The sequence below is a fragment of the Thermomonas aquatica genome (assembly GCF_006337105.1).
Taxonomy (GTDB): Bacteria; Pseudomonadota; Gammaproteobacteria; order Xanthomonadales; family Xanthomonadaceae; genus Thermomonas; species Thermomonas aquatica.
Genome location: NZ_CP040871.1, coordinates 731,695 through 787,647, shown reverse-complemented (window position 1 = coordinate 787,647; position 55,953 = coordinate 731,695). Strand labels below are relative to the sequence as shown.

At 62.5% G+C, this 55,953-nt stretch carries 54 protein-coding genes (1 of these 54 only partly in view); 15 read left to right on the top strand and 39 right to left on the bottom strand.

The features are described 5' to 3' along the window. Positions 1-453 precede the first annotated feature (453 nt). The 19 genes from FHQ07_RS03660 to FHQ07_RS03565 all read right to left on the bottom strand — a co-directional run bounded on the left by FHQ07_RS03660 (position 454) and on the right by FHQ07_RS03565 (position 19,191). Positions 454-750 (bottom strand): hypothetical protein, encoded by a 297-nt coding sequence (locus FHQ07_RS03660; protein ID WP_139715398.1) that lies wholly within the window; start codon positions 748-750, stop codon positions 454-456. Positions 751-2,227: 1,477 nt separating this feature from the next. Then, positions 2,228-2,620, bottom strand: coding sequence for a hypothetical protein (locus FHQ07_RS03655; protein WP_139715397.1), 393 nt, complete (start codon positions 2,618-2,620; stop codon positions 2,228-2,230). Between the two features lie 113 nt (positions 2,621-2,733). Beyond that, positions 2,734-3,156: a hypothetical protein gene (locus FHQ07_RS03650; protein ID WP_139715396.1), complete on the bottom strand. Its 423-nt coding sequence runs from the start codon at positions 3,154-3,156 to the stop codon at positions 2,734-2,736. An 86-nt stretch (positions 3,157-3,242) separates the two neighbouring features. Next, entirely contained in the window at positions 3,243-3,539 is a 297-nt protein-coding gene (locus tag FHQ07_RS03645) for a hypothetical protein (RefSeq protein WP_139715395.1), read from the bottom strand. A 512-nt stretch (positions 3,540-4,051) separates the two neighbouring features. Next, a complete protein-coding gene (locus tag FHQ07_RS03640) occupies positions 4,052-4,405 on the bottom strand; it encodes a hypothetical protein (protein WP_139715394.1) in 354 nt (117 codons plus the stop codon). A 142-nt stretch (positions 4,406-4,547) separates the two neighbouring features. Further along, on the bottom strand, positions 4,548-5,156 hold the full coding sequence (locus tag FHQ07_RS03635; RefSeq protein WP_139715393.1) for a hypothetical protein: 609 nt from the start codon (positions 5,154-5,156) through the stop codon (positions 4,548-4,550). 789 nt (positions 5,157-5,945) lie between these two features. Further along, positions 5,946-6,422, bottom strand: coding sequence for a hypothetical protein (locus FHQ07_RS03630; RefSeq protein WP_139715392.1), 477 nt, complete (start codon positions 6,420-6,422; stop codon positions 5,946-5,948). A gap of 97 nt (positions 6,423-6,519) precedes the next feature. Beyond that, complete coding sequence (locus FHQ07_RS03625) at positions 6,520-6,873, bottom strand: 2'-5' RNA ligase family protein (RefSeq protein WP_139715391.1); 354 nt, start codon at positions 6,871-6,873, stop codon at positions 6,520-6,522. 238 nt (positions 6,874-7,111) lie between these two features. Further along, the gene (locus FHQ07_RS03620) at positions 7,112-7,519 is read right to left on the bottom strand and encodes a hypothetical protein (protein ID WP_139715390.1); all 408 of its coding nucleotides are present in this window, start codon (positions 7,517-7,519) and stop codon (positions 7,112-7,114) included. A gap of 86 nt (positions 7,520-7,605) precedes the next feature. After that, positions 7,606-8,220 carry a hypothetical protein gene (locus FHQ07_RS03615; protein WP_139715389.1) on the bottom strand — a complete coding sequence of 205 codons (615 nt, stop codon included), beginning with the start codon at positions 8,218-8,220 and terminating at the stop codon, positions 7,606-7,608. Positions 8,221-8,612: 392 nt separating this feature from the next. After that, on the bottom strand, positions 8,613-8,981 hold the full coding sequence (locus tag FHQ07_RS03610; protein ID WP_139715388.1) for a hypothetical protein: 369 nt from the start codon (positions 8,979-8,981) through the stop codon (positions 8,613-8,615). 1,040 nt (positions 8,982-10,021) lie between these two features. After that, on the bottom strand, positions 10,022-10,390 hold the full coding sequence (locus FHQ07_RS03605) for a YfeK family protein (protein ID WP_139715387.1): 369 nt from the start codon (positions 10,388-10,390) through the stop codon (positions 10,022-10,024). Between the two features lie 3,417 nt (positions 10,391-13,807). Beyond that, positions 13,808-14,149 carry a type II toxin-antitoxin system PemK/MazF family toxin gene (locus FHQ07_RS03600; RefSeq protein ID WP_139715386.1) on the bottom strand — a complete coding sequence of 114 codons (342 nt, stop codon included), beginning with the start codon at positions 14,147-14,149 and terminating at the stop codon, positions 13,808-13,810. Beyond that, the gene (locus FHQ07_RS03595; RefSeq protein WP_139715385.1) at positions 14,136-14,372 is read right to left on the bottom strand and encodes a ribbon-helix-helix domain-containing protein; all 237 of its coding nucleotides are present in this window, start codon (positions 14,370-14,372) and stop codon (positions 14,136-14,138) included. The genes FHQ07_RS03600 and FHQ07_RS03595 overlap by 14 nt, the downstream gene beginning before the upstream one ends. A 153-nt stretch (positions 14,373-14,525) precedes the next feature. Next, the gene (locus tag FHQ07_RS03590; RefSeq protein ID WP_139715384.1) at positions 14,526-14,924 is read right to left on the bottom strand and encodes a hypothetical protein; all 399 of its coding nucleotides are present in this window, start codon (positions 14,922-14,924) and stop codon (positions 14,526-14,528) included. A gap of 28 nt (positions 14,925-14,952) precedes the next feature. Next, positions 14,953-15,810 (bottom strand): hypothetical protein, encoded by an 858-nt coding sequence (locus FHQ07_RS03585; RefSeq protein WP_139715383.1) that lies wholly within the window; start codon positions 15,808-15,810, stop codon positions 14,953-14,955. 123 nt (positions 15,811-15,933) lie between these two features. Next, on the bottom strand, positions 15,934-16,137 hold the full coding sequence (locus FHQ07_RS14450) for an excalibur calcium-binding domain-containing protein (RefSeq protein WP_338419640.1): 204 nt from the start codon (positions 16,135-16,137) through the stop codon (positions 15,934-15,936). Positions 16,138-17,947: 1,810 nt separating this feature from the next. After that, complete coding sequence (locus tag FHQ07_RS03570; RefSeq protein WP_139715382.1) at positions 17,948-18,256, bottom strand: hypothetical protein; 309 nt, start codon at positions 18,254-18,256, stop codon at positions 17,948-17,950. 554 nt (positions 18,257-18,810) lie between these two features. Continuing rightward, on the bottom strand, positions 18,811-19,191 hold the full coding sequence (locus FHQ07_RS03565) for an MAPEG family protein (RefSeq protein WP_139715381.1): 381 nt from the start codon (positions 19,189-19,191) through the stop codon (positions 18,811-18,813). A gap of 207 nt (positions 19,192-19,398) precedes the next feature. Here FHQ07_RS03565 and FHQ07_RS03560 point away from each other — a divergent pair, with 207 nt between their 5' ends. Then, a complete protein-coding gene (locus FHQ07_RS03560) occupies positions 19,399-19,650 on the top strand; it encodes a type II toxin-antitoxin system Phd/YefM family antitoxin (protein ID WP_139715380.1) in 252 nt (83 codons plus the stop codon). Next, positions 19,647-19,901: a Txe/YoeB family addiction module toxin gene (locus FHQ07_RS03555; protein ID WP_139715379.1), complete on the top strand. Its 255-nt coding sequence runs from the start codon at positions 19,647-19,649 to the stop codon at positions 19,899-19,901. The genes FHQ07_RS03560 and FHQ07_RS03555 overlap by 4 nt, the downstream gene beginning before the upstream one ends. A 103-nt stretch (positions 19,902-20,004) precedes the next feature. Here the strand turns inward: FHQ07_RS03555 and FHQ07_RS03550 are convergent, their stop codons facing one another. The 7 genes from FHQ07_RS03550 to FHQ07_RS03520 all read right to left on the bottom strand — a co-directional run bounded on the left by FHQ07_RS03550 (position 20,005) and on the right by FHQ07_RS03520 (position 26,384). Then, positions 20,005-20,274: a hypothetical protein gene (locus tag FHQ07_RS03550; protein WP_139715378.1), complete on the bottom strand. Its 270-nt coding sequence runs from the start codon at positions 20,272-20,274 to the stop codon at positions 20,005-20,007. A gap of 532 nt (positions 20,275-20,806) precedes the next feature. Then, entirely contained in the window at positions 20,807-21,700 is an 894-nt protein-coding gene (locus FHQ07_RS03545) for a hypothetical protein (protein ID WP_206202346.1), read from the bottom strand. A 927-nt stretch (positions 21,701-22,627) separates the two neighbouring features. Continuing rightward, entirely contained in the window at positions 22,628-22,975 is a 348-nt protein-coding gene (locus FHQ07_RS03540; RefSeq protein ID WP_139715376.1) for a hypothetical protein, read from the bottom strand. An 89-nt stretch (positions 22,976-23,064) separates the two neighbouring features. After that, complete coding sequence (locus FHQ07_RS03535; protein ID WP_206202345.1) at positions 23,065-23,427, bottom strand: hypothetical protein; 363 nt, start codon at positions 23,425-23,427, stop codon at positions 23,065-23,067. A 580-nt stretch (positions 23,428-24,007) separates the two neighbouring features. Beyond that, positions 24,008-24,430, bottom strand: a complete 423-nt coding sequence (locus FHQ07_RS03530) for a hypothetical protein (protein ID WP_139715374.1) — start codon at positions 24,428-24,430, stop codon at positions 24,008-24,010. Positions 24,431-24,889: 459 nt separating this feature from the next. Then, positions 24,890-25,246: a hypothetical protein gene (locus FHQ07_RS03525; protein ID WP_139715373.1), complete on the bottom strand. Its 357-nt coding sequence runs from the start codon at positions 25,244-25,246 to the stop codon at positions 24,890-24,892. 799 nt (positions 25,247-26,045) lie between these two features. Next, the gene (locus FHQ07_RS03520; protein WP_139715372.1) at positions 26,046-26,384 is read right to left on the bottom strand and encodes a hypothetical protein; all 339 of its coding nucleotides are present in this window, start codon (positions 26,382-26,384) and stop codon (positions 26,046-26,048) included. Positions 26,385-26,627: 243 nt separating this feature from the next. On the opposite strand from FHQ07_RS03520, the gene FHQ07_RS03515 reads away from it, so the two are divergent. Then, positions 26,628-27,590 carry an integron integrase gene (locus FHQ07_RS03515; RefSeq protein ID WP_240703582.1) on the top strand — a complete coding sequence of 321 codons (963 nt, stop codon included), beginning with the start codon at positions 26,628-26,630 and terminating at the stop codon, positions 27,588-27,590. Positions 27,591-27,702: 112 nt separating this feature from the next. Further along, the gene (locus tag FHQ07_RS03510; RefSeq protein ID WP_206202344.1) at positions 27,703-28,638 is read left to right on the top strand and encodes an integron integrase; all 936 of its coding nucleotides are present in this window, start codon (positions 27,703-27,705) and stop codon (positions 28,636-28,638) included. 9 nt (positions 28,639-28,647) lie between these two features. Here the strand turns inward: FHQ07_RS03510 and FHQ07_RS03505 are convergent, their stop codons facing one another. The 6 genes from FHQ07_RS03505 to FHQ07_RS03480 form a co-directional block, all read right to left on the bottom strand. Then, on the bottom strand, positions 28,648-29,034 hold the full coding sequence (locus FHQ07_RS03505) for a hypothetical protein (RefSeq protein ID WP_139715370.1): 387 nt from the start codon (positions 29,032-29,034) through the stop codon (positions 28,648-28,650). A 63-nt stretch (positions 29,035-29,097) separates the two neighbouring features. Beyond that, the gene (gene nfi, locus FHQ07_RS03500) at positions 29,098-29,799 is read right to left on the bottom strand and encodes a deoxyribonuclease V (RefSeq protein WP_139715369.1); all 702 of its coding nucleotides are present in this window, start codon (positions 29,797-29,799) and stop codon (positions 29,098-29,100) included. Beyond that, positions 29,796-30,317, bottom strand: coding sequence for a phosphoglycerate mutase family protein (locus tag FHQ07_RS03495; protein WP_139715368.1), 522 nt, complete (start codon positions 30,315-30,317; stop codon positions 29,796-29,798). The genes nfi and FHQ07_RS03495 overlap by 4 nt, the downstream gene beginning before the upstream one ends. A gap of 101 nt (positions 30,318-30,418) precedes the next feature. Then, entirely contained in the window at positions 30,419-33,880 is a 3,462-nt protein-coding gene (gene mfd / locus FHQ07_RS03490) for a transcription-repair coupling factor (protein WP_240703581.1), read from the bottom strand. Between the two features lie 118 nt (positions 33,881-33,998). Continuing rightward, positions 33,999-34,583 carry a GNAT family N-acetyltransferase gene (locus tag FHQ07_RS03485; RefSeq protein WP_139715366.1) on the bottom strand — a complete coding sequence of 195 codons (585 nt, stop codon included), beginning with the start codon at positions 34,581-34,583 and terminating at the stop codon, positions 33,999-34,001. A gap of 95 nt (positions 34,584-34,678) precedes the next feature. After that, positions 34,679-35,617: a DUF808 domain-containing protein gene (locus tag FHQ07_RS03480; protein ID WP_139715365.1), complete on the bottom strand. Its 939-nt coding sequence runs from the start codon at positions 35,615-35,617 to the stop codon at positions 34,679-34,681. An 82-nt stretch (positions 35,618-35,699) separates the two neighbouring features. Between FHQ07_RS03480 and FHQ07_RS03475 the strand changes: the two genes are divergently transcribed. Further along, positions 35,700-36,611, top strand: coding sequence for a cation diffusion facilitator family transporter (locus tag FHQ07_RS03475; protein ID WP_139715364.1), 912 nt, complete (start codon positions 35,700-35,702; stop codon positions 36,609-36,611). Between the two features lie 3 nt (positions 36,612-36,614). Here the strand turns inward: FHQ07_RS03475 and FHQ07_RS03470 are convergent, their stop codons facing one another. Further along, positions 36,615-37,472, bottom strand: coding sequence for a 23S rRNA (adenine(2030)-N(6))-methyltransferase RlmJ (locus tag FHQ07_RS03470; RefSeq protein WP_139715363.1), 858 nt, complete (start codon positions 37,470-37,472; stop codon positions 36,615-36,617). 76 nt (positions 37,473-37,548) lie between these two features. On the opposite strand from FHQ07_RS03470, the gene creB reads away from it, so the two are divergent. The 6 genes from creB (at position 37,549) to FHQ07_RS03440 (ending at position 44,287) form a co-directional block, all read left to right on the top strand. Then, on the top strand, positions 37,549-38,238 hold the full coding sequence (gene creB / locus FHQ07_RS03465; protein ID WP_139715362.1) for a two-component system response regulator CreB: 690 nt from the start codon (positions 37,549-37,551) through the stop codon (positions 38,236-38,238). 3 nt (positions 38,239-38,241) lie between these two features. Beyond that, positions 38,242-39,666 (top strand): two-component system sensor histidine kinase CreC, encoded by a 1,425-nt coding sequence (creC, locus tag FHQ07_RS03460; RefSeq protein WP_139715361.1) that lies wholly within the window; start codon positions 38,242-38,244, stop codon positions 39,664-39,666. Between the two features lie 103 nt (positions 39,667-39,769). Then, complete coding sequence (gene creD / locus FHQ07_RS03455; protein ID WP_168191455.1) at positions 39,770-41,101, top strand: cell envelope integrity protein CreD; 1,332 nt, start codon at positions 39,770-39,772, stop codon at positions 41,099-41,101. A gap of 9 nt (positions 41,102-41,110) precedes the next feature. After that, positions 41,111-41,716, top strand: coding sequence for a GNAT family N-acetyltransferase (locus FHQ07_RS03450; protein ID WP_139715359.1), 606 nt, complete (start codon positions 41,111-41,113; stop codon positions 41,714-41,716). Then, the gene (locus FHQ07_RS03445; protein ID WP_139715358.1) at positions 41,713-42,630 is read left to right on the top strand and encodes a carbon-nitrogen hydrolase family protein; all 918 of its coding nucleotides are present in this window, start codon (positions 41,713-41,715) and stop codon (positions 42,628-42,630) included. The genes FHQ07_RS03450 and FHQ07_RS03445 overlap by 4 nt, the downstream gene beginning before the upstream one ends. A 70-nt stretch (positions 42,631-42,700) precedes the next feature. Further along, positions 42,701-44,287: a M20/M25/M40 family metallo-hydrolase gene (locus FHQ07_RS03440; RefSeq protein ID WP_139715357.1), complete on the top strand. Its 1,587-nt coding sequence runs from the start codon at positions 42,701-42,703 to the stop codon at positions 44,285-44,287. 61 nt (positions 44,288-44,348) lie between these two features. On the opposite strand, the gene FHQ07_RS03435 is transcribed toward FHQ07_RS03440, so the two are convergent. Both FHQ07_RS03435 and FHQ07_RS03430 read right to left on the bottom strand, forming a co-directional pair. Then, the gene (locus tag FHQ07_RS03435; RefSeq protein ID WP_139715356.1) at positions 44,349-44,900 is read right to left on the bottom strand and encodes a phosphatase PAP2 family protein; all 552 of its coding nucleotides are present in this window, start codon (positions 44,898-44,900) and stop codon (positions 44,349-44,351) included. Further along, the gene (locus tag FHQ07_RS03430) at positions 44,878-46,026 is read right to left on the bottom strand and encodes a glycosyltransferase family 4 protein (protein WP_139715355.1); all 1,149 of its coding nucleotides are present in this window, start codon (positions 46,024-46,026) and stop codon (positions 44,878-44,880) included. The genes FHQ07_RS03435 and FHQ07_RS03430 overlap by 23 nt, the downstream gene beginning before the upstream one ends. A 219-nt stretch (positions 46,027-46,245) precedes the next feature. Here FHQ07_RS03430 and FHQ07_RS03425 point away from each other — a divergent pair, with 219 nt between their 5' ends. From FHQ07_RS03425 to FHQ07_RS03410, 4 genes are read left to right on the top strand one after another with little or no spacing between them, the layout of a single operon-like run. Further along, entirely contained in the window at positions 46,246-46,656 is a 411-nt protein-coding gene (locus FHQ07_RS03425; RefSeq protein ID WP_139715354.1) for a GntR family transcriptional regulator, read from the top strand. 28 nt (positions 46,657-46,684) lie between these two features. Next, positions 46,685-47,599 carry an ABC transporter ATP-binding protein gene (locus FHQ07_RS03420; protein WP_139715353.1) on the top strand — a complete coding sequence of 305 codons (915 nt, stop codon included), beginning with the start codon at positions 46,685-46,687 and terminating at the stop codon, positions 47,597-47,599. A gap of 25 nt (positions 47,600-47,624) precedes the next feature. Next, complete coding sequence (locus FHQ07_RS03415) at positions 47,625-49,445, top strand: hypothetical protein (protein ID WP_139715352.1); 1,821 nt, start codon at positions 47,625-47,627, stop codon at positions 49,443-49,445. Positions 49,446-49,469: 24 nt separating this feature from the next. Continuing rightward, a complete protein-coding gene (locus FHQ07_RS03410; protein WP_139715351.1) occupies positions 49,470-51,521 on the top strand; it encodes a S9 family peptidase in 2,052 nt (683 codons plus the stop codon). 142 nt (positions 51,522-51,663) lie between these two features. Here FHQ07_RS03410 and FHQ07_RS03405 read toward each other — a convergent pair whose 3' ends face one another. The 4 genes from FHQ07_RS03405 to phoR form a co-directional block, all read right to left on the bottom strand. Beyond that, positions 51,664-52,053, bottom strand: coding sequence for a DUF1801 domain-containing protein (locus FHQ07_RS03405; RefSeq protein WP_139715350.1), 390 nt, complete (start codon positions 52,051-52,053; stop codon positions 51,664-51,666). A gap of 24 nt (positions 52,054-52,077) precedes the next feature. After that, positions 52,078-53,592, bottom strand: a complete 1,515-nt coding sequence (ppx, locus tag FHQ07_RS03400) for an exopolyphosphatase (RefSeq protein ID WP_139715349.1) — start codon at positions 53,590-53,592, stop codon at positions 52,078-52,080. A gap of 97 nt (positions 53,593-53,689) precedes the next feature. Continuing rightward, complete coding sequence (gene ppk1 / locus FHQ07_RS03395) at positions 53,690-55,768, bottom strand: polyphosphate kinase 1 (RefSeq protein WP_139715348.1); 2,079 nt, start codon at positions 55,766-55,768, stop codon at positions 53,690-53,692. Then, positions 55,765-55,953 carry the end of a phosphate regulon sensor histidine kinase PhoR gene (phoR, locus tag FHQ07_RS03390; RefSeq protein ID WP_139715347.1) on the bottom strand. It continues 1,143 nt past the right edge of the window, so 189 of the gene's 1,332 nt are visible here — the last part of the coding sequence; its start codon lies beyond the right edge, outside the window — the gene reads right to left on this strand; the stop codon is at positions 55,765-55,767. The genes ppk1 and phoR overlap by 4 nt, the downstream gene beginning before the upstream one ends.

Below are 55,953 nucleotides of genomic sequence, written 5' to 3'. Positions count from 1 at the left end.
ACGACCCAGGCAATCGCAAGGGCTGCAAGAGCCAGGCTCCAGAGTGGAAGGTAAAAAATCCAGGCGAGCCCGGACTCTCGTGAGGGAACTGCGTGCAGAACCCAGAGCTGAAACGCAACTAGCAGCGCGTTAAGAAACGAAAGTCCCCAGATCAGTGTCGGGCGACGAGCGTTTGGTCGAATAGCTAGCAGACTAAGTAGCAGGTGCGGAGCAGCCATGAACAAGTAGTTTGCAAACAGATCCGCGATGCCTATCGTGCCCCCGCTGTAGAGCCCGACTAGGAAGTACACAACCGCAGGAATGCAGAGCTGCAAGGCAACCAAGGAAATGAATCGCGATGATTTGTCCATTGGCACCTAACGCCTGAGTTAAGCCGGCCCGCCCGATGCGGTCCGGTCACGTCCGAGACCGCGAAGCGGGCTCGGCTTGAACGAATTGTTAGGCATACGCTCGTCAATTCGGGTGGTCATACTTGATGGGCGCTCGTTTCACTTCGATCTTTCTTTTGGTGCCTGGAAGTTTTTCTTTGGAGGTGCCGACAATCGCGGAAATCAAGCCAACAAGAAAGCTGATTGGATTTGTCAGTTTTCCGAGCGATTGACCGAATGCGAATCCATCAGCGCCTGGAGGGGGATTCGCAATGTCGATAGCACCGCTGAAATGCAAATAAGCCATGATCCCCATGTTCAAGATCAGCGAGGTGGCGAAAGAAATGACAATGAACCAGATGAATCCGTAGAAGTAGCGCATTTGACTCCATCACGACTTTGTTGATTGGTGTATGCCTAACGCCTGAGTTAAGCCGGCCCGCCCGATGCGACTCGGCTGGTCCGAGACCGCGAAGCGGGCTCGGCTTGAACGAATTGTTAGGCCGCTGACGACTGAGAACGTGCCCAAGCAAATGCAACGATGGCGGCGCCAAAACACATGCCTGTGCCGACAAGATGCACGATATCCACTGCCCGAATTGTAGCGATGGTCGGGCGAGCGAGCATGCTGCATAGGCTTAGAAGGCCAAAAGCAGCGAGAACGAAGGCGACTCGGAACGATTCCCTGCGTGAGCTCATGGACTATCACATCTGAGTGTTCTAGCGAGGGGCAAGCTGAGTTTTGAGTGCGGCCTAACGCCTGAGTTAAGCCGGCCCGCCCGATGCGGTTCCGGTCGGTCCGAGACCGCGAAGCGGGCTCGGCTTGAACGAATTGTTAGGTCTTGCGTGCCGGAACTAGGGTGCCCGCAACCAATCCGAGAAGGACACCTGCAAGTACAGGCGGAACCCCGGCGCCAGGAAACACAGTGGCAATGCGCCAACCTACATATGCCGCCATGAGCGTTATTAGGCTGGTTCGCATTCTTTGGGCAACTGAGGCCGCTGCAGTTCCCGCCTTGCGCAGTGGTTCTGACTTGGCCTGTTCTTGGATCAAGAGCGTGGCAGCGACAGAGTTCGCATCTTCCCGGTTCACCGAAAACCCTCCTTGCAAGACCTAACGCCTGAGTTAAGCCGGGCAGCGTAGCGGCCACGGCAAGTGGCTGAATCATAGCGGCCATTTGCCGAGGCCGCGAAGCGGACTCGGCTTGAACGAATTGTTAGGCAGCAGCCAGCGATGCTCTTGCTGCGGCCGTAAAAATTTCACAAGTCTGCAAGCGAACCGTGCTGGCTACACAGAACTGAGTTCTGTGTGCCCGAATGCTGTTCGCGAGACGCCACAACCACAGACGGAGTGCAGCCGCTCTCAGGCTGCACGGAGTATGTGGCGAGGATCAGGTGCGGCAAGGCGGGGAAGAGATTGGTTCCACCCAGCAAGTTCTGAGAACTTTGGTCTGGTGCTGCCTAACGCCTGAGTTAAGACGCACCGCTTTGCGGCGCCGGTAAGGCACGATCTTAGCGGCCTTTGCCGGCGCCGCGAAGCGGTGTCGGCTTGGACGAATTGTTAGCTGGGTAAGCAGCTGCGGAACTTTGCCTGCGGCTCTACCGTGAACAACGTAAAGCGTCCGGTATTGCCTTTTGTCCAGGCCGGCAAGCCGCTCTTGCGAATCTGATGGTTGAAACAGGCCAAAATTTTTGAAGAGCAACCGCGCGAACTACGGGCTCTTAGCCTTGACCTACTGAACGCCTGTCTGCACCCAGCTAACGCCTGAGTTAAGCCGGCCCGCCCATTGCGGTACCGATCGGTCCGAGACCGCGAAGCGGGCTCGGCTTGAACGAATTGTTAGCCGCCATGCGTTGTTCTACCTGGCGCTCGCGCATTTGTCCCGCCAAGTTGCGTCGAACACGTACTTTGGTCCGTACTCGTTCGACCCGTCAAATAACGCGGATCCGGCTTTTGTACTTGAGTTAACGGTGACGATGAAACGTTGGTTTGCATTGTTCAGTGTCAATTGTCCTGCGTCAGGGCGATTGAGTGTTGCTTCACCGCAAACATAGAAAAAGCCGCCATAGCTTGAAGTGACCCGGGCCTGATTCCAATCGATCTTGACCGCGATGTCCGAAGCGACTTGGCGTTGAATGATGCTGTTTGCCGCGAGTAATTTTTTTGCACGGGCGTCCGCGGAGGAGCAGGCCGAAAGCGATACGCAAGATGAAATGATCATTGCAGCGAAAATTATGCGCATATCGATCATCTCTTTTGGCGGCTAACGCCTGAGTTAAGCCGGGCCGCTTTGCGGCCACGGCGATGGTTCAATCATACAAACCGGCGCCGAGGCCGCGAAGCGGGCTCGGCTTGAACGAATTGTTAGGCCGCTGGTAGGGAGAACAAATCCTTTATTGCGGCGCGAGAGAACGCTTTTGTGTAGATCAACTCACTTTGCCCGTTCTTGAAGTTGACGTAGGCGCCTATAGGTATCTGCGATATTGGCTGAACTCGTGACGCCGAAACACCAGCAATGTCAGTGTACGGACATGTCCAAGAACGGCGCCATGATCGATATGAAAGGTCCTTGTCGGTGAAGACAAGCCGGTAGCGTGAGAGCCAAAGCATAAGAAGCAGCATTGCTGCCAGGCAAAAAACGAGTGGCAGAATCATGCCTTTGTCTTGGAACTGCAGCCAGCCGAGCTTGGCAAAAGCGAATGCTAGGGCAAGTAATGGGAAGCTAAGCACGCCAAGCCAGAGCGCATAGCTTCCAAAGTCCGCACCATAGACGCGATTAGATTTCATGCGGCCTAACGCCTGAGTTAAGCCGGCCCGCCCGATGCGACTCGGCTGGTCCGAGACCGCGAAGCGGGCTCGGCTTGAACGAATTGTTAGGCCGCACTACCGCCAGCCCAACGCTCGAAATCATCCCTGTCCGCAATGAAGCCGATGATTTCACTGCCTTGCTCGATGGGCAAGATTCCTTGGATGTTAGGAATTGCCTGTAGCGGCCATGACACTGTCTGACCCAAGTGGTTTTGGTACTCATGGGTGGGCTCGCTTCTCAGCGCCAGCTCAACGTCCTCCGGCTGATCGACGTTGAAATAGCGGACTTGGAAATCGATGGAGCCGGTCGGCAATCCGTCGATTTGGCACTGATACGCAGCAATTGCGAGCCATCTGCTCATGTGCGGCCTAACGCCTGAGTTAAGCCGGGCAGCGGAGCGGCCACGGCAGAGCAATGATCATACGATGCTCTGCCGAGGCCGCGTAGCGGACTCGGCTTGAACGAATTGTTAGGCCGCTGCCCGCGACGCGCCCCGAGTCCACTGCCTGAGCAACCCATGAGTGCCCGCGGCAATCAGTAGGGTGGAAAATACTAAGCCGGTCAGCGCAACCAGGCCCTCACCGCCGTAGTTACTTAATCCGAACAGTTCGGTGACTGCAGAGGCGTCATACGAGATGGCGGCCGCTACCGCAGTGCCGCAGAAGATCAATAGACCAGCAGAACGTTTCTTCATTGAGAGTCCCTTGGTTTCTGTTGGGACCCTACCTTCCGCTGCTGGAGCCGTGGCTGCAATCTGCCGGCGACGAACCAAGCGTAGAGCATGACGAAGGCGCGTGTATGGCGACGGATGATCTCGCGGCCTAACGCCTGAAATAAGTCGGACCGCGAAGCGGTCTCGACTTGATTGAATTGTTAGGCGGCCATTTCCGATAGTAGTTGGATAGCAACCGCAGCCGCCTGCCTGACCTCTTTCCAACGAGGGTGATCTATTACTGCTGCATCGGTCCAGAGAGCTTCGTTTGTTGTACCACTCATTGACCCAAGCAGTCGATCTACTGTTTCAATAGCTGATCGCTGTTCTTCAGATAGATCGGCGCTGTAGTTAGAAAGAAACGCAGTGGCGAAGTTCTCGAAATCTAATGCGAGTTCATCGGCTCGAGCTGAGCCAGCGGGGGCGTACAGAAGTGCTTCTTCTCCCGGCACAGCTAAGGCGGCGAGAGTCTTGTGCAACCCGGTAAGAATAAAGTTTCGGTCTGCGGAAATCATGGCGGGCCGCCTAACGCCTGAGTTAAGCCGGCCCGCGTCCGGCGAGTGAGACCGCGACGAGACCGCGAAGCGGGCTCGGCTTGAACGAATTGTTAGGCCAATCTTTGAAAAAGTTCAATTGCTGCTGCGATAGCGGAAGGAGCTAGCCGCACAATGGCTTGTTCTTGTACGCGTATTTCCATTCACTGGGCGACCTTGGAATTTCACGGGAATAGTACATGTCGGAACTGAACTCCATGGCGCGATTTGTTCTATCGATGCGATCAGGTTGTAGAGTTTCTCCATTGGGGCGTGAGTCGCTACTCAAGTTGGCACTCCGGATTTCTGTGGGAACCTCGCTTGGGTGGACGATTTTCCATGCCATGCCGTTGGTGCTCTCTTGGAACACGTACGGGAAATCACGGATGCTGAACTTTTTGATTTCCGCATCGCAATGAAATGCCAAAGTGACGAGATATGTTTTCTGCGGAGTGAAGGCTATTGCTATTGGAATGATTCCGAATGTGCCTGTCCAGCTAACGGCTTGGCCATTCTTTGGGTTCTTTGCTCTCAGCTGGTAATACGCCGGGTGGCGAGCAGCTGCTTGAGATAGTTCTCCGCCTGTAAATGTGAGTTTTACAGATCGCTCAACGGTTGTCGTGGATCCGTCATCGATTTTGACGATGTCGCTCCATGATTCCGTCTTTGAACACGATGCCGCTATCAGGACCAGTAGTAGTGAGGTGAATAGTCTTAGCGGAAGATGTTGCATATCGTGCACCTGGCAGGAAGCATGGGATTGGCCTAACGCCTGAATTAAGCCGGCCCGCCCGATGCGGCCCGGTGTGACCGAGACCGCGAAGCGGGCTCGGCTTGAATGAATTGTTAGCTGAGTATGCAGCCTTGGAACCGCGCCTGCAGCTCTACCAAAAATCACGTAACGAGTCCGGAACCGATTGACGTCTAGCGCCGGCAAGCCGCTCTTGCGGAGTTGATGGCAATAGAGCGCCAAAAAATTTGAAGAGCAACGGCGCGATGTACAGGCTCCTAGCCTTGACCTACTGAAAGCTTGTCTGCACTCAGCTAACGCCTGAGCTAAGACGCGTAGTGTAGTGGAGGTCACGCCGTGGCAAGCTTTTTCTGCCACGGCGTGGCCGGAACGAAGCGGAGTCGGCTTGAGCGAATTGTTGGGCGGCTGACCAGCGATGCTTTTGCTGGGCACTGTGAATTTTTCACAAGACTGCGATCGAATCTCGGCCAGCTGCACAGAACTGGTTCTGTGCGCCTGCAATGCTGTTCACCCGAACCTTCGACCACAGACGGAGTGCAGCCGCTTTCAGGCTGCACGGAGTATGTGGCCGACGAGAACTGCGATGTGCGCTGCAGCATGAGAAGGCCGTCTTCACGTTGAAAAGATCTTGGCCTGGCGCCGCCTAACGCCTGAGTTAAGCCGCGTAGCGTAGTGGAGGTGGCAGGCATGGCAAGCTTTTTCTGCCATGCCTGACGCCGGAACGAAGCGGAGTCGGCTTGAACGAATTGTTAGCCACCGCAGATTCACGCGCTAACTAAGTGCAGCTGCAAGTCGATCTACGGCCTTCGCAGCTGATCGTTGTTTGATTAAGCCTTCTTTGGCAGCGCCGGAAACAACGACCGTGCATGAATCGTCGGTTATTGCAGATATTTCGCAGGATAAGATCGTGGGGTTCATGTTGAGGAAGCCAGAACCAACAACGCCTGATATCGCGGGAAATGGCGATTTTTCTATCTCTTCTGACTCAGTCACGCGGCCATTACTGGACATAAACGCATGCGCTTTAGTTAGGATGAAGCGTGGATCTGAACGGATAGTTAGTTCAACCTGATGCTGTTCTGTGGGAAGGAATTTTGCAGCGATTTTTGCTCCAAAAGAGCCGCCCATGGAAGTGATTGCGCCAGAGGTTGGAATGCCAATCTTTTCTCCTAGCGATTCGGCAATGTCGCCGCTAGAAGCTCCGACTTTTCCAAGCTCACGCACCAATAGCTCATCGATTTTCGTCATAGCGATCCTCTAGTGGCTAACGCCTGAGTTAAGCCGGCCCGCGCGATGCGACTCGGCTGGTCCGAGACCGCGAAGCGGGCTCGGCTTGAACGAATTGTTAGATGGCAGACTGGTACTCATTTTTTACCTGCCACGGGTCGCAACCGCGCTGCTCAATGAGAGCAATTGTATTGAACGTGATTGATAGGCCCGAAAGCTCGCGCCCGATAGACGCAAGGTTTGGAATCGCTCCGGTTGCATTGCGCGGGTGCAAAAGTGTGATGTGAGCGCCATGCCTTGAAGCCTCCGGCCCAAGAATTGATTGACGTAATTCCTGGTACTGATCTTCACCGTTTGTTGGACGAAGCAATACGCAACCATCAGGAAGCTCTGATGGTTCGCCAAATGTCATGGTGAAGGAAAAGTCCGTTAGGTGTTCGAGCCGTTTTTTGAGAATGCGGAGGTCAGGCAACTCACCGTCCCTGCAAAGTGTGACGTGGGCCGGAATCAGGGAGTGCTGTATCGGGTCAAGCCTTTGCCTGATTGGCTCGATAACAGAGCGCCGCGCCTCCGGAACCAGGAGGCTTAGTTGGCGCCTTGTCGGCCGCGATGTTGTCTGCTTTGCCATCTAACGCCTGAGTTAAGCCGGACCGCAGCCGGCGAGTGAGACAGGCGCGAGACCGCGAAGCGGTCTCGGCTTGAACGAATTGTTAGCGCCCACCCTTGAGCTCTCGGAGCGCCTCAGTACTGTAGAAGCGTACATATGAGACAGAGTAATCGTTTGGGAACGTGACGATTGGACCGTACATAACACCGTAGGCGTTCCCGATTTGGTAGATGCTTTGCATTACTGTGAGGTCGTAGTACTTGCACTTGTACAGCGCAGATCCTCCGTCCGAGAAAGCGCTGTCCGCCTCACTTTTGCAAGCGGGAGCACGACCTTTCAGAACGAGTTCAATGTCCTTTTCTGCTGCCGAGACGGCAGATTTGGCCGGCTCTGGCAACTTTGAAGTGTCGACGCCAACAAAGAACTGGCTAGATTCTTCTTGTGGAGTAGGTTGCTTCGAGCAGCCTGTGGTGATGGCGGTGAGCGTGAAAGCAATCGCGAGAATCTTCATGGGCGCTAACGCCTGAGTTAAGCCGGCCCGCGCGATGCGACTCGGCATGTCCGAGACCGCGAAGCGGGCTCGGCTTGAACGAATTGTTAGGTCTGCACTTTGAGGCGACGACCATAGACCAGAATCCGCGCTCCAAGAGCCAAGACAAACGGTATGGCTGCGGACTTAAGGTATAGCTGTAGCCTGAATTGCGCAGGATCGTCTTTGACCGAAAGATACGAGATGCCTGGACCGTCAAACCAGCGGCCGATCACTCCAACGCTCACGTCGTGCACCAATATAAAAGTAGAGCCAACTGCGACCAGTACTACAACGACGCCTAAAAAATAGAAGTCGCGCGGTGTTGGTTTAAGAGTTCCAAGCGCGCCAAAGTTCAATTGCTTGGGCTTCTCAAGCAATTTGAGGCGGAAGGTCAATGGGAAGAAGAGCGCGAGTGAAACGACGTATATGACGAATGCGGTTATCTTCATTGCAGACCTAACGCCTGAGCTAAGCCGGGCAGCGCAGCGGCCCCGGCGAGGTGTACAAGCTTGCCACACCGCGCCGAGGCCGCGAAGCGGACTCGGCTTGAGCGAATTGTTAGGCAGCAGCCAGCGATGCTTGTTGATTGCCGACGTAAAGAATTCACACGTTTGCCAATGCACCACCCAGGCGACACAGAACTGCGTTCTGTGTGCTCGATGCTGTTGGCGATAGGCCATGACCACAGGCGGAGTGCAGCCGCTCTCAGGCTGCACGGAGTCTGTGGCGATGACCGAGAACGGCAAGATGCGGCAGAGACTCGTTCCGACCTGAAAGTCCTGAGAACTTTGGTCTGGTGCTGCCTAACGCCTAGTAGTCAGTGAATTTGTAGGATATCGCCTGCATGTTCAGGTTTGAACGGGATAGCGACAGCCGAAGCCCGTTGCGTATCAAGAGCTTAGCGCAATTAACGAGTTATCCCGCAAGCGAAATTCCGCACATTTGCGGTGATAAATCATATGGCCGTGCTTTTGGCGATGATCTGGGCGGCCTAACGCCTGAGTTAAGCCGGCCCGCCCGATGCGACTCGGCTGGTCCGAGACCGCGAAGCGGGCTCGGCTTGAACGAATTGTTAGGCAGCGGTCTTTGATTTGAGCAAGAACGCAACCAGCAATCCAAGAATACCGCCAGCTAGTGTTGCGACAAATGGAAGATGCGTTGTTTGGTAGGCGAGGTCACCGTACCTCTCTGACTCTGGGTACCAGTACGGTTCAATGAGAATCCATGCGACAACGGCGCCTACTAGCAGCGCTATGCATGAAGATCTGAACTTGTGACTTGGTGAGGCAAAGTGGGTCGTTACGACAACCGCTAGCGCGGCAGCGAAGCCGGCACCTGGCAGATGCCACAAGCCAAAATAGTCTGTGATGAACGAACCCGTTAAACCCGCGATGAAGAATGCGCCAACAACCGCAAGAAGAGCGAGGGACCATGCTTTCATTTGCGACATTCTTTCCCTCGCTGCCTAACGCCTGAGTTAAGCCGGACCGCAGCCGGCGAGTGAATCACGCGCGAGACCGCGAAGCGGTCTCGGCTTGAACGAATTGTTAGGCCCTATTGGGATTTTTCACGAATGAACGGTGCCGATCTGCTGCAAATAAGTTCGTAGCTTGTGTTTGGCTTGAAATCGAATGTGATGCTAGGGAGGTAGTCGAACACAAACGGTCCTGAGCAGAAATAGCTAATGCTCCTTTTCCCTCTTGCGACATAAGCTTTGAGTCGCTGATTTTCAGGAATTGCCTCTTCTCCAACTGAAATAAGGCCAGGACGCCTTGATTCCTCACTGAGTGGTAGAGGTATGAACTCTAATGACGCGTAATTTTCCGATGCTGAGTGCCCAATGGGCTTGAGCATGGATGCGCAAGATGCTAATGCCGAAAGGCAGAGGAAAAGCAGGAGTCGACTTCTCTGCATAGGGCCTAACGCCTGAGTTAAGCCGGCCCGCCCGATGCGACTCGGCTGGTCCGAGACCGCGAAGCGGGCTCGGCTTGAACGAATTGTTAGCCCCCTGGCGTGTTCCCGTAAACCCCAGACTCAACCCGGAACACATACGGGTTTGGTTGATCTGGTGTACGAATGATGCGGCCTGTGACCGAAACTTGAGACTCAGGCCTCGTTGCCAGTTTTGTGAAGAATTCTGCGTCTGGCAATAGTTTCTCGCCCTCATGCCAAGGACGAGAAACCATGTCTAAGGCTAGAACATGATCTGGACAGCTTTGATCCATCAGCGTGCTTCCATGCTGATACATCTGCGCAGTTCCTATCAGCGTGATCCGTTGGTTGGTGAAACTGGCAGGGTTGGCGATCACATTGCAAAGCAAAGATTGCGGCGGATGCGAGCAACCGCATGCTGCGATCAAGGTTGCGAAAGCCAATCTCCGAGAATGTCTCATTGGGGGCTAACGCCTGAGTTAAGCCGGCCCGCCCGATGCGGTTCCGGTCGGTCCGAGACCGCGAAGCGGGCTCGGCTTGAACGAATTGTTAGCGCCGGCCAGAACTACGAAGTGCATTGAGCTTGCTAGTGAACCAATATTGGCTGGATACCGGAGGTGTCTTGCCGCAGCGTACTTGGTAAGGCTTCCCCGACATGCTGCTCTTGGTGGCCGCTAGCTCGATGAATGATTCCGTGGATGTGACCAAGCCCTTCTTTAGCAGGTAATCGTACTTCCGTTGCAGGTGGTCGCTGGCTTTCTGGGCGTTGTACCAAGAGCCATTGCGCGAGAACTCACAATTTGACTGTCGCAGTGCTGCGAACAGCTGGGCGACTTCCTGTTTTGTCGCGGACGACGGCGCCTGCGCAGAAGCTGCGCTTGCGATCAGTAGTGCGGCTGCGATGAATGCTTTCTTCATGGAATAAGGCGCTAACGCCTGAGCTAAGACGCGTAGTGTAGTGGAGGCCACGCCGTGGCAAGCTTTTTCTGCCACGGCGTGGCCGGAACGAAGCGGAGTCGGCTTGAGCGAATTGTTAGGCGGCTGACCAGCGATGCTTTTGCTGGGCACTGTGAATTTTTCACAAGACAGCGATCGAATCCCGGCCAGCTGCACAGAACTGGTTCTGTGCGCCTGCAATGCTGTTCACCGGAAGCCACGACCGCAGACGGAGTGCAGCCGCTTTCAGGCTGCACGGAGTATGTGGCCGACGAGAACCGCAAACCACGATGGCGTGTGAGGTGTCTACTCACGACTACCAGATCTTTTTGTCTGGCGCCGCCTAACGCCTGAGTTAAGCCGGCCCGCCCGATGCGACTCGGCTGGTCCGAGACCGCGAAGCGGGCTCGGCTTGAACGAATTGTTAGGCCGCTGACGACTGAGAACGTGCCCAAGCAAATGCAACGATGGCGGCGCCAAAACACATGCCTGTGCCGACAAGATGCACGATATCCACTGCCCGAATTGTAGCGATGGTCGGGCGAGCGAGCATGCTGCATAGGCTTAGAAGGCCAAAAGCAGCGAGAACGAAGGCGACTCGGAACGATTCCCTGCGTGAGCTCATGGACTATCACATCTGAGTGTTCTAGCGAGGGGCAAGCTGAGTTTTGAGTGCGGCCTAACGCCTGAGTTAAGCCGCGCCGATTTGCGGCGGCGGCAGAGTCACAATCTTAGCGGGAGTCTGCCGACGCCGCGAAGCGGTGTCGGCTTGGACGAATTGTTAGCTGGGTTGGCAGCCGAGGAGCCACGCCTGCTGGCTCTACTCCAAGTCACGTAAAGAGTCCGGCATTGCCTTTGGTCCAGGCCGGCAAGCCGCTCTTGCGAATCTGATGGTGAAAACAGGCCAAAATTTTTGAAGAGCAACCGTGCGAACTACGGGCTCTTAGCCTTGACCTACTGAACGCCTGTCTGCACCCAGCTAACGCCTGAGCTAAGACGCGTAGTGTAGTGGAGGCCACGCCGTGGCAAGCTTTTTCTGCCACGGCGTGGCCGGAACGAAGCGGAGTCGGCTTGAGCGAATTGTTAGGCGGCTGACCAGCGATGCTTTTTCTGGGCACCGTGAATTTTTCACAAGACAGCGATCGAATCCCGGCCAGCTGCACAGAACTGGTTCTGTGCGCCAGCAATTCTGTTCACCTGAACCTTCGACCACAGACGGAGTGCAGCCGCTTTCAGGCTGCACGGAGTATGTGGCCGACGAGAACTGCGATGTGCGCTGCAGCATGAGAAGGCCATCTTCACGTTGAAAAGATCTTGGCCTGGCGCCGCCTAACGCCTGAGCTAAGACGCGTAGTGTAGTGGAGGCCACGCCGTGGCAAGCTTTTCTGCCACGGCGTGGCCGGAACGAAGCGGAGTCGGCTTGAGCGAATTGTTAGGCGGCTGACCAGCGATGCTTTTTCTGGGCACCGTGAATTTTTCACAAGACAGCGATCGAATCCCGGCCAGCTGCACAGAACTGGTTCTGTGCGCCAGCAATTCTGTTCACCTGAACCTTCAACCACAGACGGAGTGCAGCCGCTTTCAGGCTGCACGGAGTATGTGGCCGACGAGAACTGCGATGTGCGCTGCAGCATGAGAAGGCCATCTTCACGTTGAAAAGATCTTGGCCTGGCGCCGCCTAACGCCTGAGTTAAGCCGGCCCGCTTTGCGGCCACGGCAGAGTGACAATCTTACGACGCTCTGCCGAGGCCGCGAAGCGGGCTCGGCTTGAACGAATTGTTAGGTGCGCCGCTCAGCGACTTGGCTGACTGGTACGCATGGCAAGGACGTAGAGCCCAAGCAGGGTGGGAACCACGTATGGAAAGATGCCGTACAACGTGTCTGTATTCGAGTGCGATCGACTGTCGATGAACAGAAAGATGTGCACACAGAAAGCGAAGGCGAGGGTTGTGATTACCCAGCCAGCGATTGACGTTGGGCGATACAGCAGTCCGAATTCCTTGAACATGGCGAGTCCCCTGGGCGAGCGTTGAGGAACCGTGCGCTAGCAATGTGTGGCGACGATGAAGCCACTTCTTGCGCACCTAACGCTTGAGTTAAGCCGGCCCGCTGAGCGGGCGCGGCGATGGTTCAATCATAGCGCCAGCGCCGAGACCGCGAAGCGGGCTCGGCTTGAACGAATTGTTAGGCTGCTGCCCACTGATGCATCTTGTCGTATGGAGGAGCGTGATTGTGAGGTTGTACACGCCTGGCTCGACTTGATCGGTTGGCAGTATTGAGCCGTTCGCGGCTAGCCAGCCACATGGTTTGCCCATGACCAGGATGTCTATTGTGTGACGGTACTTGAGCTTAGGTGTAACAAATTCACCCTTTTCATTTGTCGTAGTGCGGAGCAATACACGCTCCCGCATAACAAAGAGGCCAGCCCAGCTGTCTTTTACGACAACTTCAGCGCCGACTGCTGGAGAGCCATTCTCTAGTACGACACGGCCGGTGATTGCTGCATCCTTCGCGATGGCCGGGAAGGCCACGAAGAGCAGAAGAATGAGCAGAACTCTTGGATTGCGACAGATCATCTGTTGCAGCCTAACGCCTGAGCTAAGACGCGTAGTGTAGTGGAGGCCACGCCGTGGCAAGCTCTTCCTGCCACGGCGTGGCCGGAACGAAGCGGAGTCGGCTTGAGCGAATTGTTAGGCGGCTGACCAGCGATGCTTTTGCTGGGCACTGTGAATTTTTCACAAGACTGCGATCGAATCTCGGCCAGCTGCACAGAACTGGTTCTGTGCGCCGCAATGCTGTTTGCCAGAACACGCGACCGCAGACGGAGTGCAGCCGCTCTCAGGCTGCACGGAGTATGTGGCCGACGAGACATGCGAAGTGCGCTGTTGCATGAGAAGGCCATCTTCACGTTGAAAAGATTTTGGCCTAGCGCCGCCTAACGCCTGAGTTAAGCCGGGCAGCGTAGCGGCCACGACGGTGGTTCAATCATAGCGGGCCGCCGTCGAGGCCGCGAAGCGGACTCGGCTTGAACGAATTGTTAGGCCGTAGACCAGCCTTTGCTCTTACTGCAAACCAGTCTTACGCCCGTAAAAATCTCACACTCGCCCGTAGGTGCGCGCGGCAGGGCTTGTTGCCGCGTGCGGCCGAAGGGCGAACCGCCAGGAGCCAAGGAACGAAGCGAGAGACCGCACCGGCACCGCCTGATGAAATCTGGCGTGCCTAGCCGCATACGATCCGAAGGTGAGCTGTGGCGAGTGGAGCGCGAGCGCAGCGGCGCGGAACAAGCGAGAAGGCTGCGTTGAGTTGCCGTTGCTACTGAAGTCTCACTGGCAAGGCCTAACGCCTGAAATAAGCCGCGCAGCGAAGCGGAGTCGGCTTGATTGAATTGTTAGGTCTTGCTCATGGAAGGGAAAGAACCAGCTTTAACCCGGCGTCTACCTTGTCCATGGTTGCGCCCGGCAGCGCTTTGACCTTCTTGGAGAGAATTGCACGATCAAGCGTGATCAGTTGCGAAACGTTCACAACCGATGGTTGAGGCAAGCCTGAGTCAGATTTCCCTATCCGAACATTGCCTGGAGCCTCGGCTAAAGCGAGGTTTGAGGTGACGGTCGCAACAATGACAGTAGAAATGCGACTCGCATTGAACGGATTGGCCTGTACGACTAGAACAGGCCGCTTGTAGCCAGGGCCAGAACCAACAGGGTTTGGAATGTCGGCCCACCAAATTTCACCACGCTTCATGGCCGATCGCTCCGAGCTGGGCCGCGGCCATGGCAGGATCAATCGAGTTCTGCTCCGAAGCGTACAGGGCGTTCAGGCGCTCAGTGATCAGTGTGTCTTGGCGCTTTCCGAGATACTCCTCGATGGCTTGCGCATAGAGCTGGCTACGGGACACGCGCATCCGATGAGCAAGCTTCTCGGCGGCGGAGAAGACGGGGTCTGGCAGAGAGATGGCGACTTTCATACGAAGACGGTAACACCGCGGTATGACTTTGGCAAGACCTAACGCCTGAGTTAAGCCGAACTGCGTAGCGCAGGGAGCGGCGTGGCAAGCTTAACCTGCCACGCCGTTGCCGGAGCGAAGCAGTTTCGGCTTGAACGAATTGTTAGAGCGCGCCTAGAGTTTTGTATAGTTTCCACCGAAGACTTCCTTGTAGTGCGAAATCTCGTCGTTCTTAAGATTTGGCATGTGCTCGATGAAAGAGACCATGGATTTAGGCAGTAATGTTGTCTTTCCGGAGCTGCCTTGTTGGGAAGCAAGTTGGCTGACGATTTTTTCTAGTAGGGGGCGATCAATCGCGGCTAAGATTTGGAGCTTTTTGAGCTTCCTGCCGAAATTGTCGAGTGACAGTTGTTTTTTGGAATTGATTTCTTTTGTTAGGTGCTGAGCTAATTTTTCATTGTGCTTTGTGAGTTCAACAAGAATCTTATCGGCCGCCTTTTCTGTTTCGCTTTTTGAGTTCTTAGGCATCTCGAGTTCCTTGCGCTGAATACTCTTGTGCTCGGGGAGCGTCATGCTGTGATGCCGTAGAGGATTGAGTTGCTTAATCGTTGCTCTGGTTTCTTAGGATGTCTTGATAAACAACAGCGAAGGAGCTCAAGCACAGCATTGCTCTTGGGAATACTTCAGCTGGAATCACGGATTCATGAGCGAAATGATTTCTTTGGATCCGGAGAGAGTGACAGGTTCGTGCCGCAGAGCTGCTCAGAATTTTGCTTTCCTCCGCTTCTCGTATGAGGTCGGCAAAAGCTATGCGCTCCCCAGTCCGACCAAGCCTAAGCGACAAAGTCTTGATTAGATAGTTTTGCAGGTCAATTACGCCGCTAGCATCAAAGGAGAAATCAGCAACGGCTGACGGTGCTCCGGACTCTCCCCAAATGCGCTTAGCTAAAACGCTGGTGAATGTGTTACCGTCCAGATCGTTTGTCGGAAATTTGTTGGATTTTGCAAGTTCCGAGAGGGCTATGGCTAGCTTTGCCTCAGTAACTGCCAGTCTTGTGGCAAGAGATGCCTGCTCGCTATTCCCTAAATAAGAAGCCTTAGTGAATGTCAAGAATTCGCCAAGATTGCTTTCTTCGGGGAGTCCAAATTTTTCCGCAACTTCCCAGAGGTCTACGATTCTCTCGTGACTCTCGATGAGATCCTGATAGGCCTTCATTAGTGCATGGTTGGTCTCGACTAATTTGGTGTTGGTCGAGCTACCTTGCGCATCTTTGAAGTCCCCAATTTCCTCTGGACCAAATTCACTTAGGATCGCTTGTTTTGATGCGGCAGTTTTCGGGAAGCGCCAAAGCTTGAGGACTGGATCCCATCGATAACCGACGATTCTTTTTGCTCTAAATCGCTGATCAAAAGGCAGGCTAATCCGAAACTCGTCGTTGGTCGATGTGATCTTAATCATCGTAGCGATGGTCCTGAGCGCGCTCTAACGCCTGAGTTAAGCTGGCCCGCCCGAGGCGGTTCCGGTCGGTCCGAGACCGCGAAGCGGGCTCGGCTTGAACGAATTGTTAGACATTGCCTGCTCTTAGTGGCCGCACCACTGTTCTTCACAGGGTATGCCGTCACGATCGCCGTCCATTGAGGTGTTTGGGCAGTGTTGGATGAAGTACTTCGCTTCCTCACAGGATCTCATTTGAGGGCAGGTGGTACGACCGTCACATGCTGTTTGTGGTGCCGATGAAGTGACCGCCTGGTTGTCTTTTGGCTTAATCCAAGAGCGGTCATCCACTGTGGGGGTCACGACAACCCGCCGTGGAGCAGCCTGTGGCGGCGGCGAGCTCGTTTCCGCGGATTTTGAACTGTAGATGTCGTAAGCGACTAGCGCCGCACCGCCGGCGACAATGATGCCGAGTAGGTTGATCACTTTCACGAGAACCCTTTTGGCAATGTCTAACGCCTGAGTTAAGCCGGACCGCTGCGCGGCCTCGGCAGAGGCACAATCTTACGGGACTCTGCCGAGGCCGCGCAGCGGTCTCGGCTTGAACGAATTGTTAGGCAATGATCAGTGACAAATCTGGCCGCCAGCTTTGCCACTTGAGACCACGTTGCTGCAGCCAAAGAACATGCCAATCTCTTGGGAACATGTTCCTTTTGTCGATGCTCCTTCTGCAACGTCAAGAGGTGCGAGGCAGGTCCCCTCACAATCACTTGAATCTGAGCATACTTTCCCCGAGTCCTTAGTACGAATTACGCAACCTTCCGTGTTGAACGACACAAGATCGATGTAGCCTCCGCGTGTCAGGCACTCGGCCTTCTCGGTATCGGTTGGCGTGGCGTACTTAGTGATTTCAGGCTCAGGGACCTCGCGTGGTCCAGGCAGGCTTAGTTTGCTGTCTTCAAGAACAGCGCGCTGAGTACATGCGGTGCAAAGAAGGCTTGTGGCTAGCAGCAATCTGCAAATCATTGCCTAACGCCTGAGCTAAGACGCGTAGTGTAGTGGAGGCCATGCCGTGGCAAGCTTTTTCTGCCACGGCGTGGCCGGAACGAAGCGGAGTCGGCTTGAGCGAATTGTTAGGCGGCTGACCAGCGATGCTTTTGCTGGGCACTGTGAATTTTTCACAAGACAGCGATCGAATCCCGGCCAGCTGCACAGAACTGGTTCTGTGCGCCTGCAATGCTGTTCACCGGAAGCCACGACCGCAGACGGAGTGCAGCCGCTTTCAGGCTGCACGGAGTATGTGGCCGACGAGACATGCGAAGTGCGCTGCTGCATGAGAAGGCCATCTTCACGTTGAAAAGATCTTGGCCTGGCGCCGCCTAACGCCTGAGTTAAGCCGGCCCGCGTCCGGCGAGTGAGACCGCGACGAGACCGCGAAGCGGGCTCGGCTTGAACGAATTGTTAGGGCGCGCCGCGATTCCTCTTGTCGTCACCATGGCCGAGGTGGTCCGACAACTTCTCTTCCACGTGGCGGACGACTTCACCTGTACGAACTCGAGTAATTTTTTCTACGTATAGATCATTAATGCGATCAACGAGCATGTAGCGCCGGTGCCATTCGTTGTCACGAACGAAGTAGCTGAGCTGATCCCGTTCTTCAGCTAGCGGCCGTTTGACGCCGGGGCGTTTGTGTTTGACACGATAGCCAGTGTGGGCGACTAGTGAGTCCTGGAGAACCTCAAGAAATTTTCTATTGAGCGCTCCACACTCCGGGCAAGGGAGCCGTTCGGCTGACGGATCCTCCGAGAGCTCGATGTTGCATTCTCCGCAATGGCGAATTTCTAACATTTGCGCCCTAACGCCTGAGTTAAGCCGGGCCGCTTTGCGGCCGCGGCAACGGTTCAATCATTGACGCCGTTGCCGAGGCCGCGAAGCGGGCTCGGCTTGAACGAATTGTTAGGCGTGTGCCTACTTCATCTTTGGTGGAGGCAACTGGCTCATAACCCGCTTATGCCATTTGTTGTAGTAATGAGAGTAGTCCTCATCTTTTCCGCCCGACTGAATCCAGTCCTCCCACTCCGGGCTTCCTTTGAATCCATTAGACATGAGCTTGTCCTATTTGTAGTGTTGAATTGTGCTGCTTGAAGACAGCGCCCGATGTTTAAAGGGTGTCTTTGGTGTATCCACGACTCTTAAGAACTCGCGCTGCCGCCATTTTCTCTGTGGTTGTACCTGACTTGAATTTTTCTTTTACGTAGCCGTCGTCTTCTTGTTCGTACTTTTGAACGTTGTTCTTGGCGTCTTGATTCATTTTGTTTGCATGTTCAACGCCAGCCCTTGCTACTTTTCCCACAGTGCTCCAGAACCCCATATCACTCTCCGCTCTCCCCACAGTTGATTGTTTACGTGAGGCCTGTGGGCTCGACTTCACGCCTAACGCCTGAGTTAAGCCGGGCCGCTGCGCGGCCACGGCGATGGCTCAATCATAGATGCCGGCGCCGAGGCCGCGAAGCGGGCTCGGCTTGAACGAATTGTTAGGCCGCACCTACGGTAAGCCTCAGAGCCCCGTCAACGAGCCAAAAAGCCTAACTTGCGAGGCTCCCAAGCCTACATCACGAGGCTCTTGAGCCCAGTGCGTGCACCTAATAGGTGCGTGAGCGGAGCTCTGAGCCTTGATTTGCCGAAAAACGTGCCGAATTGACGAGGCTCAGAGCCTCGATGCCGGGGCAAAAAGCCTCATGAGCGGAGCTCCAGAGCTTGGCACGCGAGGCTTTGAGCCTACCGAACGAGGCAAAAAAGCCTGAAAAGTTGAGGCTCGGAGCTCGGCGAGAAGTGCTCAGAGGCTCAAGCGTGAGCCAAATTGGTGCAGAGCAGAGGCTCTGAGCCTGATGAGCGGAGCTCATAGCTCCGCTTGCGAGGCTGTCGAGCCTGGCTTGTGCGGCCTAACGCCTGAGTTAAGCCGGCCCGCCCGATGCGGTTCCGGTCGGTCCGAGACCGCGAAGCGGGCTCGGCTTGAACGAATTGTTAGGCCGCGGCTCTTGCCTGCACAACAACAGCCCACAGACCAAGTGTAGCGAGGAAGTTGACCGTGAACACCAAGCCACGAATACGAATGTTTGTAGTGCAGATTTGAGCGCAGCTGTGTGCCACACGCCCAGCAATAAACACCCAGGCGAGGAGCACTGCGGCGGGGCTTTCAGCCCGAACTTGAATAAGCAGGAGGCAGGCCGCGTAAAAGAACAGCGGCCACTCGAACTGGTTGGAGAGATTGGCGCTGATGCGCGGTTCAACTGTGGCCCAAGGATTTGAGCCATCTTGGCGCTGGCCGATGCCCCAAATTTTTGGAGCACGAGCAACAGTGAGAAGTGCGTAGAGCAGGGCGGTGAAGGCGACGTGGATAGCCATTGGGAGTATCAGCGGATGTGCCACGTAACCTCCGATCTTGCGATCTTTGCCCTTGGCGGCCTAACGCCTGAGTTAAGCCGGCCCGCCCGATGCGACTCGGCTGGTCCGAGACCGCGAAGCGGGCTCGGCTTGAACGAATTGTTAGCTGCGGGGCTTGACATGGCAACTCTTCAGTTGTACAAATATCTGTACATAAGGAGTCTCCCGATGGACGCAATCACCTACAGCACCGCTCGCGCCAATCTGGCCGATACTATGGATCGTGTCTGTGAAGACCACGAGCCGATCATCATTACCCGAAATGGTGAGCAGGCGGTGGTGATGATGTCGCTCGAAGACTTCAAGGCGCTCGAGGAGACTTCCTACCTTCTCAGGAGCCCGAAGAATGCCAGGCGTTTGCTAGAGAGCATTGCCTCGCTTGAATCGGGCAATGGTCGGGCGAGGAGTCTTGCCGAGTGAAGCTCATCTTTTCCGAGCAAGCTTGGGAAGACTACCTGTATTGGCAGAAGACCGATAAGAAGCTGGTGCGGCGGATTAACGACCTGATCAAAGAGATCACGAGAACGCCGCATACAGGGACGGGAAAGCCGGAGCCGCTTAAGCATGCGTTATCCGGCTATTGGTCGAGGCGAATCAATGACGAGCACAGAATCGTCTACAAAATGGCGGGTGACGAAGTTTTTATTGCACAACTGCGATACCACTACTGACCGCAGCTAACGCCTGAGTTAAGCCGGACCGCAGCCGGCGAGTGAATCACGCGCGAGACCGCGAAGCGGTCTCGGCTTGAACGAATTGTTAGGCGCGGCTCCGCTAGCCACCAGCGCCAAACTCTGTTGATAGAGCAGACCTTAAGCTGTCCGTCATTGAGCACATTCTTCCACTGGCGCTGTCGTAGAAGTCAAATCGAGAGGCCTTCCATGTGGTACGACCAGAAGCCTGGTGGAAGTAGATCAAGACCCGGAGGTCCATTTCCTTTTCTTGGTGCTTCGACGGTTGACAGGGCACATCAACAAGTTGACGAATGCGGTTGAGCCTGGCCTTGTCGGTGATGTGGAACTCGCTGCCGGCGGAGGTGACCATGATGCTTTCAGTGAGCCTAACGAAGGAGGTTGCTTCAAAGGGCCTGAAATATACGTCTGCCGCTGCCGGAGAGGGTGGGGCTGCGCATGCGCAAAGGCAGGCCGCGATCCCGGCTGCTATTGCTCTTGCTCGCATAAACGACTCCCTGTAGCCGCGCCTAACGCCTGAGTTAAGCCGGACCGCTGCGCGGCACGGCGGTGTGGTACACGCTACCGCACTAAGCCGAGCCGCGAAGCGGTCTCGGCTTGAACGAATTGTTAGGCATCAGCCAAATTGTCCGCATTCTGGGCACTCACAGACATTCGTGTGGCTGCCGCCGAAATGACCGCAAATTGGACATGTACAGACATTGGAGTGATTCCCGCCAAAATGACCGCAGTGCGGGCACTCACATGAATTTGCATGGGCACCCCCGAAATGCCCGCACACTGGACAAGTGCATGTATGAGTGTGACTGCCGCTGAACTTCATTGTGCTCGGATTAGTCATAAAGATTGTCCAGATGCGTAACTCAGATTTGGTGCCTAGGTTCTCATTCCTTACATCCGATGTCTTTTGGCCTTGCTGTCAATTTCGTCTCGTCGGGGCGGCTAGATATGGCGGTGGTGCCTGCCATACGTGCGAGCGTAGCTAACGCATTGTTGGTGTTTTCGCATTCGCCTAGGCTAGAGATCATTGCGACCGATATATGACCAACGGCATTGCTTATAGATATTTTTGGAGTGTAGTTCTCGCCTTGGAATGCAGCCACGACTTGTTGCGCGCGCGCATAGTTCACGAAGAAGAGATCTGTGCCAACAGTTCCGGACGTTGTTCGAGTCCCGACTGGAATTCTTCTGGCTCCAGTTTCTTTGCAGTCTACGCCGTCGCCTAGTAGTGATTTCGTGCATTTAACGTCTGAGGTGCGTGAGCCATAGACTGTTTCATCACGCTCATAGTCGCGGGACCATTGATTTGTTCCGATTAGGAACACGTAGTCGTAGTTCTCGCGGATATGTTTTGCAAGGTCGCTATTGTCGACTTTTCCGAAAACTTTGAACTCCGCCTGCGCATATTCTTGTTTGAGCCCCTCAAAGAAGCCTTCAGCCACGCCATATTCGGTGGCGTCAGGGGCGAGTTGCTCGGTTGTCACGAGAACACGAAGATCGGCAGAGGGTGCGTTCTGTAGTGCATTTACACCTGCGTAGTCCTTCACATTTCGGGTGCGTGTAACCAGGACGCCAAACTCCCGCTTCTTGATCGAAAGGAACGGATCAGTCGCTGTAGCATTCGGACTTGTAACGAGTGCAAATAACAAAACGCTTGTTGTCAATATGGCTTTCATGGTTGCCCTCGAGTCGCCGGAGATTTCAATGCTGATGCCTAACGCCTGAGTTAAGCCGGGCAGCGTAGCGGCCACGGCAAGTGGCTGAATCATAGCGGCCATTTGCCGAGGCCGCGAAGCGGACTCGGCTTGAACGAATTGTTAGGCAGCAGCCAGCGATGCTCTTGCTGCGGCCGTAAAAATTTCACAAGCCTGCAAGCGAGCCGTGCTGGCTACACAGAACTGAGTTCTGTGTGCCCGAATGCTGGTAGCGAAAGGCCACAACCACAGACGGAGTGCAGCCGCTCTCAGGCTGCACGGAGTATGTGGCGAGGATCAGGTGCGACAAGGCGCGGGAGAGATTGGTTCCACTCAGAAAGTTCTGAGAACTTTGGTCTGGTGCTGCCTAACGCCTGAGTTAAGCCGGCCCGCCCGATGCGACTCGGCTGGTCCGAGACCGCGAAGCGGGCTCGGCTTGAACGAATTGTTAGGCCCCAGCGCTAACGCAGAGCCCGTGAAGGACGGCTGCTAGGAGTTTGATCTCCTTCCCATACTGCACGTTCAAGAGCGTATCCATGCGATGGCCACGTGTATATGAATTTTACTAGTCCACTTTTTGGAGAGTTGATTGTGCCGACGACTCCGACCCACGGCCCGGCCTCACTGGTCAGATACCGGTTGATCTCAAGAATTTTGATCGTCGTACCGATAGGAAGCCATTCTCCCCGAGAGTTGCCACTATTTTCGTCGTAAAGTTGGAAAGCAATGTCAGGCTCGAATCGCCACGGTTCTGACAGGCGCCATAGCAAAACTGGTCGAACAGTCTTTACATCTTCGCCGACGATTCCGCGAAATTGATCTTGTTCCGAAATCGAATGAATCGTGTTGCACCCAACTAGCAGAAGTGCGCAGATGGAAACACTGAGTAGGCGACTTCTTTTCATGGGGCCTAACGCCTGAGTTAAGCCGGGCAGCGGAGCGGCCACGGCAGAGTGACAATCTTACGTTGCTCTGCCGAGGCCGCGTAGCGGACTCGGCTTGAACGAATTGTTAGGCCTTCCTGCCGGTACGCCAGAAGGACACTGCGAGCAGGATGAGGGCTAACGATGCGGAGTAGAGGGTGAGCAGGCCATTGGCCAATACAACGCCGTGAACGACACTGTTGTACCGGACCTCGGCGTTGTCCCTGAACCAATCGGTATGCATCACCATGCCGCCAGCGATAGACGCGATTACGCTCAGGGAACACGCAAATGACACGATCACTAACCAGAGAGACAGGCGACTACGCTCCCGACGGTGCGCTAGCAATAGCGCGACCGGCAGCGCCAAGAAGCCGACAATGAAAAGCGTGTTTCCAATGAGCTCAAGAAAGTTCATCAAATGAAGATTGCTCATTGAAGGCCTAACGCCTGAGTTAAGCCGGCCCGCCCGAGGCGAATCGGTTGGTGCCGAGGCCGCGAAGCGGGCTCGGCTTGAACGAATTGTTAGGCATCAACCCATTCAGCCCGAGCGACTCCGGGATGATCTCCGACTGTCAGCTCTATGAACAATGCATGCTCGTACCGGAGACGAACATCTCCTTTGTATCCGCGTAGTTTCCTGAAGTCGATTTCACGGTTCACTGTGCTACTGCTCTTCTTAAACTCGACGACGAGATGATTTCTATCAGTTCCCCGAATGTGGGCGATCACATCTGGGAATACGGTTTTGCCCTCAGTGTCATCAGCTTCCGTTGGGAGATAGACAGGATCTAGGCGCTTTGGATTTATGCCCGTGCGGTTGTATTCGCAGTCAACGTGGTAGTTCGGGAGTTCTTGTTGGAGGTACATAGCAAAGCGGTACGACATTGATCGCTCATTTGCATCTACATGAAACAAGTAAGCGTCGTCTGTCAAAAGTCGATCTAGTGCAGTCGCGATTGCTTGGCCAGGAGGTCTGGACTCTAAGTGCTCCTGCATCTCACGAGAAATTGCCATTGATGCCTAACGCCTGAGCTAAGACGCGTAGTGTAGTGGAGGCCACGCCGTGGCAAGCTTTTTCTGCCACGGCGTGGCCGGAACGAAGCGGAGTCGGCTTGAGCGAATTGTTAGGCGGCTGACCAGCGATGCTTTTGCTGGGCACTGTGAATTTTTCACAAGACGGCGATCGAACCCAGGCCAGCTGCACAGAACTGGTTCTGTGCGCCAGCAATGTTGTTCATCTGAACCTTCGACCACAGACGGAGTGCAGCCGCTTTCAGGCTGCACGGAGTATGTGGCCGACGAGAACTGCGATGTGCGCTGCTGCATGAGAAGGCCATCTTCACGTTGAAAAGATCTTGGCCTGGCGCCGCCTAACGCCTGAGTTAAGCCGGCCCGCCCGAAGGCGACTCGGCTGGCCCGAGACCGCGAAGCGGGCTCGGCTTGAACGAATTGTTAGGTTGCTGCCTTATTTGCCGGGATGCAAGCGCCCTTTCCCAAGAATCAATGGCGAGTCTCCGCCTGATTCACGCACATATTCAATCGTTTTCCAGTCGAGATCATGGTCAGGCAAAAGAATTGCAATGCCATAAGCGATGTCGCCGTTTCTTGCGCTAGTTACGATAAGTACGGCTTTCTTTGGGCTGACGAGGATTCCTGTGACTGGCCCGCTGTCGTTGATACGGCCGCAACCACTTGTCGCAAATGTATGCGTGCCGGTAATTCTGTCTCCGACCTGCTTCAAGTCAAATGAAGCAAAGCCGCAATCTTTGTTTTGTTTGACTGCCTCTGGAGATCGGATATCAATAGTCCATTGACCAGAAAAGTCACGTTCTGCAGCGGCGGCAGAAGCTGCAACGAGAAGCGTCAGAATCAAGGTGGGAATGCGCATCTGTTTGTCTGCAACCTAACGCCTGAGCTAAGACGCGTAGTGTAGTGGAGGCCACGCCGTGGCAAGCTTTTTCTGCCACGGCGTGGCCGGAACGAAGCGGAGTCGGCTTGAGCGAATTGTTAGGCGGCTGACCAGCGATGCTTTTGCTGGGCACTGTGAATTTTTCACAAGACTGCGATCGAATCTCGGCCAGCTGCACAGAACTGGTTCTGTGCGCCTGCAATGCTGTTCCCGAGAAGCCACAACCGCAGACGGAGTGCAGCCGCTCTCAGGCTGCACGGAGTATGTGGCCGACGAGAACTGCGATGTGCGCTGCAGCATGAGAAGGCCGTCTTTACGTTGAAAAGATCTTGGCCTGGCGCCGCCTAACGCCTGAGTTAAGCCGGCCCGCCCGATGCGGATCCGGTCGGTCCGAGACCGCGAAGCGGGCTCGGCTTGAACGAATTGTTAGGCCCATGGTTACACAATGATCATGTCCCCACCTGCGATGCGGATCTGCATGGACTCAAACTGATCGGAGTTGTCCGTGAAGTTGATGGAGAGTCCGTTGTCCAACGTGATTACGAGATTGCGATCGTCCTTCACGATTGCTTGAGTGACGGCTACATTCATGACGTCATGAAATGCGGGGTCAGGCCAGCGACCTGGCTCCCAGCGGCCTACGACAGATTGATCTTTGGTCAGTTCGACGGTGCTCTGTGTTGCAAGCCATGAGTCACCGAAATAGAACTGGAGGTCGTACTGACCGACTAGAACTTGCGTGGTGAAGGCACCGATTAAAGGCGATAAATCAAGGTCGCTAGGAAATTTGTACATGGGCCTAACGCCTGAGTTAAGCCGGGCAGCGTAGCGGCCACGGCAAGTGGCTGAATCATAGCGGCCATTTGCCGAGGCCGCGAAGCGGACTCGGCTTGAACGAATTGTTAGGCAGCAGCCAGCGATGCTCTTGCTGCGGCCGTAAAAATTTCACAAGTCTGCAAGCGAACCGTGCTGGCTACACAGAACTGAGTTCTGTGTGCCCGAATGCTGTTCGCGAGACGCCACAACCACAGACGGAGTGCAGCCGCTCTCAGGCTGCACGGAGTATGTGGCGAGGATCAGGTGCGGCAAGGCGGGGAAGAGATTGGTTCCACCCAGCAAGTTCTGAGAACTTTGGTCTGGTGCTGCCTAACGCCTGAGTTGAGACGCGCCGCTTTGCGGCGGCGGCAGAGTCACAATCTTATCGGGACTTTGACGACGCCGCGAAGCGGTGTCGGCTCCAACGAATTGTTAGGCGGCTGACCAGCGATGCTGTTGCTGGGCACTATGAATTTTTCACAAGACGGCGATCGAACCCCGGCCAGCTGCACAGAACTGGTTCTGTGCGCCTGCAATGCTGTTCACCAGGACTTGCGACCGCAGACGGAGTGCAGCCGCTCTCAGGCTGCACGGAGTCTGTGGCCGACGAGAACCGCAGGTTGCGATGCCGTGTGATGCCACTACTCACGATTACAAGATCTTTGTCTGGCGCCGCCTAACGCCTGAGTTAAGCCGGGCAGCGGAGCGGCCGAGGCAATGGCCTAATCATAGCTGCCATGGTCCGAGGCCGCGAAGCGGACTCGGCTTGAACGAATTGTTAGGCATTGAGCCGTCGCTTTTGAAAGGCAAGCCCTTCCCGAGACTTGGCGAGGCCGTGCAACCACCAACATGCAGCGGCGCAGGCCACGTAGAGCGGCAATCCCATAGAGCCTATGCCACCCGGTTCTGGCGCAACAACAAACAGAGCCACCAATGACGCAAGAAAACTAAGTGCAATGAGGTGAAGAACAATGGCGCTGCGGAAATAATCGGTGTGATGCGGCTGGCGCTGCTTCCTGACGTACAGCAGAAAAGGAAGCGAGAAAAGCGAAGGGCAACACCCGAGCGCAGCCAGCAGTACCACGAAAGAAATGCCGATCGCACTGAACACTGTCATCAATGCCTAACGCCTAGTAGTAAATGAATGGTCGGGATAGGCCCATTCGATTCATGATGGGGTGATCGACGCTGGCTGAAATCCTACCCCAGGATCAGTGGCTTGCCGAACGATGGAGGCGACGGGCGGCGGCATGCTTGTCTGCAAATCCGGCGTGGATGCGGTTCTATGTTTTATATGGTGGAAAGTGCGGGATATCCGGCGGTAGTGGCGGGGTTCGATCCGCCGGTCGGGGAGGCGCAGTTGGCGCGGATTTCGGCGCTTGTGGCCGATGTTCGGCTCAGGTTGCGGACTCGGCACTACAGTCTTCGTACCGAAACCGTGTATCTGGGGTGGATCAAGCGGTTCATCTTGCAGAATCGCTTGCGGCATCCGGCGGAGATGGGGCATCGCGAGGTCGAGGCGTTCCTGACCCGGTTGGCGGTGGAGGGCAAGGTCTCGCCTTCGACGCAGAACCAGGCGTTGTCGGCATTGCTGTTCCTCTATCGGGACGTGTTGCGGGTGCGGCTGGACTGGATGGAGGAGGTCACGCGGGCCAAGCGTGCCCGCAAGCTGCCAGTGGTGTTGGCGCAGGAGGAGATCCGGATCCTGCTGGCGCAGCTGGAAGGCCGGTCGTGGCTGCTGGCGGCGGTGTTGTACGGCACCGGGATGCGCTTGATGGAATGCCTGCGCCTGCGGGTCAAGGATGTCGATTTCGCGCGCGGGGAGATCACCATCCGCGACGGCAAGGGCGGCAAGGACCGGCGCACGATCCTGCCGCGCAGCCTGGTGGAGCCATTGCAGGCGGAGGTGGAGCGGGCGCGGGTGCTGCATGGGGCGGATTTGCGGGCGGGCTTCGGCGAAGTGTGGTTGCCGAACGCGCTGGCGCGGAAGTACCCGAACGGTCCGAGCGACTTCGGTTGGCAATACGTGTTCCCGGCGTTGCGGCGTTCGCAGGACCCGCGCGACGACCGCGAACGCCGGCACCATGTCGATGCGGAGTTCGTGTCGAGGGCATTGAAGCGGGCGCGGGATCGGGCCGGCATCGTCAAGCACGTCACCGCGCATACCTTGCGGCATTCGTTCGCGACGCATTTGCTGGAGGCGGGCTACGACATTCGCACGATCCAGGAATTGCTCGGGCACAAGGACGTGGCGACGACCCAGATCTACACGCATGTGCTGAATCGCGGGCCGCATGCGGTGTTGAGTCCGCTGGATCGCTAGTGCGGTTGCGTGCGCGGGACTAGGCTCGTGGTTTTCCACCACGAGAGGGCTGCGACGATGAACGGGTAGGGACGAAGCGGGGCGGGGCGACGGGCAGGATCTGCTGGCGGGATTGCGGGAAGCATGCCGCGCGCGGCACCTGAGCCGCCGCACGGAGGCCGCCTATGCGCACTGGGCGATGCGCTACCTGCGCTTCCATGGGGCGGGTCGATCCGGCTTGTCGACGGACGCGGGAGCGATCCGCTTCCTCGACCACCTGGTGCAGAGGGGCGAAGCCGCCGCGAGTTCGCACCTGCTGGCCTTGAACGCGCTGTTGTTCCTGTTCCGGCACGTGATGCAAGTGGAGGCGGCGGCGCTGGAGGCGCGGCGCCGGCAGGTGCGACGGCCGGAGCGGCTGCCGGAGGTGTTGTCGGCAGCGGAGGTGCGCGCAGCATTGAACGCGATGCGCGGCATGCCGCGGCTGGTCGCGGCCTTGCTGTACGGCACCGGGATGCGGGTCGGCGAGGGAATCGCCTTGCGCATCCAGGATATCGATTTCCGCGGCGGCGCGATCGCCGTGCGTTCCGGGAAGGGCGCGAAGGATCGGATCACGGTATTGCCGAAGCGGTTGGCGGCGCCGTTGCAGAAGCTGGCGCTGCGGCGGTTGGCCTTGCATCGCCAGGATCTGCTGCAGGGGCGCGGGCATGCGCCGTTGCCCGGCCGGCTGGCGCGCAAGTATCCCGGCGCGTCGCGGGCGTTCGGCTGGCAGTTCCTGTTCGCATCGAGCGTGGTGCGCCACAACCCGGAGACCGGGCAGTGGTTGCGCTGGCATGTGTCGCCGTCGACGGTGCAGGCGCCGTTCAAGGCCGCGCTGCAGGCCTGCGGTATCCATCGGCATGCCTCGCTGCATACCTTGCGGCATTCGTTTGCGACCCATCTGCTGGCGCAGGGCACGGACATCCGCACGATCCAGCAATTGCTGGGGCATCGGCATCTCGATACCACCATGGTCTACACCCACGTCCGCGATGCGGCGCGGGCGGCGACCAGTCCGCTGGACTGCTTCTGAGCCGTGGCGTCAGTCGACGCGGTCGATGCGCAGGCTGGCCCTGGGGGCGATGCCGCGTTCGAGCGCGGTCAGGGTGATGGTGCGGTGGCCGGCGCGGGCGGAGGCCGCGCCGGCCTTGCCGCTGGTATGCAGGCGCAGCTCCTGGCTGCCGCCGCCGGCGGCGCGCCATTGCAGGGCGATCTCGGCATCGCCTTCCCAGACGCATTGCACGTCGGGGGCGCAGCGCGAGTCGTTCACCAGGCGGGTGTAGGTGAGCAGGCTGTCGTCGGCGAGCAGGGTGCTCTGGCCGAGGCCGAGGGCCACGGTGCTGCCGTCGGCGGCGGGCGCCGCGCCATTGGGCAGTGCTGCGCAGCCGCTGAGCAGGGCGAGGGCGAGGAGGCGGGCGATGCGGATCATGGCGTGGCTCGCGATGGAAGGAAGCCGAAGCCTAGGGGCATCGGCATGAACGCGGTGCGAGGTTCAATCGTCGCGTTCATCGGTGGTTCCATCGCCGCGGTCGCGGCGCGAGGCGAGCCGGTCGGCCAGGCGGGTGGGCTCGGGCAGGCGGTATTTGGTCACGTAGCGCATCACCAGTTCCGGCGCGGACGGCATCGCCACCCTGTGGCCCGGGGAAACGATCAGCGGCAGGCAGCCGGGCTTGCTGCGCAGCAGCCAGCCGATCTGTTCGCGGCCGTCGCGCAGCGGGGTGAACGCGCCGCGCATCTCGTGCAGGGCCATGCGCGCTTCGCCGACCAGGATCGTCTTGCCGACGCCGATGCTGGGGATGCCGGTTTCCACGCCGAAATGCGCGGCGATGCCGAGCCGGCGCGGATGGGCGATGCCGTGGCCGTCGATGAAGGCGAGGTCGGGCGCGTGTTTCAGCATCGCCAGCGCATCGAGCAGCGCCGGCAGTTCGCGGAAGCTGAGCAGGCCGGGGATGTAGGGCATGCGCGTGGGCAGGCGCGCGACTTGCTGGTCGATGATGGCGAGCGTGTCGGCATCCAGCAGGATCGCGGCGGCGCGGGTGGTGGCGCCATCGTCCTCGAAGCCGACGTCGAAACCGGCGATGGTGCGCAGCGGTTTGGCGAACGCGTCGCGCAATATCACTTGCGTGGCGCGTTCGCTTTGCAGGGCGCGCAGGGCGGCGGTATCGCCCTGCCATTGCGGAAGCGCGTGGCTCATGGCGCGGGCGAGGCGGCGCCGTAGCGTTCGACGGTCAGCCGTGCGTGGCCGTCGGCATCGATGGTGACGATGCTGAGGCGGTCGTATTCGTGGTCGGGCATCGGCGCGACGTCGCAGGCGCAGAGGGCGGCGACGATGGCGGGCACGGTATTGCTGTGGCCCGCGATCAACGCGTTGCCGTGCGGATGCGCGGCTTTGAGTTGCGTGGCGAACTCGGCGGCGGGTCGTGCGGCGGGATAGGGCGTGATCGCGATGCCGTGTTCGGTCGCTGTCGGCGCCGCGGTCTGGCCGGTGCGCTTGAATTCGGTGGCGTAGATCGCGGCGAGATCGCGATCGGCGAGGCGGGTGGCCAAGGCTTGCGCGCGCATGCGGCCGGATTCGCTCAGGTCGGGATCGCGGCTGGCGTCGACCTTTTCGGCGTGGCGGACGATGAAGAAGGTCGCGGCCTGGCCGGCATCGCGCACGGGCATGGCGCAACCGGCAAGCAGCGTACAGGCGAACAGGAGGGCGATGCGCATGGGGCGAAGGATAGCGAGGAAAAGTGGGGTCAGAGTCGACTTTTATTCAATGGTGGGGCTGGTCAGGAAATTCAGCGGAAAAGTCGACTCTGACCCCGCTTTTACCCTCCCGGTTGCAGGGCCGCCAGCAAGCCGCGTGCGGCGTTGAAGCGAGTGGCGGCGTCGGCCATGTCGAGGCTGATGCGCAGCTTGTCCGGGCCATCCATCCTGTAGTGCTTCGGCTGGCCCTGGATCAGGCGGATCACCGCCATCGGGTCGACGTTGGGTTTCTCCACGAACTGGATGCGCCCGCCCTTGTCGCCGAGGTCGAGCTTGCGGATGCCGAGGCGGGTTGCGTCCAGCTTGAGCTCGGCGGTGGCGAACAGGTGTTTGGCCGCATCCGGCAGCAGGCCGAAGCGGTCGATCATCTCCACCTGCAGTTCGCGCAGGGCATCGGCGTTGCGGGCGGCGCTGATGCGCTTGTACAGGGTGAGCCGCGCGTGCGGATCGGGCAGGTAGTCGTCGGGGATCAGCGCCGGCACATGCAGGTCCACGTCGGCGCCATGGCGATCCGCATCATCGACATCGGGCAGCTTGCCTTGCTTGATCGAGGCGACCGCGCGTTCCAGCAGCTCGGTGTAGAGGCTGAAGCCGACTTCGGCCATCTGCCCGGATTGATCCTCGCCGAGCAGTTCGCCGGCGCCGCGGATCTCCAGGTCGTGCGTGGCCAAGGTGAAGCCGGCGCCGAGTTCGTCCATCGAGCTGATCGCGTCCAGGCGCTTGCGCGCGTCGGGCGTGATGCTGCGGCCGTCGGGCACCAGCAGGTAGGCGTAGGCGCGATGGTGGGAACGGCCGACGCGGCCGCGCAGCTGGTGCAACTGCGCTAGGCCGAACTTGTCGGCGCGGTTGATCAGGATGGTGTTGGCGTTGGGGATGTCGATGCCGGATTCGATGATGGTCGAGCACAGCAGCACGTTGGTACGCTGCTTGTGGAAGTCGAGCATCACCCGCTCGAGTTCGCGTTCCGGCATCTGCCCGTGGGCGATGCCGATGCGTGCGTCGGGCACCAGCGCCTGCAGTTCGTCGTGCATGCGGCCGATGCTTTCGACGTCGTTGTGCAGGAAGTACACCTGGCCGCCGCGCGCGAGTTCGCGCTGGAAGGCTTCGCGCAGCAGGGCTTCGTCCCAGGCGTGGACAAAGGTCTGCACGGCGAGGCGGTTCGCCGGTGGGGTGGCGATGATGGAGAGGTCGCGCAGGCCGCTCATCGCCATGTTCAGCGTGCGCGGAATCGGCGTCGCGGTCAGGGTGAGCAGGTGCACGTTGGCGCGCAGCTTCTTCAGCGCTTCCTTCTGGCGCACGCCGAAACGCTGTTCCTCGTCGACGATGACGAGGCCGAGGTCGGCGAACTTCACGTCCGGCTGCAGCAGGCGGTGGGTGCCGACGATCACGTCGAGCTTGCCCTCGGCGAGTTTCTGCAGTTCGGCTTCGATTTCCTTCTTGCTCTTGAAGCGCGACAGCACCTCGACCTTGAGCGGCCAGTCGGCGAAGCGGTCGCGGAAATTGCGGTAATGCTGCTCGGCCAGCAGGGTGGTCGGGACCAGCACCGCGACCTGCTTGCCGGCGGCTGCGGCGACGAATGCCGCGCGCACCGCGACCTCGGTCTTGCCGAAGCCGACGTCGCCGCAGACCACGCGGTCCATCGGTTGCGAGGAGGCGAGATCGCGGATGACGGCTTCGATGGCGGCGTGCTGGTCCGGGGTTTCCTCGAACGGGAAGCTGGCGGCGAACGGCTCGTACATCGCGCGGTCGACGTCGATCGCCAAGCCCTTGCGCGCTTGCCGTTTCGCCTGGATTTCCAGCAGTTCGGCGGCGACGTCGCGGACTTTCTCGGCGGCCTTCTTCTTCGCCTTCGCCCATTGCTCGCCGCCGAGGTTGTGCAGCGGCGCGGTATCGGGATTGGCGCCGGAATAGCGACTGATGCGGTCGAGCTGCGCCACCGGCACGTACAGGCGATCGCCCTTGGCGTATTCGATGTCGAGGAATTCGCCGGGCATGCCGCCGATGTCCATCGACAGCAGGCCGCGGTAGCGGCCGACGCCGTGGTCTTCGTGGACGATGGGCGCGCCCAGCGAGAGTTCGCCGAGGTCGCGGATGATCGCTTCGGGTTCGCGGCCGGCGCGCTTGCGGCGACGCGGTTGCGAGGCGCGCTCCGGGAACAGCTGGCGTTCGGTGAGGACGGCGAGCGGCGGCGCATCCAGCGCGAAGCCGTCGTCGAACGGCGCCACCGCGATGGCAAAGCGTGCATCGTTCGATGCGAAGGCCGGCCAGTCGGCGAGCACCGCCGGTTTCAGTTCGGCAGCCTGCAAGACTTCCAGCATCGCTTCGCGACGGCCGGGGGAATCGGTGGCGACCAGCACGCGGCCCGGGTAGTGCGCCAGGAAGTCGCGCAACGCCTGCGCCGGTGCGTGGTCCTTTGCCGCCAACGGCAGGTTCGGCGCCGGTTGCAGCGGCAGGGCGTGGGCTTCGGCATGGCGTGCATGCTGCGCGTCGCAGACCTCGATGCGTTCGCCGCGGTTGAGGGTTTCGCGCAGCGCGTCCGGCGACAACCACAGTTCGGCAGGCGCCAGCAGCGGGCGTTCGATGTCGTGGCGCAGCTGGTCGTAACGCTGGCCGATCTGCGCCCAGGCGTGGTCGGCGGCTTCGGACACGCCATCGCCCAGCACCGGCAGGGTGTCGGGGGCGAGGTAGTCGAACAGGGTCGCGGTGCCGGCATGGAACAGCGGCAGGTAGTACTCGATGCCGGCGGGCGCGAGGCCGGCCTTCAGGTCCTGCACCAGGGCGCTGCGGCGGGTGTCGATGTCGAAGCGCTCGGTCAGCGCATCCAGTGCGCGCTTGACCGGTGCATCGTCGAGCGGCACCTCGCGGCCGGGCAGCAGTTCGATGCGGTCGATCTTCTCAAGCGAACGCTGCGATTCCGGATCGAAGGCGCGGATCGATTCGATCTCGTCGTCCAGCAGTTCGATCCGGAACGGCGCGTCGGCGCCCATCGGATACACGTCGAGCAGGCCGCCGCGCACGGCGAAGTCGCCGGGATCGAACACCTGTTGCGCGTGGCGGTAGCCGGCGGATTCGAGCCGGCGTTTCTCGTTGTCGAGGTCGAGCCGCTGGCCGAGCCGGAAATCGAAGCGGTTGCCGATCACGTGGCCGCGCGGGGCGACCCGTTGCATCAGGGTCGCCACCGGGACGACGACGATGCCGCGCTTGAGGTCCGGCAGCCGCGCCAGCGTGGCCAGGCGCTGGCTGACGATGTCCGGGTGCGGGCTGAAGCGGTCGTAGGGCAGGGTTTCCCAGTCGGGGAAGGTCAGCACCGGCAGCGCGGCATCCGCGCCGAGCAGGGTGTGCAGGTCGGCTTCCAGCTGGTGCGCGGCATGGTTGTCGCGGGCGACGACCAGCAGCGGGGCGGCGTGTTGCGCGGCGGCGCTGGCGATGGCGGCGGCCAGCGCGCTGGTCGAAGCCGGCGCACGCCAGTACGCGCGCGATTGGCCGCTGCGCGGCAGCGGGACGTTCAACGGGAGAGCCGGCATCGACAACGGGTTGCTGCTGGGCGACATGCAATAGGCATCCGCGCCGGACGCGGTGCGCCAGCGCTTGGGTGGTCGGATTGGATGGAGCGAAACCGCGATTTTAGCGCGGCGGGTGCGCTCAGCCGGCGATCAATGCGGGCGGGATCGGCGGGGTGCGCGGTTTCGGCTTCGGCAGGTCCAGCACCATCCGCACCAGGCCGGGCGATTCTCCGGCCTCGCGGCGGAAATCCAGCGAAGCGGCCAGCGCCTGCATCGGCAGGTTGGACTCCAGCACGTCGCCGTACACGCGTTCCAGCTTGCGGCCCTTGGCCCAGCGCACCAGCCGGCGCATCAGGTGGCGGCCCAGGCCCATGCCGTTGATGTAGTGGCTGACCAGGATGGCGAATTCGCCGGCCTGGCCGTCGTCGTCCACCACGATCCGCGCCACCGCGCCGACCAGGGCTTCGCCCGGCGGCAGCGGTTCGGCGGCGACCAGGGCGAACTCGCGGCGGGTATTGGGCCGGGTCAGGCGTTCGGCCTGCTCGACGCTGAGTTCCTTCATCGGATGCAGGAAGCGCTGGCGCACCTCGTCCGGCTGCAGCAGGGGGAAGCCGGCGCGCAGGGTCACCGCGTCTTCGGGGCGGATCGGGCGGATCAGGACCTCGCGTCCGTTGTTGAGGCGGACGTTCTCGTGCCACGGGGGCATGCGGTTGCGGGCGGTCATCCGGGGATCATCGCTGCATCGAGGTTAAAAATATGAATGGAACATGGCTGGCCCTGGCGGCCGCCGCTCCATACCGGTGGGGATGGTATGGCGGCTCAGTGCGCCGGCTTGCCGCGCAGGCGGCGCACCAGCATCACTGCAGCGACGACGAGCGCACCGGCGGCGATGCCGACCGCGGCATTGAACAGGTTTTCCCACAGCCAGCCCGGCGGAAGGCCGCGGGCGGCTTCGGCCAGGTGGTGCAGGCTGGGCACGCCGTGCACCAGGATCCCGCCGCCGACCAGGAACATCGCCGCGGTGCCAGCGACCGAGAGGAACTTCATCAGGCGGGGGGCGAAGGCGAGGATGGCGTTGCCCAGCGCGGTGCGCAGCTTGCCGGCGCCCTCGCGGGCCAGGCGCAGGCCGAGGTCGTCCAGCTTGACGATGGCGCCGACCAGGCCGTACACGCCCACGGTCATGATCAGGGCGATCGCGACCAGCACGCCGAGCTGGTTGAGGAAAGGCTGGCTGGCCACCGTTCCCAGCGAGATCACGATGATCTCCGCGGACAGGATGAAGTCGGTGCGCACCGCGCCCTGGATCTTGTCCTTCTCGAACGCGAGCATGTCCACCGACGCGTCGCTGACCGCATGCACCAGTTCGGCGTGGTGGTGGGCATCGTCGATCCGGCTGTGCAGGAACTTGTGCGCCAGCTTCTCCACGCCCTCGTAGCAGAGGAAGGCGCCGCCGAGCATCAGCAGCGGGGTGATCAGCGGCACGTCGTAACCCTTGCCGCGCAGCCAGGCTTCTAGGGCGGCGATGCCGAGCGCCGCCGGCACCAGGATCGCCTTGTTGACCATCGAGCCCCTGGCCACCGCCCACACCACCGGCAGTTCGCGGTCGGCCTTGATGCCGCTGACCTGTTGCGCATTGAGGGCGAGGTCGTCGCCGAGCACGCCGGCGGTCTTCTTGGTGGCGACCTTGGTCATCACCGAGACGTCGTCGAGCAGGGTGGCGATGTCGTCGAACAGGGCGAAGAAGCTGGAAGAGGGCATGATCGGGGGGAAGTGGGGTCAGAGTGGAGTTTCGCATGCGAAACTCCACTCTGACCCCACTTCGGCAGGACGAGCGCGCACGATGTCCGGACATGGCGATTCCACCAAGGCGGTGCTGGTGGCGCTGGGCGCCAACCTGGCGATCGCCGTGGCCAAGGGGCTGGCGGCCTGGTTCACCCGCTCCGGCGCGATGCTGGCCGAAACCGTGCATTCGCTGGCCGACTGCGGCAACCAGGTGCTGCTGCTGGTCGGGATGAAGCAGGCGAAGCGCCCGCCGTCGCCGGAGCATCCGCTGGGGCGCGGCAAGGAAGTCTATTTCTGGTCGTTCCTGGTCGCGGTGATGCTGTTCACCATCGGCGGCATGTATTCGCTGTACGAGGGCCTGCACAAGCTGGCCCACCCGGAACCGCTGGAAAACTGGCAATGGGCGGTGGGCGTGCTGCTGTTCTCGATCGCGATGGAGGCGTACTCCACCCATGCCTGCCTGCAGGAAGCCGCGGCGGAGCGGCAGGGCCGCAGCCTGTGGCGCTGGTTCCGCGAAAGCCGCAGCGCGGAGTTGATCGTGGTGGTCGGCGAGAACATCGCCGCCTTGCTGGGACTGACCGTCGCGCTGGCCTTCATCGCGCTCAGCATCGCCACCGGCAACCCGCTGTGGGATGCGGTCGGCACCCTGGCGATCGGCGTGCTGCTGGTGGTGGTGGCGGTGTTCGTGGCGATCGAGGTCAAGGCGATGCTGGTGGGGCAGAGCATCGATCCGCGCCGGCAGGAGGAAATGCGCCGTTTCCTCGAGGCGCGCCCGGAAATCGCCGCGCTCTACAGCCTGATCACGCTGCAGCTGGGCACCCGGGCGATGGTCTCGGTGCAGGCGCGGATGCGCGACGACGCGGGCATCGCGCGCCGGATCGACGCGATCGAGCGCGACTTCAAGGCCGCGTTCCCGGAAGTGCAGTGGAGCTTCTTCGAGCCGGAAGAGAAGGACGACGGCGAGGCCTGAGCATCAGGCCGGGCTGCGCAGCCACTCGCTCCGCGATGCCGCCCCGGCTTCGCCCAATGCGGCGCGCATGGCGTCCAGCGCCGGCGCCATCGCCGCATCGAACTGCCAGGGCGCGTTGAGCAGCAACATCCCGCTGCCGTTCATGCGCAGCGGCGAATCGTCCGGCCGCACCAGCAGTTCCAGTACCAGCGCGGATTTGGCATCGAGCGCGGCGGCCTTGCGGTAGAACGGCTGCAGGGCGCGGCGCAGCTTGATCGGGTACCACAGCGCGAGCATCCCCTGCGGCCAGCGCGCCAGCGCTTCGCGGATGGCGGCGAGGGCGGCGTCGAATTCGTCCAGTTGCGCCTCGTAGGGCGGGTCGATGAGGACCAGGCCGCGGGCGAATTTCACCGTCCCGTGCTTCGGCGGCAGCAGGGCCTTGACCGCGGCATAGCCGTCGCGCGCATGCACCGCGATGCGTGGATCGCCGGCGAAGTTGTCGCGCAGCACATTGGCTTCCTCGGGGTGCAGCTCGCAGGCGGCGATCCGGTCCTGCTCGCGCAGCGCATGGGCGAGCAGCCACGGCGAGCCGGGATAGGCATGCGCGCCGTGCTGCTGGCGGCAGGCCTTGATCGCGGCCAGGTAGCGCTGGATCGCGGGATTGCGCGGCGCCTCGGCCAGCAGGCGGGCGATGCCGTCCTGCGCCTCGCCGGTCTTCTGCGCGGCCTCGCCGTCCAGCTTGTACAGGCCGCGGCTGCCGTGGGTATCCAGGGCGAAGCAGGCGGCGGGCTTGGCGGTCAGGGCGTCGCACAGGGCGAGCAGCACGACATGCTTGAGCACGTCGGCGTGGTTGCCGGCATGGAAGGCGTGGCGGTAGTTCATGCCGCGATTGTCGCATCGACCGCCACTTCACACCCGCCACGCAAACGCCATGGCGTCCTCGGCTAGGATGCCGCGCATGCCGACGACAACGACTATCCTGCTGGCCGAAGACGAGCACGCCATCGCCGAGACCGTGCTCTACGCGCTGCGTGCCGAAGGCTATGCCGCCGAACACCTGCTGCTGGGCGGCCAGGTGCTGCCGCGGCTGCGGCGCGGCGGGATCGACCTGGTGATCCTCGACGTCGGTTTGCCGGACGCCAGCGGCTTCGATGTCTGCCGCGCGCTGCGCAAGGAAAGCGAGGTGCCGGTGCTGTTCCTGACCGCGCGCGATGCCGAACTCGACCGCGTGCTGGGGCTGGAACTGGGCGGCGACGACTACATGGCCAAGCCGTTCTCGCCGCGCGAGCTGGTGGCGCGGGTGCGTGCGCGGCTGCGCCGGCAGGTGGCCGCGGACGATGGTGGCTGGCGCCGGCTGGGGCGTTTCGAGCTGGACGCGGCCGGGCACCGGGTCCGCTTCGACGGCGTGCTGCTGGACCTGACCCGCTACGAATTCGGCCTGCTGGAAGCCCTGCTGGCGCGGCCCGGCGCGGTGCTGGACCGCGCGCGGCTGATGGACCGGGTGTGGGGCGACGCACTGGAATCCGGCGAACGCACCGTCGATACCCACGTGAAGACGGTCCGCGCGAAGTTGCGCGTCATCGCGCCCGAGGCCGACCCGATCCGCACGGTGCGCGGGCTTGGCTATTCGGTCCATATCGATGGCTGACGCATGAAGATCGGCCTGCGCGTGCTGCTGGGTTACTTCCTGATTGTCGCGCTGGCGGCGCTGCTGGTCGGCAAGGTGTTCGTCGAACAGGTCAAGCCTGGCGTGCGCCAGGCGATGGAAGGCACCCTGATCGACACCGCCAACACACTGGCGGAGCTGGCGACCGACGACATGCTGGCCGGGCGCATCGCCGATGGTCCGTTCGCGAAGCGGATGCATGCGGTGTATGCGCGCAAGGTCGGCGCCGACATCTGGGGCTTTTCCAAGGACCGCAGCGGTTTCCGCATCACGGTGACCGACGTGCGCGGGATCGTGGTGTTCGATTCCGAGGGCAAGGACCTGGGCCGCGACAACTCGCGCTGGAACGACGTGTATCGCACCCTGCGCGGGCAGTACGGCGCGCGTTCCACCCGCAGTGATGCGAATGATCCCGACAGCACGGTGATGCACGTGGCCGCGCCGATCCGCGATGCGCTGGGCCGCATCATCGGCGTGCTGAGCGTGGCCAAGCCGAACCGGGCGATGGCGCCGTTCATCGCCCGCAGCCAGAAGATCGTCGCGCGCTGGGGCTTCGTGCTGATGGGCACGGCGCTGCTGGTCGGCGTGCTGGCGGCGTGGTGGCTGTCGCGCCAGCTCGGCGCGCTGCGGCGTTATGCGGATGCGGTGGCGGCCGGCGAACGCGCACCGGCACCCGCCGCCGCCGGCGAATTCGGCGACCTCGGCCGCGCGTTGCACGACATGCGCGAGAAACTGGAAGGCAAGCAGTACGTCGAACAGTACGTGCATGCGCTGACCCACGAACTGAAGAGCCCGCTGGCGGCGATCCGCGGCGCCACGGAATTGCTGGAGCAGCCGCTGCCGGAGGCCGATCGCCGGCGCTTCGTCGCCAGCATCGCCGCGCAGGGCGAGCGGATGGCGCAGATGGTGGACAAGCTGCTCGCGCTGGCGGCGGTCGAGCATCGGCAGCGGATCGAACAGCCGCAGGCGCTGGACGCGGCGGTGTTGCTGCACGAGGCCGTCGATGCGGTGCGCGCGCATGCGGAGGGCGTGGGGATCGACATGCGGGTCGATGCTGCGGATGGCCTGGCGCTCGCCGGCGATGCCTTCCTGATTCGGCAGGCGTTGGTGAACCTGCTCGACAACGCGCTGGATTTCGCGCCGCGCGGATCGACGGTGGAGGTGCGCGCATCGCGCGACGGCGACGCGCTGCGTTTCGAGGTGGCCGATCGCGGCCCCGGCGTGCCGGACTACGCGCGCGAACGCGTGTTCGAGCGCTTCTACTCGCTGCCGCGCCCGGGCGGCGGCAGCCGCAGCAGTGGGTTGGGCCTGCCGTTCGTGGCGCAGGTGGCCGAATTGCATGGTGGGCGCGCCGAGCTTCGCGAACGCGAAGGCGGCGGAACGGTCGCGCTGCTGTCGCTGCCGGGCTGAGCGCGCGCACGGACCGGCGACTTCACCCACGCTTCATCGCCGCGCCCGCGGCGTTTCACCCAGGCCCGCCAGCATCGTCCCACCACAGGACGGGAGAGGCGTCATGCGCTTGGGTTTCAAGGTTGCGATGGTGGCGGTGTTGACGCTGGCCATCCTGATTCCGCTGTCGATGATCCGCGGGGTGATCGGCGAACGGCAGCAATACCGCGCCGAGGCGGTGCGAAAGGTCAGCGCCGGCATCGGCGGCCGGCAGGTTCTCGGCGGGCCGGTGCTGGTGGTGCCGTTCGAGGAAACCGTGGAGGAAAACGTCACCGGTGACGACGGCGTCGCGCGCAAGGTGCTGCGCAGGAAGCATTCGCAATGGACCTTCTTCCCCGAGACGCTGGCGATCGACGGCGTGCTGAAGCCGGATTCGCGCAAGAGCGGGCTGTTCGTCGTGAACGTCTTCGAATGGAGCGGGCAGGTCGATGCGCGTTTCGATGCGCAGATCCCGGCGGACGACGGCATCGCCCAGCGCAGGATCGGCCAGCCCTGGCTGAGCGTCGGCATCGCCGACGTGATCGGCCTGCGCGGCACCACCCGGTTCACGGTCGATGGCGCGGCGGTGAAGGTGGCCCAGGGCATCGGCCATGCCGATGGTCCCGGCATCCATGCGCGCCTGCCGGTGCCGCAGGCAGGCAGCCGGCTGCGCCTGGACGCCCGCGTCGGGCTGCGGCTGCAGGGGACCGAGACCTTCGCGATGATGCCGCATGCCGCCAGCAACGACTTGCGGGTGAGCTCGTCCTGGCCGCATCCGAAATTCGACGGCAAGTCGCCGCAGCAGGACATCGGCGGCAAGGGTTTCCGTGCGAACTGGCAGATCGCCGCGGTGGCGACCAACGCGCAACGGCACTACCTGCAGCAGCCGTCGCTGCTGGCGGACAAGGGCACGCCGCCCGATGCCGTCAGCGTCTCGCTGTTCGACCCGGTCAATCCCTACACGCTGGCCGACCGCGCCACCAAGTACGGCCTGCTGTTCGTGCTGCTGACCTTCGTCGGCTTCTTCATGTTCGAGCTGGTCAAGCAGGTGCGCGTGCACCCCATCCAGTATCTGCTGGTGGGGCTGGCGATCGCGATCTTCTTCCTGCTGCTGGTCAGCCTGAGCGAGCGCATCGACTTCGGCCTGTCCTACCTGCTGGCGGCGCTGGCCTGCATCGGCCTGATCGGTTTCTACCTGTCGTCGGTGCTGCGCAGCACGCCGCGCGGGCTGGGCTTCGCCGCCATGCTGGGCGCGCTGTACGCCGCCCTGTACGGGCTGCTGCTGTCGGAGGACAACGCCCTGGTGATGGGGGCCGGCCTGCTGTTCGCGATCCTGGCCGCGATCATGGTGGCGACCCGCAAGGTGGACTGGTACCAGTTGTCGGCCAAGGTCGGCGTGCCGCCCGGGTCGCCCTAGAATCGCCGGATGGACGACACGATCACCCTCGAAACCCTGTCCGGTGCGGCCTTGCTGCCGCACCTGGACAAGGTGGCCGCGCTGCGCATCGCGGTGTTCCGCGACTGGCCTTATCTCTACGACGGCGATGTCGGCTACGAACGCGAATACCTCGCCGCCTACGCCGAATCGCCGAGCAGCGTGGTGGTCCTGGCCCGCGACGGCGAAGCCGTGGTCGGCGCCAGCACCGGCATCCCGCTGGCGGAGGACAGTGCCGAGTTCCAGGCGCCTTTCGCCGAACGCGGGATGGAGGTGGCCACGGTGTTCTATTGCGGCGAATCGGTGCTGTTGCCGCTGTACCGCGGGCGCGGCCTTGGCCATGCGTTCTTCGACGCGCGCGAGGCGCATGCGCGTGCGCTGGGCGGCTTCGCCCACACCGCGTTCGCCGCGGTGGATCGCGACGACGGCGATCCGCGCAAGCCGGCCGGGCATCGCGGCAACGAGGCGTTCTGGGCCAAGCGCGGCTACGTGCGCCAGCCCGGCATGACCATGAAGCTGCACTGGAACGAGGTCGGCATCGGCGAAGTCGAACATCCGCTGACCTTCTGGCTGCGGCCATTGGAGAGGAGCGCATGAAAGTCGCAGTGGCGAAATATCCGATCGGCGAACCTGGCGATTTCGATGCATTCGCATCGAAACAGGACGCCTTCCTGCGCGAGGCGAAACGGCGCGGCGCGCAACTGGCGGTGTTGCCCGAATACCTCTCGCTGGAACTGGCGGCGATGTTCGAACCGGCGACACGCGGCGACCTGCATGCCTCGCTGGCGGCGATCCAGCCCCTGCGCGGGGTCTGGCTCGCGTTGTTCGCGGACCTTGCGCGCGAACTCGACCTGCACATCAATGCCGGCAGTTTCCTCCTCGATGGTGGCCATGGCCGCTATCGCAACCGCAGCGACCTGTTCGCACCGGATGGCGGCCGCCTGTGGCAGGACAAGCTGCGGCTGACCGGCTTCGAGATGAAGACCGGCGTGATCGCATCCGGCGACGCGTTGAAGGTGTTCGAGGTCGATGGCGTTCGTGCCGGGATTTCGGTCTGCTACGACAGCGAGTTCCCGCTGCCGGTGCGCGCGCAATGCGAGGCCGGCGCACGCCTGCTGCTGGTGCCCAGCTGCACCGATACCGAGGCCGGCGCCACCCGCGTGCGCGTCGGCTGCCTGGCACGGGCGCTGGAGAACCGCATGTTCGTGGCGCAGGCGGTGACCGCAGGCGTGGCGCCGTGGAGCCCGGCGCTGGACGTCAATACCGGCGAGGCCGCGCTGATCGCGCCGATGGACGTGGGTCTGCCGCACGACGGCATCCTCGCCCAGACCCATGGCGACGAGGCCTGGGCGGTGGCCGAGCTGGATTTCGAGGCGCTGGATGCGAGCCGCGCGCAGGCGCAGGTGGCCAACGACCGCGACTGGACGGCGCAGTATTTCCCCACCGTGCTGCGCGCGCGGCTGGAACGTGCGGTGGATCACACGCAGGGCGGCGCGGCCGCCCGGGCATGACCGATGGGCTAGGCGGCGATGGCGGCTGCGCCCCTAGACTCGGATGTTGATGCCTGACCCGGGGAATGCGATGAAGCGAGTGTTGTTGGCGGCGGCGCTGTTGGCGGCCTGTGCGGCGAATGCGCAGGAGAAAATCGATCTCGAGATGACCGGGCGCATCCGCGCCGAGGCCTTCAACCGCTCGCAGGTGATGAAGACGCTGGGCGAGCTGACCGAGGACGTCGGTCCGCGCCTGACCGGTTCGCCGGGCATGACCAGGGCGAACGCCTGGGCGCGCGGCAAGTTCGACGGCTGGGGCCTGGCCAACGTGCGCGACGAGAGCATGGGCAGCTTCGGCCGCGGCTGGGAGTTCAGCGACGCCAGCGTCGCCATGCTGTCGCCGCGCGCGTTCCCGCTGCACGTGCTGCCGAAGGCGTGGACGCCGGGCACCAACGGCGCGGTCGATGGCGACGCGATCCTCGCCAAGCTGGAATCCAAGGCCGATCTCGACAAATTCAAGGGCAAGCTGCGCGGCAAGATCGTGCTGTCCTCCGACCCGCGCGCCTACAAGTTCGGCGACAAGCCCGACATGGAGCGCTACACCGACCAGGAACTCCATGACCTGATCGGGGTCGAGGTGCCGGCGGACCGCGAGGGCGGCGATCGCGCCGCCATGATCAAGCGCTTCAAGGACCGCAGCGAATTCGGCCCGCTGCTCAACCAGTTCCTGGTCGACGAAGGCGTGTTGGCGACGATCGGCATCAGCGGCCGCGACAACGGCATCCTGGCGGTGCAGGGCGGCGGTTCGCGCAAGGCCGGCGAATCGGTCGGCGTGCCGGCGCTGGTGATGGGCGCCGAGCAGTACAACATGCTGGCGCGCACCCTCGGCAAGGACGGCACGGTGCGCCTGCGGGTCAATGTCGCCGCGCGCTTCACCGACGCCGCCGACCAGCCCGCCTACAACACCATCGCAGAGATCCCGGGCACGGGTCCGCACCGCGACGAAGTGGTGATGCTGGGCGCGCACATGGACTCCTGGCATGCCGGCACCGGCGCGTCGGACAACGGCGCCGGCGTGGCGGTGGTGATGGAGGCGATGCGCATCCTCAAGGCGGTCGGCGCGAAGCCCGACCGCACCATCCGCGTGGCGTTGTGGACCGGCGAAGAGCAGGGCCTGCTCGGCTCGGCCGCCTACGTGGGCGAACATTTCGCCCGTTATCCGGAACCGACCGATCCCGAGCAGAAGGCGATCCCGGCCTTCCTGCGCCAGGACAAGGGCAAGCTGGTGCGCGCCGGCGGTTACGACAAGCTGGCCGCGTACTTCAACCTGGACAACGGCAGCGGCAAGATCCGCGGCATCTACGCGCAGGAGAACATGGCGGTGGCGCCGATCTTCGAGGATTGGCTGAAGCCGTGGAACGACGTCGGCGCGACCATCGTCACCCAGCAGAACACCGGCAGCACCGACCACATCAGCTTCGACCGCGTCGGCCTGCCCGGTTTCCAGTTCGTGCAGGACGGGCTGGACTACTTCAGCAACGTCCACCACACCGATCTCGACACCTACGACCACGCCTCGGCGCAGGACCTCAAGCAGGCCTCGGCGATCATGGCCTCGTTCGTGTACAACGCGGCGATGCGCCCGCAGAAGCTGCCGCGCAAGCCGTTGGCGGACTGAGCAAGCGCTCTCGTGATGCGAAGGGCCGGTATTGCCGGCCCTTCTTTTTTGCGATGTCCCTTCAGGCGAACAGCGACACGCCCGGCACCAGCCACAGCGACAACGCCGCAAGCGCACTGCCGATCCCGGTCGCGGCCAACACATCGGACGGATAGTGCAGGCCCAGCACCACCCGCGACACCGCCACGCTGGCGGTGAACGGCACCAGCAGCAAGGCCAGCGCCGGGTAGTGCGCCATCGCCACCAGGCCGAAGGCGACGGCGTGCAGGGTGTGGCCGGACGGGAAACTGAACTCGTCCAGCGGTGCCACCCAGGCGTGGATGCGCACGTCGCTGGCGAACGGGCGCGGGCGCCGCGTCCATCGCTTCAGCAATTTGTACAAGGTGAGTGCGATCACCCCGGTGGCGGCGAGGTGCAATGACGCGCGCAGCCCGGCCATGCCGTCGAACACGATCAACGCGCCCATCAAGACGTACCAGAACACGCCATCGCCCAACCGGCTGACCGCGGCGAAGTAACGCAGCGCGCCGTTGCGCGCGCACAGCCGGTTGGCGCGCAGGCACCAGCCGTTCTCGGTATCGACAAGCCGATTACGTGGCAGCGGCCGCGACATGCGGGCCTCCGTTGCGGGCGAGCGATTGCAGGATGCGGTCGAAGTCCTCGGCCACCTGTTCAGGGCGCAGGGCCGCCACCGCGTTGCGGCAGGCCATGCGCATCGCGTTGCGCAGCAGGTCGTCGCCGCCGATGCGCACCACCGCCTCGATGAAGCCGGCATCGTCGCCGTCGGCGATCGCCGCGCCGTGCACGTCGTGGCGCAGCAGTTCGCGCGCCGCGCCGTAGTCGAAGGCGACGGTCGGCACGCCGCTGGCCAGCGCTTCCAGGGTCACGTTGCCGAAGGTCTCGCTGTGGCTGGCGAACACGAACAGGTCGCCGCTGGCGAAATGCCGTGCCACCTCCTCGCCGCGCTGCACGCCGCAGAAGATGAAATCGGGGTTGTCGCGCTGCAGCTGTTCGCGCGCGGGGCCGTCGCCGACCCAGGCGAACTTCGCTTCGGGCCGGGTCTTCTGCAGTTCGCGGAAGGCGCGCACCGCCAGCGGCAGGTTCTTCTCGGCGGCGATGCGGCCGACGTAGATCGCGACGAAGCCGTCATCGCCCACGCCCCACTGCCTGCGCAGGCCGCGGTCGCGGCGGGCGGGATCGAACTGGCGGGTGTCCACCGCGCGCGCCAGCCGCACCACGTTGTCGAAGCCCTGGCCTTGCAGGAAGTGCTGCAGTTCGCGGGTGGGCACCAGGGTCGCCTGCGCGCTGTTGTGGAAGCGGCGCATCCAGCGCAGCGCCACGCCCTGCAGCCACGGTGCGCCGTAATCGCGCATGTAGTCGTCGAAGCGGGTGTGGAAGCCGGTGGCGGCGGGGATGCCGAGCTGGCGCGCGGCGCGCAGTGCCGACCAGCCCAGCGGGCCTTCGGTGGCCACGTAGATCGCGTTCGGGCGCGCCGATTGCCAGCGCTTGCGCAGGGTGCGGGTGGCGGGCAGGCCGAACTTCAGGCCGGGATAGCGCGGCAGGCCGGCACCGCGCACCAGCAGGGTATCGGCGGCGATGTCGAGGTCGCCGTCCTGGCGCGGGCGCACCAGTTCGACATCGTGGCCGCGCTCGCGCAGGCCCTGTTCCAGCCCCTGCACGGTCAGGGCGACGCCGTTGACTTCCGGCGGGTAGGTCTCGGTGACGATCGCGTAGCGCATGCCGCTCTCCGTTTGCGGGAGGCTGCAGGGCGGGCGTGACCGGGCGGTGTCGCGGGGATGACGCGGGAATGACAGGGCGGAAAGCGGGGTCGGAGTCGGCTTTCGCCGCACGAAAGCCGACTCCGACCCCGCTTTTCCCGGGTTTCGTCGCAACCCGGGTTGACGATCCGGTCCTGTTCGTACTGTACTAGTTCGAATAGTACAGATAGGACAGCGCCCATGGCCCGCCCGCAAGCCCTGATGATCCAGATCGCCACCGGCGACCCGCGGCCGATCGGCCGGCAGATCGTGGATGCGGTGCGGATGAAGATCGCCACCGGCGAACTGTCCGCGGGCGACCAACTGCCCAGCGTGCGCGGGCTGGCCCAGCAACTGACCATCAACCCGAACACGGTGGCCAAGGCCTACGCCGAACTCACCACCGAAGGCTGGCTGGAAGCGCGGCAGGGCATGGGCCTGTACGTGGCCGCGCCGCGCCAGCGCCTGTCCGACGACGAACGCGAGCGCCGCCTCGACGACGCCATTGGCCGTTTCGTCAACGACGTGATCCCGCTCGGCTTCGCGCCTGACGAGGTGCAGGCGCGGGTCGAGCACGAATTTCGCCAACTGGTTCCCCGAAAGATCGCCTGAGCGCGACTGACAAACATCGAGCCCACACATGAACGCAAACGACGACTACGTCATCGAGACCCGCGCGCTGTCCAAGCGCTACGGCCGCAAGCTGGCGCTGGACAATCTCGACCTGCGCATCCCGCGCGGGCGCATCCACGCCATCGTCGGCGCCAATGGTGCCGGCAAGTCCACCCTGTTCCGGATCCTGATGGGCTTCATGCCGCCGAGCGCCGGCGAAGCGCGCATCCTCGGCAAGGACAGCCAGCAACTCACGCCCGCCGATCGCGCGCGCATCGGCTTCGTCAACGAGGAACACACGCTGGCCAACTGGATGCGGGTGTCGCAGGTCGCGGCGATGCAGCGGCACCAGTATCCGCGCTGGAACCAGCAGGCCTACGACAGCGTGATCGGCCACTACCACGTGCTGCCGGAGCAGAAGGTCGGCCAGCTGTCGCGCGGCGAGCGCGCCGGTTTCAACCTGGCGCTGGCGCTCGCGCAGGGGCCGGAACTGCTGGTGCTGGACGAACCGACGTTGGGCCTCGACGTGGTCGCCAAGCGCGCGTTCCTGGAATCGCTGCTGTACAGCAACGCCGCCGACGACTGCACGGTGATCTATTGCTCGCACCAGATGGAGGAAATCGAGCGCGTCGCCGACAACCTGATCATCCTTGAGCGCGGCCAGCTGAAGCACATGTCGGCGCCGGAGGACTTCACCGCGCGGGTCAGCCACTGGGTCGCCGACGTGCCGTTCAAGGGGCCGGAGTTGCACACCGTGCCCGGCCTGCTGGAAGTGCAGCGCCTCGACGGCCTGCACCACTACCTGGTGCTGGACCAGGACGACGGCTTCGAACAGTTCCTGCGCGCCAGCGGCGCCCGCAACGTGCAGTCGATGCCGGTCGGCCTGGACCGTGCCGTCAACGCCTTCCTTGCCAAGAACCACGCCGCGCCGGCCGCGGCCTGACGCGCGACGACTTAAGGACACGAACATGATCGATCTCTTCAAGGGCGAGCTGCTGCGCTTCCGCCTGTGGGCCGCGGCGGCCTTCCTCGCCAACCTCGTCGTGCTGGGCTTCCTCAGCCGGATGGTGGACATGGCCCAACAACCCGTCTTCGTCTACCAGGTGTTCGGCGCGGTGTATGCGCTGGCCGGCGCGCTGCTGGGCCTGTACCAGATGGGCAGCTACCGCAAGCCGAACCAATGGCTCAGCCTGCTGCATCGCCCGTTGCATCGGCTGCGCATCGCCGGTGCGCTGAGCGGTGCCAGCGCCGTACTGTTGCTGGCCGCCACCGCCTTGCCGATCGTGCTGGTCTGCATCTACCAGGACACGATGACCGCGCGCGTGGTCGACCTGCGCCACTGGCTGTTGCCGGTCGCGGCCTGGCTGATCGCGGTCTCCGGCTACCTCGCCGGCTCCTATGCGATGGTCGGCAACCGCCGCTATTCGTTCGCGGCGTTCCTGCTGCCGAACCTGTTCATGTATGCGCAGGCCTCCGGCGTGGCGATGCTGGGCGTGCAGTTGGCGGTCATCGCGTTCCTCGCGGCGATGCTGGCGGTCGCGTTCAAGCCGGATCCGAGCGCGCCTTCGCGCAATCCGCTGGCGGTGCTCGCGGTCGCGTTGCCGGTGCAGCTCGGCGCGTATTTCCTGGCGTGGATGCTGGGCTACGGCGTCGAGTTGCTGTGGACGGTGAGCGGCACCCATCCGCTCAACATGCCGACGCCGCCGAAGGGCGGCTACATCGAGGCCGATCGCGCCGAAGGCAGGGACATGCTGCTGCTCGGCATCGAGGCCAGCCGCGATCCCCAGGCCGCGCTGTGGCGCGAGCAGATCGCGCTGTCCGACGTGTACACCACCTATCCGCTGCGCAACCTGCCGGTGCAGGGCAGCCTGACCAACCTGTCGCCGCTGGAGTTCGGCGACGGCGAGAACAACCTGCTGCTGGTGTACAGCCACGACCGCGCGCGTTTCGTCACCCGCGGCCTGCGCGACCAGCGTGCGCGCGGCGAGCTGGGCGTGGGCGAGAAACAGGCCGCGTTCCCCGCGCCGACCATGCCGTACGGCGCGACCTACCTGTACAACGCGCACGCGGCTTACCAGTACGACAGCGAACAGCAGCGGATGTTCGAGCGCGTGCGCTTGCCGGATGGCGAAGTGATGGCCAGCCCGCCTGCGCCTGCCGGCGACAACATCCTGGTGCTCAGCGATCGCGCCGCCTATTTCTATCCCGGCCGCGAGGCGATGAACGGACTCGACCTGCTGCAGCCGCTGATGCGGGTGGCGATGCCGGGCCCTGTCGGCAACCTCAGCCGGATGGACGTGGTCGAACTGCTGGATGGCTACCTGGTCTCGTACACCTACACCTGGGGCGTGTGGAGCGGCGAGTTGCAGCATCCGTTCCAGCAGGTGCTGCGCGTGGACGGCCAGGGCCATGCACACGAAGTCGCGCGCCGCGCGCTGTCGATCGACCTGCCGTCGCTCTACACCAACCGCAACACCTGGCTGTCGCCGGTGCTGCGCGCGATCTGCCTGGGCGCGCAGGACCTGTTCGCGGCCAAGGATCCGCTGCGCGCCAAGCCGGAGCCGATGCCGGCGCCAGTGCTGTGGCTGGCCGGCATCTGCTGCCTGCTGTCGCTGCTTGGTGCGGTGTGGGTCAGCGGCCGGCAATCGCATTCGCCGCGTGGCCGCTGGGCGTGGGTGCTGCTGTGCGGCGTGGTCGGCCTGCCGGCGTTGGCCAGCCTGTGGCTGCTGTATCCGCGTCGCGAAACCTTGCCGATGCCTGCGCCGAGCGCGCAGCCGGTCGCGGCCTGAGCGGGCAGGGACGAGGACGCGACGATGACGATGCTTCGAACCCTGGGCGGCACGCTGGCGCTGTGCGCGCTGCTGCTGGCACCCCGCGCCTTGCCGGCGCAGGCGAGCGAAAGCCTGCGCGCCGCGGAGGCCGCGCAGCGCGCATTGCCGCGCGCGCCGCGCCTGCCGCGCACGGCCTTCCTCGAAAACCGCACCCTGGTCGCCGCGCAGCTCTCGCCGGCCGGCGATGCGGTGGCCTACCTGCGCGAACAGAAGGACTCGCGCGCGCTGTGGCTGCTGCCGGCGAACGGCGGCAAGCCGCGCGTGCTGGTCGGCAGCACCCAGGCCGAGCAGCTGATGTGGTCGCGCGACGGGCGCTGGCTGTTCCTGCGCGCGCCGCGTTCGCTGACCATGGTCGGCATCGACGGCCGCACCGGCGTGCGGGTGCCGCTGGGCGGCAACGAACGACGCCGGGTGATGAAACTCGATCCGTCGCAACCGGCCGCGGTGCTGCTGGGCGAGCGCGTGCGCATCGGCAAGGGCGAGCGCTGGCGCGTGGTACGGATGGACGCGCAGGGCCGGCGCACGCCACTGCGCGAGGACGCGCGCTGGATCCACGACGTGGCGCTGGATGCGCAAGGCCGCATCGTCGCGCTGGCACGTTTCGAGGGCGACCACGATGCGCTGTATCGGCTGCGCGCGGATGGCGCGCTGCGCGAAGTGCTGCGGCTGCGGCCGATGGAGCGGCTCGAATTGCTGGCGGCGACGCCCGACGGCAGCCTGTTGATGGAAGGCAACCCCGCGGGTGATTTGCGGCGGGTGTTGCGCCTGGGCGCGGACGACAAGTTGCAGACGCTGCACCAGGATCCACGCGGCGAGGCCGATCTTGACGAGGTCACGCTCGATCCGCGCACCCAGCAGCCGCTGGCGGCGAGTTACCGCAGCACGGTCGCCGCGACCTACGGCATCGGCGCGGCGCAGGCCACGGTCGCGGACATCGTGCGCAAGTTGCCGGGTCGCGACATCGGCCTGCAGGCCGGCAGCGGTGCGTCCGCGCGCTGGCTGGTGAGCGAACGCGCGGCCACGTTGCGCGACCCGCGCTGGTACCTGTACGACCCGCGCGACGGCCGCCTGCGAAGGATCCTCGACGATCCCGGCATCACCGCACACTCGCCGAAGGAAACCGCGCTGGCGCGCAAGCTCGCCATCGCCTACACCGCCTCCGACGGCAGGCGCGTGCATGGCTTCGTGCTGCTGCCGCCGGGCGTGGACGCCGCGCGCGCGCCGCTGGTCGCACAGGTGCATGGCGGCCCGATCAACCATTTCCGCGCCGGTTACGACGGCACCGCGCAGTTCCTCGCCAATCGCGGCTACGTGGTGTTCCAGTCGAATTTCCGCGGCTCGACCGGACACGGGCGCGACTACACCTTCGCGTCGCACGGCGACTACGGCAACGGCCGCGTGCAACGGGACATCGTCGAAGGCGTGCGTTGGCTATTGGCGCAAGGGATCGGCGACGCGAACCGGGTCGGCATCGTCGGCCATTCGTTCGGCGGTTATTCGACCTTGCTGGGGCTCACGTTTCAGCCCGAGTTGTTCAAGGTCGGTGTCGCGGGTTCGCCGCCGGCGGACCTGGGCTGGTCGATGCGCTGGCTGGTCGAGGCCGGCGAGCAGGGCGATTTGCCGGATCGTTCGTTGCGCCACACCTTGCGCGCGCTGTCGCTGGACAGTACCGATCCCGCGACCTATGCGCGCCTGCATGCGCAATCGCCGCTGGCGAATGCGGCGAAGATGCAGCGGCCCTTGCTGATCATGGCCGGCGGCGCCGACCGCACGGTGGCGATCCGCGAGGTCGTGAACTACGCGGCGACGTTGAAGGCGATGGGCCGCCAGCCGAGCCTGCTGGTGGAACCGAACGGCGGCCATTCGCCGGTCGACCCGGTGCCGCGCGAGGCCTATCTGTTCGCGATGGAGACGATGCTGCAGGCACATCTGGGCGGGCCGGTACCGGAAGTGCCGGGGCAGCGCCTGTGTGCCTACCTGCGCGAGAACCTGCGCCTGGCGGGACCGGAGTTCAAGGCGTTCGCGAAGAAGTAGGGTGCTAAGAAAAGCGGGGAAAAGCGGGAAAAGCGGGGTCAGAGTCGACTTTCGTGATGGAATCTTGAAGCGTTCGAGTAGTTAGTTGCGAAAGTCGACTCTGACCCCGCTTTTCCACCCCGCTTTTCCTTTCCCGCGCGACTTACTTCAACCGTTCCAGCCGCCCCTTGCGCTTGACGATGTTCTTGTAGTCCCACTGGATGTCGCGGGCCTTGCCCAGCCAACGCCGCAGGGCTTCGACATCCACCTGCGCGGCATCCGTATAGCGCGCCTCGGCGGCCTTGAAGCTGCCTTCGTTCGCAAGGCCGGCTTCCTCGAACGATTGCCCGCTCCAGAACAGCAGGCGGATGCAGGACTTCAGCTTGCTGTAGCCGGCGACCGGGTTGCCGTCGAGGAACCACACCGGGTGCCGGTGCCAGATCCTGTTCTCGGCTTCCGGCAGCGCCTGCGCGATCTCGCGGGCGAGCAGGTCGCAGATCGCCTTGTCGGCGGCGGATTGGGTGTCGTTGTAGGCCTGCGTGTCCGGGTGCATGGCGTGCCCTGGTTCGATGGCGGGCTATTCGGCCGCGAGCCGCAACTGTACGCCCAAGCCCAGCATGTCCTCGGGCTCGCCCTCGAGGTCGGCGCGCAGCAGCGGCCGTGCCTGCAGCCAGCGTTTGTCGAACGCCAGCGTCAGCCGCTCGCCATCGGCGCGCAGTTGCAGCGCGGGCATGCGTTCGTTGTCGTGCGAGCGATGCAGCAACACCGCGAGCCGCAACAGGGCGGCGCAGTGGCGCGTGTTGGCCAGCAGGCGGTCGGGGATCATCTCGAACGCCGACTTGGGGATGCCGCGTCGATGCGTGCGCACCAATGCGGCGAGGAAGCGCTGGCCCTGCTGCGAGAAGCCGGCGATGTCGGAGTGCTCGAGGATGTAGGCGCCGTGCACGTGGTAGCCGCTGTGGGCGATGGCCAGGCCGATCTCGTGCAGGCGCGCCGCGCGCACCAGCATGCGGCGGTCGCCGGCATCCAGGTTCCAGGCCCGCGCGACCTGGTCGAACAGCTGCACGGCGGTGGCTTCGACGCGCTTGGCCTGCGCGGCGTCGATGCCGTAGCGCTGCATCAGCGCCGCCACCGAGACGTCGCGCGGATCGTCGGCGCCGCCGCGGCCGAGCATGTCGTACAGCACGCCCTCGCGCAGCGCGGCCTTGCTCACCTGCATGCGCTGCAGGCCCAGCGCGGCGAACACCGCCTCCAGCACCAGCACCCCGCCGGCGATGATCGGGCGGCGGTCGGCGGACAGGCCGGGCAGGTCGATGTCGTCGATGCGCTCGGCCTGCAGCAGGCGTTCGCGCACCAGCGGCAATGCCTCGGCGGTGACCGCGCCCTTGGTCAGCTTCATCGCCGCGCAGATCTCGCCGATCGCCTTGTTGGTGCCGGACGAGCCGATCGCCTCGTCCCAGCCCAATGCGCGGTAGGCCGATGCGAACTGCTGGAACTCGGCGGTGACTTCGGTCAGCGCGTCCTTCCAGCGCTTGCGCGACAGCTTGCCGTTGGCGAAGAAACGGCGGGTGCTGGCCACGCAGCCGGCCTGCAGGCTTTCGCGCTCGATCGCGTCCAGCCCGCTGCCGATGATGCATTCGGTGGAGCCGCCGCCGATGTCGATCACCAGCCGCAGCTGGCCGTCTTGCGGCGGTTGCGCATGGGCCACGCCGAGGTAGACCAGGCGCGCCTCCTCGCGGCCCGAGACCACGTCGATGGCGTGGCCGAGCGCGGCTTCGGCGGGCACCAGGAACGCTTCCGGCGCGCGCAGCTGGCGCACGGTATTGGTCGCGACCGCGCGGATCCGATGCGGCGGGATGTCGGCCACGCGCTGGCCGAAGCGCGACAGGCAGTCCAGCGCGCGGTCGCGCACGTCCGGGGCCAGCCCGCCGAAGCCGTCCAGGCCCTCGGCCATGCGCACGGTCTCGCGCAGGCGGTCGACCACCCGCAACTGGCCCAGCACCATCTGCGCCACCACCATGTGGAAGCTGTTGGAGCCGAGGTCGAGCGCGGCCAGCATGTCGCCGTCGCGCAGCGGCGCGGGCGCGATCATCCGTTGCGTGCTGCCGCGGCGCGGGGCCGATCTCATGCGTCTGCGTGGCCGTGGCGGGGATTCATGCGCGCATTATCGCCGCTGGCCGCGCCTGCGATCACGCATACAGCCCGTCGAGCAGCGACAACTGCGCGGAGAACGGCGCCTCGCCATCCTCAGGCACGATCTTGTGGTAGCTGCCGTCGGCGTCCAGCGCCCAGGCGTTCTGGTTGTCGGCCAGGTAATTGAGCAGGCCTTCGCGGTGCACGCGCTGCGCGCAGGCGGGGTCGAGGATCGGGAAGGCGGTCTCGACCCGGCGCAGCAGGTTGCGTTCCAGCCAATCGGCGGAGGAGCAGTACAGCTCGGGCGCGCCGTCGTTGCCGAACCACCACACGCGGTGGTGCTCGAGGAAGCGGCCGACCACCGAACGCACGCGGATGCGGTCGGACACGCCTTCGATGCCGGGCAGCAGGGTGCAGGCGCCGCGCACGACCAGGTCGATCTCGACGCCGGCCCGCGAGGCTTCGTACAGCGCGCGGATCACCTGCGGCTCGTTGAGGGCGTTCATCTTCGCCACGATCCGCGCCGGCTTGCCTGCGCGCGCATGCACGGCCTCGCGCCCGATCCGTTCCAGCACGCCGCTGTGCAGGGTGAACGGCGATTGCAGCAGGTGCTTGAGCTTCAGCGGCGCGGCCAGCCCGGACAGCTGCTGGAAGATCAGGTGCACGTCGTTGCCGATGTCCGGGTTGGCGGTCATCAGGCTGAAGTCGGTGTAGGCGCGGGCGGTGCCGCTGTGGTAGTTGCCGGTGCCGAGGTGCACGTAGCGGCGCAGTTCGCGGCCCTCGCGGCGCACGATCAGCAGCATCTTGGCGTGGGTCTTGTAGCCGACCACGCCGTAGACCACCTGCACGCCGGCGTCCTGCAGGCGGTCGGCGAGGCCGAGGTTGGCTTCCTCGTCGAAGCGCGCGCGCAGTTCGACCACCACGGTCACGTCCTTGCCGTTGCGCGCGGCCTGGATCAGGTGCTCGACGATCGGCGAGTCCTTGCCGGTGCGGTACAGGGTCTGCTTGATCGCCAGCACGTTGGGGTCTTCCGACGCCTGCTTGATCAGTTCCAGCACCGGCGCGAACGCATCGAACGGATGGTGCAGCAGCACGTCGCCCTGGCGGATGGTGTCGAACATCGCGTCGAGGTCGCGCAGCAGGCGCGGCTGGAACGGGCGGAACTTGAGGTCGGGGCGGTGCACCAGGTCGTACACCTGCACCACCCGGTTGAGGTTGACCGGGCCGTTGATCTTGTACACCGCGTTCGCCGGCAGCTCGAAGTTGTCGAGCAGGGTGCGCACGATGTCGGGCGGGCACTGCTCGGCGATCTCCAGCCGCACCGCGCGCAGGTAGCCGCGGCCCAGCAGTTCGTCGCGCAGGGCCAGCGCCAGGTTGTCGACGTCTTCCTCGTCGACGATCAGCTCGGAGTTGCGGGTCACCCGGAACTGGTAGGCGCCGTTGACCTGCATGCCCGGGAACAGCTCGTGCACGAACGCGGACAGCACCGAGCTGAGGAACACGAAGTCGTGGAACGCATCGCCGTCGCCGTCGGCATCAGGCAGGCGGATGATCCGCGGCAGCGAGCGCGGCGCGCGCACGATCGCCATGTGGCCCTCGCGGCCGAACGCGTCCTTGCCTTCCAGCAGCACCACCACGTTCAGCGACTTGTTGAGGATCTTCGGGAACGGATGCGCGGGGTCGAGCCCCAGCGGCGACAGCACCGGCATGATCTCGTTGCGGAAATAATCGCGCAACCAGGCGGTCTGTTCCGGCGTCCACTGCTCGCGCTGCAGCAGGCGGATGCCTTCCTCCGCCAGCGCAGGGCGCAGTTCCTCGTAGAAGCAGCGGTATTGCGCCTGCACCAGTTCGGCGGCGCGGTCGTGGATGCGGTTGAGCAGGGTCGACGGCGACAGGCCGTCGGCCGAGGGCGGGCCGCCGAACTCGATCGCATGGCGCACCGAGCCGCCGCGGATCTCGAAGAATTCGTCGAGGTTGGTGCAGCTGATGCACAGGTAGCGCAGCCGCTCCAGCAACGGCACCGAGGCATCCTGCGCCTGCGCCAGCACGCGGAAATTGAAGTCCAGCTGCGACAGCTCGCGGTTGGCGTAGAGCGAGGGATCGCGCAGGGAGATCGGGGCTTGCTCGGCGTTCATGGCGATGTGGCTGCGATGGGGTGGGACTCGCGCGCATGCACGCGGTCGGGGTTGAAGCGGCAGGCGAAGGTGCTGCCCTTGCCGACTTCGCTGGCGATCTCCAGCCGCGCGCCGTGCAGGCCCAGCACGTGCTTGACGATGGCCAGCCCGAGCCCGGTGCCGCCGGATTCGCGCGAGCGGCTGGT

What these genes read in the sequence shown, in the direction of transcription:
- FHQ07_RS03650 (WP_139715396.1), bottom strand. Translation starts at nt 3,156, where the DNA reads ATGAAATCTAATCGCGTCTATGGTGCGGACTTTGGAAGCTATGCGCTC.
- ppx (WP_139715349.1), bottom strand. Translation starts at nt 53,592, where the DNA reads ATGATCGCGCCCGCGCCGCTGCGCGACGGCGACATGCTGGCCGCGCTC.
- FHQ07_RS03630 (WP_139715392.1), bottom strand. Translation starts at nt 6,422, where the DNA reads ATGACGAAAATCGATGAGCTATTGGTGCGTGAGCTTGGAAAAGTCGGA.
- FHQ07_RS03450 (WP_139715359.1), top strand. Translation starts at nt 41,111, where the DNA reads ATGGACGACACGATCACCCTCGAAACCCTGTCCGGTGCGGCCTTGCTG.
- FHQ07_RS03495 (WP_139715368.1), bottom strand. Translation starts at nt 30,317, where the DNA reads ATGCGCATCGCCCTCCTGTTCGCCTGTACGCTGCTTGCCGGTTGCGCC.
- FHQ07_RS03560 (WP_139715380.1), top strand. Translation starts at nt 19,399, where the DNA reads ATGGACGCAATCACCTACAGCACCGCTCGCGCCAATCTGGCCGATACT.
- FHQ07_RS03600 (WP_139715386.1), bottom strand. Translation starts at nt 14,149, where the DNA reads ATGAAGCGTGGTGAAATTTGGTGGGCCGACATTCCAAACCCTGTTGGT.
- FHQ07_RS03535 (WP_206202345.1), bottom strand. Translation starts at nt 23,427, where the DNA reads ATGTCGTACCGCTTTGCTATGTACCTCCAACAAGAACTCCCGAACTAC.
- FHQ07_RS03565 (WP_139715381.1), bottom strand. Translation starts at nt 19,191, where the DNA reads ATGGCTATCCACGTCGCCTTCACCGCCCTGCTCTACGCACTTCTCACT.
- FHQ07_RS03640 (WP_139715394.1), bottom strand. Translation starts at nt 4,405, where the DNA reads ATGATTTCCGCAGACCGAAACTTTATTCTTACCGGGTTGCACAAGACT.
- FHQ07_RS03475 (WP_139715364.1), top strand. Translation starts at nt 35,700, where the DNA reads ATGTCCGGACATGGCGATTCCACCAAGGCGGTGCTGGTGGCGCTGGGC.
- FHQ07_RS03610 (WP_139715388.1), bottom strand. Translation starts at nt 8,981, where the DNA reads ATGAAAGCATGGTCCCTCGCTCTTCTTGCGGTTGTTGGCGCATTCTTC.
- FHQ07_RS03585 (WP_139715383.1), bottom strand. Translation starts at nt 15,810, where the DNA reads ATGATTAAGATCACATCGACCAACGACGAGTTTCGGATTAGCCTGCCT.
- FHQ07_RS03635 (WP_139715393.1), bottom strand. Translation starts at nt 5,156, where the DNA reads ATGCAACATCTTCCGCTAAGACTATTCACCTCACTACTACTGGTCCTG.
- FHQ07_RS03430 (WP_139715355.1), bottom strand. Translation starts at nt 46,026, where the DNA reads ATGCGCTACGCGATCGTCACCGAGACCTACCCGCCGGAAGTCAACGGC.
- FHQ07_RS03435 (WP_139715356.1), bottom strand. Translation starts at nt 44,900, where the DNA reads ATGTCGCGGCCGCTGCCACGTAATCGGCTTGTCGATACCGAGAACGGC.
- FHQ07_RS03615 (WP_139715389.1), bottom strand. Translation starts at nt 8,220, where the DNA reads ATGGCCTATCGCCAACAGCATCGAGCACACAGAACGCAGTTCTGTGTC.
- creB (WP_139715362.1), top strand. Translation starts at nt 37,549, where the DNA reads ATGCCGACGACAACGACTATCCTGCTGGCCGAAGACGAGCACGCCATC.
- FHQ07_RS03595 (WP_139715385.1), bottom strand. Translation starts at nt 14,372, where the DNA reads ATGAAAGTCGCCATCTCTCTGCCAGACCCCGTCTTCTCCGCCGCCGAG.
- FHQ07_RS03480 (WP_139715365.1), bottom strand. Translation starts at nt 35,617, where the DNA reads ATGCCCTCTTCCAGCTTCTTCGCCCTGTTCGACGACATCGCCACCCTG.
- FHQ07_RS03410 (WP_139715351.1), top strand. Translation starts at nt 49,470, where the DNA reads ATGACGATGCTTCGAACCCTGGGCGGCACGCTGGCGCTGTGCGCGCTG.
- FHQ07_RS03590 (WP_139715384.1), bottom strand. Translation starts at nt 14,924, where the DNA reads ATGACGCTCCCCGAGCACAAGAGTATTCAGCGCAAGGAACTCGAGATG.
- FHQ07_RS03550 (WP_139715378.1), bottom strand. Translation starts at nt 20,274, where the DNA reads ATGGTCACCTCCGCCGGCAGCGAGTTCCACATCACCGACAAGGCCAGG.
- FHQ07_RS03485 (WP_139715366.1), bottom strand. Translation starts at nt 34,583, where the DNA reads ATGACCGCCCGCAACCGCATGCCCCCGTGGCACGAGAACGTCCGCCTC.
- nfi (WP_139715369.1), bottom strand. Translation starts at nt 29,799, where the DNA reads ATGAGCCACGCGCTTCCGCAATGGCAGGGCGATACCGCCGCCCTGCGC.
- FHQ07_RS03655 (WP_139715397.1), bottom strand. Translation starts at nt 2,620, where the DNA reads ATGATCGATATGCGCATAATTTTCGCTGCAATGATCATTTCATCTTGC.
- FHQ07_RS03420 (WP_139715353.1), top strand. Translation starts at nt 46,685, where the DNA reads ATGAACGCAAACGACGACTACGTCATCGAGACCCGCGCGCTGTCCAAG.
- FHQ07_RS03530 (WP_139715374.1), bottom strand. Translation starts at nt 24,430, where the DNA reads ATGCGCATTCCCACCTTGATTCTGACGCTTCTCGTTGCAGCTTCTGCC.
- FHQ07_RS03520 (WP_139715372.1), bottom strand. Translation starts at nt 26,384, where the DNA reads ATGACAGTGTTCAGTGCGATCGGCATTTCTTTCGTGGTACTGCTGGCT.
- FHQ07_RS03660 (WP_139715398.1), bottom strand. Translation starts at nt 750, where the DNA reads ATGCGCTACTTCTACGGATTCATCTGGTTCATTGTCATTTCTTTCGCC.
- FHQ07_RS03505 (WP_139715370.1), bottom strand. Translation starts at nt 29,034, where the DNA reads ATGATCCGCATCGCCCGCCTCCTCGCCCTCGCCCTGCTCAGCGGCTGC.
- FHQ07_RS03645 (WP_139715395.1), bottom strand. Translation starts at nt 3,539, where the DNA reads ATGAGCAGATGGCTCGCAATTGCTGCGTATCAGTGCCAAATCGACGGA.
- creC (WP_139715361.1), top strand. Translation starts at nt 38,242, where the DNA reads ATGAAGATCGGCCTGCGCGTGCTGCTGGGTTACTTCCTGATTGTCGCG.
- creD (WP_168191455.1), top strand. Translation starts at nt 39,770, where the DNA reads ATGCGCTTGGGTTTCAAGGTTGCGATGGTGGCGGTGTTGACGCTGGCC.
- ppk1 (WP_139715348.1), bottom strand. Translation starts at nt 55,768, where the DNA reads ATGAACGCCGAGCAAGCCCCGATCTCCCTGCGCGATCCCTCGCTCTAC.
- FHQ07_RS03540 (WP_139715376.1), bottom strand. Translation starts at nt 22,975, where the DNA reads ATGAGCAATCTTCATTTGATGAACTTTCTTGAGCTCATTGGAAACACG.
- FHQ07_RS03525 (WP_139715373.1), bottom strand. Translation starts at nt 25,246, where the DNA reads ATGTACAAATTTCCTAGCGACCTTGATTTATCGCCTTTAATCGGTGCC.
- FHQ07_RS03440 (WP_139715357.1), top strand. Translation starts at nt 42,701, where the DNA reads ATGAAGCGAGTGTTGTTGGCGGCGGCGCTGTTGGCGGCCTGTGCGGCG.
- FHQ07_RS03605 (WP_139715387.1), bottom strand. Translation starts at nt 10,390, where the DNA reads ATGAAGAAAGCATTCATCGCAGCCGCACTACTGATCGCAAGCGCAGCT.
- FHQ07_RS03445 (WP_139715358.1), top strand. Translation starts at nt 41,713, where the DNA reads ATGAAAGTCGCAGTGGCGAAATATCCGATCGGCGAACCTGGCGATTTC.
- FHQ07_RS03620 (WP_139715390.1), bottom strand. Translation starts at nt 7,519, where the DNA reads ATGAAGATTCTCGCGATTGCTTTCACGCTCACCGCCATCACCACAGGC.
- FHQ07_RS03415 (WP_139715352.1), top strand. Translation starts at nt 47,625, where the DNA reads ATGATCGATCTCTTCAAGGGCGAGCTGCTGCGCTTCCGCCTGTGGGCC.
- FHQ07_RS03405 (WP_139715350.1), bottom strand. Translation starts at nt 52,053, where the DNA reads ATGCACCCGGACACGCAGGCCTACAACGACACCCAATCCGCCGCCGAC.
- FHQ07_RS03545 (WP_206202346.1), bottom strand. Translation starts at nt 21,700, where the DNA reads ATGGCCGCTATGATTCAGCCACTTGCCGTGGCCGCTACGCTGCCCGGC.
- FHQ07_RS03425 (WP_139715354.1), top strand. Translation starts at nt 46,246, where the DNA reads ATGGCCCGCCCGCAAGCCCTGATGATCCAGATCGCCACCGGCGACCCG.
- mfd (WP_240703581.1), bottom strand. Translation starts at nt 33,880, where the DNA reads ATGCCGGCTCTCCCGTTGAACGTCCCGCTGCCGCGCAGCGGCCAATCG.
- FHQ07_RS03470 (WP_139715363.1), bottom strand. Translation starts at nt 37,472, where the DNA reads ATGAACTACCGCCACGCCTTCCATGCCGGCAACCACGCCGACGTGCTC.